Origin of the sequence: Mycobacterium sp. SMC-17 (genome assembly GCF_045310915.1) — a bacterium.
GTDB lineage: Bacteria > Actinomycetota > Actinomycetes > Mycobacteriales > Mycobacteriaceae > Mycobacterium.
Window position 1 is genome coordinate 170,569 of the sequence record NZ_JBJIAK010000002.1, and the last position, 57,671, is coordinate 228,239.

The 57,671-nt window shown below is 66.0% G+C and carries 45 protein-coding genes and 2 tRNA genes (2 of these 47 only partly in view); 26 read left to right on the plus strand and 21 right to left on the minus strand.

Translation table 11 applies throughout. The features are described from left to right. The 3 genes from ACJH7A_RS02135 to ACJH7A_RS02145 all read left to right on the plus strand — a co-directional run. Window positions 1-286: the 3' portion of an aldo/keto reductase gene (locus ACJH7A_RS02135; RefSeq protein WP_212811918.1), read on the plus strand. The gene continues 563 nt to the left of window position 1, outside the view; 286 of the gene's 849 nt are visible here — the last part of the coding sequence; its start codon lies off the left edge, out of view; its stop codon occupies window positions 284-286. Window positions 287-291: 5 nt separating this feature from the next. Next, window positions 292-1,128, plus strand: a complete 837-nt coding sequence (locus tag ACJH7A_RS02140) for an aldo/keto reductase (protein ID WP_212811919.1) — start codon at window positions 292-294, stop codon at window positions 1,126-1,128. Window positions 1,129-1,500: 372 nt separating this feature from the next. Further along, entirely contained in the window at window positions 1,501-1,890 is a 390-nt protein-coding gene (locus ACJH7A_RS02145; RefSeq protein WP_212811920.1) for a hypothetical protein, read from the plus strand. Between the two features lie 323 nt (window positions 1,891-2,213). Here ACJH7A_RS02145 and ACJH7A_RS02150 read toward each other — a convergent pair whose 3' ends face one another. From ACJH7A_RS02150 to ACJH7A_RS02160, 3 genes are read right to left on the minus strand one after another with little or no spacing between them, the layout of a single operon-like run. Further along, entirely contained in the window at window positions 2,214-2,921 is a 708-nt protein-coding gene (locus tag ACJH7A_RS02150; RefSeq protein WP_406801355.1) for an HNH endonuclease family protein, read from the minus strand. Continuing rightward, window positions 2,918-5,140 carry an ATP-dependent DNA helicase RecG gene (gene recG / locus ACJH7A_RS02155; protein WP_406801356.1) on the minus strand — a complete coding sequence of 741 codons (2,223 nt, stop codon included), beginning with the start codon at window positions 5,138-5,140 and terminating at the stop codon, window positions 2,918-2,920. The genes ACJH7A_RS02150 and recG overlap by 4 nt, the downstream gene beginning before the upstream one ends. Window positions 5,141-5,142: 2 nt before the next feature. After that, window positions 5,143-6,834, minus strand: coding sequence for a DAK2 domain-containing protein (locus ACJH7A_RS02160; RefSeq protein WP_406801357.1), 1,692 nt, complete (start codon window positions 6,832-6,834; stop codon window positions 5,143-5,145). A gap of 250 nt (window positions 6,835-7,084) precedes the next feature. Here ACJH7A_RS02160 and rpmB point away from each other — a divergent pair, with 250 nt between their 5' ends. Next, the gene (gene rpmB / locus ACJH7A_RS02165; RefSeq protein WP_029105766.1) at window positions 7,085-7,279 is read left to right on the plus strand and encodes a 50S ribosomal protein L28; all 195 of its coding nucleotides are present in this window, start codon (window positions 7,085-7,087) and stop codon (window positions 7,277-7,279) included. A 193-nt stretch (window positions 7,280-7,472) separates the two neighbouring features. On the opposite strand, the gene ACJH7A_RS02170 is transcribed toward rpmB, so the two are convergent. Together ACJH7A_RS02170 and ACJH7A_RS02175 are read right to left on the minus strand one after the other, a co-directional pair. After that, on the minus strand, window positions 7,473-8,156 hold the full coding sequence (locus tag ACJH7A_RS02170; protein WP_212811924.1) for a uracil-DNA glycosylase: 684 nt from the start codon (window positions 8,154-8,156) through the stop codon (window positions 7,473-7,475). A gap of 9 nt (window positions 8,157-8,165) precedes the next feature. After that, window positions 8,166-9,128 (minus strand): thiamine-phosphate kinase, encoded by a 963-nt coding sequence (locus ACJH7A_RS02175; protein ID WP_406801358.1) that lies wholly within the window; start codon window positions 9,126-9,128, stop codon window positions 8,166-8,168. Between the two features lie 69 nt (window positions 9,129-9,197). Between ACJH7A_RS02175 and ACJH7A_RS02180 the strand changes: the two genes are divergently transcribed. Further along, window positions 9,198-9,752 carry a DUF3515 domain-containing protein gene (locus ACJH7A_RS02180; protein ID WP_406801359.1) on the plus strand — a complete coding sequence of 185 codons (555 nt, stop codon included), beginning with the start codon at window positions 9,198-9,200 and terminating at the stop codon, window positions 9,750-9,752. On the opposite strand, the gene ACJH7A_RS02185 is transcribed toward ACJH7A_RS02180, so the two are convergent. From ACJH7A_RS02185 to ACJH7A_RS02195, 3 genes are read right to left on the minus strand one after another with little or no spacing between them, the layout of a single operon-like run. After that, the gene (locus ACJH7A_RS02185) at window positions 9,749-10,858 is read right to left on the minus strand and encodes a D-alanine--D-alanine ligase family protein (RefSeq protein ID WP_406801360.1); all 1,110 of its coding nucleotides are present in this window, start codon (window positions 10,856-10,858) and stop codon (window positions 9,749-9,751) included. The two genes, ACJH7A_RS02180 and ACJH7A_RS02185, sit on opposite strands and share 4 nt — an antisense overlap. Window positions 10,859-10,890: 32 nt before the next feature. Next, window positions 10,891-12,003 carry a cystathionine gamma-lyase gene (locus ACJH7A_RS02190; protein WP_406801361.1) on the minus strand — a complete coding sequence of 371 codons (1,113 nt, stop codon included), beginning with the start codon at window positions 12,001-12,003 and terminating at the stop codon, window positions 10,891-10,893. Window positions 12,004-12,006: 3 nt separating this feature from the next. Continuing rightward, on the minus strand, window positions 12,007-13,005 hold the full coding sequence (locus ACJH7A_RS02195; protein ID WP_212811929.1) for an NAD(P)H-dependent glycerol-3-phosphate dehydrogenase: 999 nt from the start codon (window positions 13,003-13,005) through the stop codon (window positions 12,007-12,009). A 43-nt stretch (window positions 13,006-13,048) separates the two neighbouring features. Here ACJH7A_RS02195 and cofC point away from each other — a divergent pair, with 43 nt between their 5' ends. The 3 genes from cofC to ACJH7A_RS02210 all read left to right on the plus strand — a co-directional run bounded on the left by cofC (window position 13,049) and on the right by ACJH7A_RS02210 (window position 16,921). After that, complete coding sequence (gene cofC, locus ACJH7A_RS02200; RefSeq protein WP_374704297.1) at window positions 13,049-13,705, plus strand: 2-phospho-L-lactate guanylyltransferase; 657 nt, start codon at window positions 13,049-13,051, stop codon at window positions 13,703-13,705. 58 nt (window positions 13,706-13,763) lie between these two features. Further along, window positions 13,764-15,929 carry an RNA degradosome polyphosphate kinase gene (locus tag ACJH7A_RS02205; protein ID WP_374704296.1) on the plus strand — a complete coding sequence of 722 codons (2,166 nt, stop codon included), beginning with the start codon at window positions 13,764-13,766 and terminating at the stop codon, window positions 15,927-15,929. Between the two features lie 62 nt (window positions 15,930-15,991). Then, window positions 15,992-16,921 carry an NUDIX domain-containing protein gene (locus ACJH7A_RS02210; protein WP_406801362.1) on the plus strand — a complete coding sequence of 310 codons (930 nt, stop codon included), beginning with the start codon at window positions 15,992-15,994 and terminating at the stop codon, window positions 16,919-16,921. A 71-nt stretch (window positions 16,922-16,992) separates the two neighbouring features. On the opposite strand, the gene ACJH7A_RS02215 is transcribed toward ACJH7A_RS02210, so the two are convergent. The 3 genes from ACJH7A_RS02215 to leuC form a co-directional block, all read right to left on the minus strand. Further along, entirely contained in the window at window positions 16,993-17,667 is a 675-nt protein-coding gene (locus tag ACJH7A_RS02215) for an HU family DNA-binding protein (RefSeq protein ID WP_135357175.1), read from the minus strand. A 247-nt stretch (window positions 17,668-17,914) separates the two neighbouring features. Continuing rightward, window positions 17,915-18,508 (minus strand): 3-isopropylmalate dehydratase small subunit, encoded by a 594-nt coding sequence (leuD, locus tag ACJH7A_RS02220; RefSeq protein ID WP_064860460.1) that lies wholly within the window; start codon window positions 18,506-18,508, stop codon window positions 17,915-17,917. A 12-nt stretch (window positions 18,509-18,520) separates the two neighbouring features. Beyond that, window positions 18,521-19,945, minus strand: coding sequence for a 3-isopropylmalate dehydratase large subunit (leuC, locus tag ACJH7A_RS02225; RefSeq protein ID WP_135357174.1), 1,425 nt, complete (start codon window positions 19,943-19,945; stop codon window positions 18,521-18,523). A 75-nt stretch (window positions 19,946-20,020) separates the two neighbouring features. Here leuC and ACJH7A_RS02230 point away from each other — a divergent pair, with 75 nt between their 5' ends. The 3 genes from ACJH7A_RS02230 (at window position 20,021) to ACJH7A_RS02240 (ending at window position 23,384) form a co-directional block, all read left to right on the plus strand. Continuing rightward, window positions 20,021-20,722, plus strand: coding sequence for an IclR family transcriptional regulator (locus ACJH7A_RS02230; protein ID WP_029105769.1), 702 nt, complete (start codon window positions 20,021-20,023; stop codon window positions 20,720-20,722). A gap of 123 nt (window positions 20,723-20,845) precedes the next feature. Next, entirely contained in the window at window positions 20,846-22,159 is a 1,314-nt protein-coding gene (locus tag ACJH7A_RS02235) for a DUF1800 domain-containing protein (RefSeq protein ID WP_406801363.1), read from the plus strand. Between the two features lie 10 nt (window positions 22,160-22,169). Further along, window positions 22,170-23,384, plus strand: coding sequence for a DUF1501 domain-containing protein (locus tag ACJH7A_RS02240; RefSeq protein ID WP_061001002.1), 1,215 nt, complete (start codon window positions 22,170-22,172; stop codon window positions 23,382-23,384). 53 nt (window positions 23,385-23,437) lie between these two features. On the opposite strand, the gene ACJH7A_RS02245 is transcribed toward ACJH7A_RS02240, so the two are convergent. The 5 genes from ACJH7A_RS02245 to ACJH7A_RS02265 all read right to left on the minus strand — a co-directional run bounded on the left by ACJH7A_RS02245 (window position 23,438) and on the right by ACJH7A_RS02265 (window position 27,229). Beyond that, a tRNA-Glu gene (locus ACJH7A_RS02245) sits at window positions 23,438-23,510 on the minus strand. Between the two features lie 60 nt (window positions 23,511-23,570). Beyond that, window positions 23,571-23,642 (minus strand) — tRNA-Gln (locus tag ACJH7A_RS02250). A gap of 128 nt (window positions 23,643-23,770) precedes the next feature. Then, window positions 23,771-25,228 (minus strand): glutamate--tRNA ligase, encoded by a 1,458-nt coding sequence (gene gltX / locus ACJH7A_RS02255; RefSeq protein WP_138248783.1) that lies wholly within the window; start codon window positions 25,226-25,228, stop codon window positions 23,771-23,773. Between the two features lies 1 nt (window position 25,229). Then, window positions 25,230-26,012: a fumarylacetoacetate hydrolase family protein gene (locus tag ACJH7A_RS02260; protein ID WP_029105771.1), complete on the minus strand. Its 783-nt coding sequence runs from the start codon at window positions 26,010-26,012 to the stop codon at window positions 25,230-25,232. 26 nt (window positions 26,013-26,038) lie between these two features. Next, window positions 26,039-27,229 carry an alpha/beta hydrolase family protein gene (locus ACJH7A_RS02265; protein ID WP_406801364.1) on the minus strand — a complete coding sequence of 397 codons (1,191 nt, stop codon included), beginning with the start codon at window positions 27,227-27,229 and terminating at the stop codon, window positions 26,039-26,041. Window positions 27,230-27,304: 75 nt separating this feature from the next. On the opposite strand from ACJH7A_RS02265, the gene ACJH7A_RS02270 reads away from it, so the two are divergent. Next, window positions 27,305-28,519, plus strand: coding sequence for an MFS transporter (locus ACJH7A_RS02270; protein WP_138248782.1), 1,215 nt, complete (start codon window positions 27,305-27,307; stop codon window positions 28,517-28,519). A gap of 86 nt (window positions 28,520-28,605) precedes the next feature. Here ACJH7A_RS02270 and ACJH7A_RS02275 read toward each other — a convergent pair whose 3' ends face one another. Next, complete coding sequence (locus tag ACJH7A_RS02275) at window positions 28,606-30,063, minus strand: hypothetical protein (RefSeq protein ID WP_406801365.1); 1,458 nt, start codon at window positions 30,061-30,063, stop codon at window positions 28,606-28,608. A gap of 541 nt (window positions 30,064-30,604) precedes the next feature. On the opposite strand from ACJH7A_RS02275, the gene ACJH7A_RS02280 reads away from it, so the two are divergent. Genes ACJH7A_RS02280 through ACJH7A_RS02295 form a run of 4 tightly spaced genes read left to right on the plus strand, consistent with a single transcriptional unit; the run spans window position 30,605 to window position 32,955 of the window. Further along, complete coding sequence (locus tag ACJH7A_RS02280) at window positions 30,605-31,093, plus strand: hypothetical protein (protein ID WP_138248780.1); 489 nt, start codon at window positions 30,605-30,607, stop codon at window positions 31,091-31,093. After that, window positions 31,086-31,886 carry a hypothetical protein gene (locus ACJH7A_RS02285; protein WP_138248779.1) on the plus strand — a complete coding sequence of 267 codons (801 nt, stop codon included), beginning with the start codon at window positions 31,086-31,088 and terminating at the stop codon, window positions 31,884-31,886. Before ACJH7A_RS02280 ends, ACJH7A_RS02285 begins: the two co-directional genes overlap by 8 nt. After that, window positions 31,886-32,635: an EspA/EspE family type VII secretion system effector gene (locus ACJH7A_RS02290; protein ID WP_406801366.1), complete on the plus strand. Its 750-nt coding sequence runs from the start codon at window positions 31,886-31,888 to the stop codon at window positions 32,633-32,635. Before ACJH7A_RS02285 ends, ACJH7A_RS02290 begins: the two co-directional genes overlap by 1 nt. A 2-nt stretch (window positions 32,636-32,637) precedes the next feature. Next, window positions 32,638-32,955: an ESX-1 secretion-associated protein gene (locus ACJH7A_RS02295; RefSeq protein ID WP_138248778.1), complete on the plus strand. Its 318-nt coding sequence runs from the start codon at window positions 32,638-32,640 to the stop codon at window positions 32,953-32,955. 176 nt (window positions 32,956-33,131) lie between these two features. Here ACJH7A_RS02295 and ACJH7A_RS02300 read toward each other — a convergent pair whose 3' ends face one another. Then, window positions 33,132-34,079: an HNH endonuclease gene (locus ACJH7A_RS02300; protein WP_138248777.1), complete on the minus strand. Its 948-nt coding sequence runs from the start codon at window positions 34,077-34,079 to the stop codon at window positions 33,132-33,134. Then, entirely contained in the window at window positions 34,076-34,375 is a 300-nt protein-coding gene (locus ACJH7A_RS02305) for a helix-turn-helix domain-containing protein (protein ID WP_138248776.1), read from the minus strand. The genes ACJH7A_RS02300 and ACJH7A_RS02305 overlap by 4 nt, the downstream gene beginning before the upstream one ends. 139 nt (window positions 34,376-34,514) lie before the next feature. Between ACJH7A_RS02305 and pglW the strand changes: the two genes are divergently transcribed. From pglW to ACJH7A_RS02355, 10 genes are all read left to right on the plus strand, one after another. Further along, window positions 34,515-38,729: a BREX system serine/threonine kinase PglW gene (gene pglW / locus ACJH7A_RS02310; protein ID WP_138248775.1), complete on the plus strand. Its 4,215-nt coding sequence runs from the start codon at window positions 34,515-34,517 to the stop codon at window positions 38,727-38,729. After that, a complete protein-coding gene (gene pglX, locus ACJH7A_RS02315) occupies window positions 38,730-42,269 on the plus strand; it encodes a BREX-2 system adenine-specific DNA-methyltransferase PglX (RefSeq protein ID WP_138248774.1) in 3,540 nt (1,179 codons plus the stop codon). It begins immediately after the preceding gene. Between the two features lie 455 nt (window positions 42,270-42,724). Next, a complete protein-coding gene (locus ACJH7A_RS02320) occupies window positions 42,725-43,438 on the plus strand; it encodes a hypothetical protein (RefSeq protein ID WP_138248773.1) in 714 nt (237 codons plus the stop codon). A gap of 15 nt (window positions 43,439-43,453) precedes the next feature. Next, on the plus strand, window positions 43,454-47,125 hold the full coding sequence (locus ACJH7A_RS02325; protein ID WP_138248772.1) for a DUF6079 family protein: 3,672 nt from the start codon (window positions 43,454-43,456) through the stop codon (window positions 47,123-47,125). Beyond that, window positions 47,122-49,686: a BREX-2 system phosphatase PglZ gene (gene pglZ, locus ACJH7A_RS02330; protein WP_138248771.1), complete on the plus strand. Its 2,565-nt coding sequence runs from the start codon at window positions 47,122-47,124 to the stop codon at window positions 49,684-49,686. Before ACJH7A_RS02325 ends, pglZ begins: the two co-directional genes overlap by 4 nt. Further along, entirely contained in the window at window positions 49,683-50,963 is a 1,281-nt protein-coding gene (gene brxD, locus ACJH7A_RS02335; RefSeq protein WP_138248770.1) for a BREX system ATP-binding protein BrxD, read from the plus strand. The genes pglZ and brxD overlap by 4 nt, the downstream gene beginning before the upstream one ends. Continuing rightward, the gene (locus ACJH7A_RS02340; RefSeq protein WP_138248769.1) at window positions 50,960-53,047 is read left to right on the plus strand and encodes a DEAD/DEAH box helicase; all 2,088 of its coding nucleotides are present in this window, start codon (window positions 50,960-50,962) and stop codon (window positions 53,045-53,047) included. Before brxD ends, ACJH7A_RS02340 begins: the two co-directional genes overlap by 4 nt. Window positions 53,048-53,304: 257 nt before the next feature. Beyond that, entirely contained in the window at window positions 53,305-53,745 is a 441-nt protein-coding gene (locus tag ACJH7A_RS02345) for a TrmH family RNA methyltransferase (protein ID WP_234880611.1), read from the plus strand. 647 nt (window positions 53,746-54,392) lie between these two features. Beyond that, the gene (locus ACJH7A_RS02350; RefSeq protein ID WP_133425925.1) at window positions 54,393-54,596 is read left to right on the plus strand and encodes a type II toxin-antitoxin system VapB family antitoxin; all 204 of its coding nucleotides are present in this window, start codon (window positions 54,393-54,395) and stop codon (window positions 54,594-54,596) included. Continuing rightward, on the plus strand, window positions 54,593-54,994 hold the full coding sequence (locus ACJH7A_RS02355) for a PIN domain nuclease (RefSeq protein ID WP_133425924.1): 402 nt from the start codon (window positions 54,593-54,595) through the stop codon (window positions 54,992-54,994). Before ACJH7A_RS02350 ends, ACJH7A_RS02355 begins: the two co-directional genes overlap by 4 nt. Here the strand turns inward: ACJH7A_RS02355 and ACJH7A_RS02360 are convergent. Then, the gene (locus ACJH7A_RS02360; RefSeq protein WP_138248767.1) at window positions 54,977-56,116 is read right to left on the minus strand and encodes a DUF3322 domain-containing protein; all 1,140 of its coding nucleotides are present in this window, start codon (window positions 56,114-56,116) and stop codon (window positions 54,977-54,979) included. The genes ACJH7A_RS02355 and ACJH7A_RS02360 overlap by 18 nt on opposite strands. Next, window positions 56,109-57,671: the final stretch of an ATP-binding protein gene (locus tag ACJH7A_RS02365; RefSeq protein ID WP_061001013.1), read on the minus strand. It continues 1,716 nt past the right edge of the window; the window shows 1,563 of its 3,279 coding nt (coding positions 1,717-3,279); the start codon falls outside the window, past its right edge — the gene reads right to left on this strand; it ends in the stop codon at window positions 56,109-56,111. Before ACJH7A_RS02365 ends, ACJH7A_RS02360 begins: the two co-directional genes overlap by 8 nt.

Consider the following 57,671-nt stretch of genomic DNA (forward strand, 5'->3'; position numbering starts at 1 on the left):
CGCCACCGAGGCCTGGAGCCCGCTGGGCCAGGGTTCCCTGCTCGCGGACCCGATCGTCACCACCATCGCGGAGCGACACGGAAAAACGCCAGCACAGGTGCTGATTAGGTGGCATATACAGCTGGGTAATATCGTCATCCCGAAATCGGTGAACCCAGACCGGATTGCGAGCAATTTCGACGTGTTTGATTTCGAGCTGAGCGAAGCGGACATCGCGTCCATCGCGACCCTCGACAACGGCACCCGCCTGGGCCCGGATCCACGAACATTCAACTTCACAGGGTAGGTGACATGGCCTCCGCAGAGATTCCCAATGTGGCGCTCCACGACGACAACACGATCCCGGCGCTCGGTCTCGGTGTCGGCGAGCTGTCGGACGCCGACACCGAGCGCGCCGTCTCGGCCGCGCTCGAGATGGGCATCCGCCTGATCGACACCGCCGCCGTCTACGGCAACGAGGAAGCCGTCGGGCGGGCCATCGCGTCGTCGGGCATCCCGCGCGCCGAGATCTTCGTGACGACCAAGCTGGCCAACGCCGACCAGGGTTTCCAGGCCGGTCAGGACGCCTTCAAGGTCAGCCTGGAGAAGCTGGGCCTGGAGTACGTGGACCTGTACATGATCCACTGGCCGGCCGGCGACATCAGCAAGTACGTGGACAGCTGGGGCGCCCTGATCAAGCTGCACAACGACGGCACCGCGAAGTCCATCGGCGTCTGCAACTTCTCGGACGAGGACCTGTCGACCATCATCGACCTGAGCTACGTCAGCCCGGTGGTCAACCAGATCGAGCTGCACCCCCTGCTCAACCAGTCGGCGCTGCGCGCGGTGCACGCCGAGCGCGGCATCGTCACGCAGGCCTATAGCCCGCTGGGCGTCGGCAACCTGCTGACCCACCCGACCGTGCAGTCCGTCGCCGCCGAGTACGGCAAGACCCCGGCCCAGGTGCTGATCCGGTGGAGCCTGCAGCTCGGCAACTCGGTCATCCCCCGCTCGTCGTCGCCGGAGCGCATCGCCGAGAACCTCGACGTGTTCGGCTTCGAGCTGGCCGGCGAGCACATGGACGCCCTGAACGGGTTGGACGACGGCACCCGCTACCGCCCGGACCCGGCCACCTACACCGGCATCTGAGGCACCGGCGGTTCATCAACCGATACCGACACAAGTGGTCGTTCTCCCATCGGGGAGGACGACCATTTGTGTTTGGCGCGAACGATTTTGGGTAGTGGCGACGGGCGCCTGGGCTGCCCTGTCACAGATGTGCCCTGTGGGTCACGTGTGCCGATTGTGGAAAAACTCGCAGCAATTGATTCGTGTTAACTATCCCACTATTACCGCTGGTGCGTTAATTTGATATTGCGTCCATTTATTCCGGCGCAACCAGACATCATCGAGCAGGGGGTTCGAGAAATGGTTCATTCATTCAAGAGCACTTCGCAATTAACGGCTCCGACAATTGGTCGCTTCTCCCAGCGCTTGCTATTGGGTGCGGCAACAATTGGCATGGGCGCATTGCTATTCACATTCGGAGCGGGCACGGCACAGGCCGACACCTCCACCACCGGTGTGGCAGGCCACAGCAACGCACCCACCTCCAGCGCGAGGGCGGCAGCCGCGGGCAGCCCGGTGGGCGGCATCGCGGGCGCACTCGACGGCACGGTGAAGACAGTGGCCGGTGCGCTCCACGGCACCACCAAGACGCTGGCCGCTGACCTCAACGGCACCACCCACACCGTCGCCGCCGACCTCGACGGCACCACCAAGACCGTCGCGGGCGGACTGCACAACACCACCAAGACGGCCGCAGGCGCACTCGATGGCACCACCAAGACCGTCGCCGGCGCACTCAACGGCACCCTGAAGACGATCGGCGGCATTTTCGGACGCCGCTGACGGATACCGCAACAGACAGGAGCGAATTTGGCATCAGGCTGCGGCGAATTGTTGACCGATTGCTGAATTGACGGCATTTCGACCCGAAATTCAGTCGCCCCGCCATCGGTCATTTCGCCGTGGTCGTATGAGCAGATATTGGTTGCCGAGACGTGGTAGCTCGGCAACCAATATCTGCGCAATTTCCACCGCTTCGGCTCGAAATTAGCGGTTCCACCGATCTCAGGAATGCCAGCAAACGATTCCCTGCTCTTTTTTGTGCGGAATCGCTCATGCCGGCAACAAAATCGCGGAATCTCGGCGATGTACTGGAACCAGCCGACCTAGTTCACCGGACAGGTGGCCGCGGCATCGCGCAGGACGGGCACCGACGGCGCGTCCACGGGCAGCCCATAGCCACGCAGCACCGCGATGTACTGCACGGCGTACTGGCACCAGAAGCCGTGGTTCGGCGGCATCCAGTCCGAGGGCTGCTTGTCGCCCTTGTCCTGGTTCGCTTTTCCCGAGACCGCGAGCAGATTCGCCGGATCGTTGGCGAACCGCAGCCGGAGTTCGTCATTCCAGTCCCTGGCGCCGAGGTCCCAGGCCAGCGCGAGCGGCACGATGTGGTCGATCTGCACCGCAGCGCCGATCTGGTTGCCGCGGGTGAATGCGATGGTGTCGTTGGTGTAGGGGTCGCGGAGGACGCCGGTCTTCACCGCCTGCGGGCAGCGCTTGATCGACACGATGGTCTTGTCGGTGAGATCCCGGTTCAGGATGTCGTTGCGGGTGTCGCAGCCGTTGTGGCCCTCGGGCGCCGAATTGTCGTCGGTCCAGGACTCGCCGAACGCCGCGCGCCGGTAGTTCGGGTCACGCACCCGCCGCGGGATGACGGCCAGGCCCGCCAGGATGTCGGTACCGGGAGCGATGGTCGGGACGACGGCGCCGTCGACACCATCGGCGACCGCCGCCGGTTCGTCGGCCGTGCCGACCTGGATGGCCACCACCACCGCCAGCACCACAGCCGCCACCAACCACAGCAGGCGCTTCACGCCTTGTCCAGGTACTCGACGCGATCGGTGTCGACGAATTGGGCGGCGAGTGCGGACATGCCCGGATCATCTGGATTCTGCGCGTAGGCCGCCTGACAGAAGGCACGGGCCGACTCGATGACTTCCTGGTGATCGGCCAGCGACAGGAACCGCAGATGCCCGGCCCGTCCGGATTGGTTGAGACCGAGGACGTCGCCTTCGCGGCGCTCCTGCAGGTCGAGATCGGCCAGTTCGAAGCCATCGAGGGTGCCGGCCACCGCCTCCAGCCGGGCACCGGCTTTCGATCCCGGCGGCAGCTTCGTCGCGAGCAGGCACAAGCTGGCGTGCGAGCCGCGGCCGATGCGGCCGCGCAGCTGGTGCAGCTGGCTGATGCCGAAGCGGTCCGCGTCCATCACGACCATGACCGTCGAGTTGGGCACGTCGACGCCGACCTCGATGACGGTGGTGCACACCAGCACGTCGATCTGTCCGGCGCGGAAGGCCGACATGATGGCGTCCTTCTCGTCACCGGGCAGCCGGCCGTGCATGAGCCCCAGCTTGAGGTCCTTCAGCGGCCCGGCCCGCAGCTTGCTGTACAGCTCGACGACCGTCACCGGCGGCGGTCCGGCCTGATTCTTCTCGTCGCCCGTCTTGTCGTTCTCGTCGATCCGGGAGGCCACCACGTAGGCCTGCCGTCCCGCCGCGACCTCTTCACGGATGCGGGCCCACGCCCGGTCGAGCCACGCCGGTTTCTGCGTGACGAAGATGGTCTTGGTGTCGATCGGCTGCCGGCCGCGCGGCAGCTCCCGCATGGTGGAGGTCTCCAGGTCCCCGTACACCGTCAGCGCCACGGTGCGCGGGATCGGGGTGGCGGTCATGACCAGCAGGTGTGGCGTCAGACCGTCAGGGGCCTTGGCACGCAACCGATCTCGCTGCTCCACCCCGAACCGGTGCTGCTCGTCGACCACGACCATGCCGAGCCGGTCGAATTCCACGGCGTCCTGCAGCAGGGCGTGGGTGCCGATGACGATGCCGGCCCGTCCGCTCGATACTTCCTCGCGTACCTGGCGCTTCTGCTGCGCGCTCATGGACCCGGTCAGCAGCGCCACCGAGGTCGCATCGTCGGGGGCACCGAGCTGGCCCGCCATGGCGAGCGGCCCCAGCACGTCGCGAACCGACCGCGCGTGTTGCACGGCAAGCACTTCCGTCGGCGCGAGCAGCGCGCACTGGTATCCGGCGTCGACCATCTGCAGCATGGCGATCAGCGAGACGATGGTCTTGCCCGAGCCGACCTCACCCTGCAGCATCCGATTCATGGGCCGGGACTCGGACAACTCTGCCGACAGCACCTCGAGCACGTCACGTTGACCCGCGGTCAATTCGAACGGCAACCGGTCACGCAGGGCGGCCGCGAGACCGGTGTCGATCGGCGGCGCCGGCGGACCGGACTGTGACTGGGTGCCGTGCCGGCGGGCGGCCAGCGCCCACTGCAGCCCGGCGGCCTCGTCGAAAGTCAGCCGTTCCCTGGCCTGTTCGCGATCGGCTTCGCGCTCGCCGAGGTGGATGTCACGCAGCGCCTGGTCCTCCGAGATCAGGCCCCGCTGCGCCCGGATGGATTCCGGCAGCGGATCGGCTATCGGATCCAGTACCGCGAGGACCTGCAGGATGCACGCGTAGATGTCCCAGCTCTGCACCTTCGCGCACGCCGAGTAGATCGGGAAGAACTCCCGCTCGAACGCCGACATCTGGAGTTCGCCGTGCATCTTCTCGGAGGCGTCGGCGATCTTCTTCAGCGCCGGCGAACCGAACGTGCGGCCCGCGCCGGAACCCAGCACGAGGTGCGCGGGATGCGTCAATTGCATTGTGCGCCCGTAGAATCCGACCACGCCCGACAGCATCACCCGGGTGCCCTCGACGAGTGACTTCTTGAGGAACTTGGCGTTGAAGAAGGTGGCGGTGACCTTCGGGTTGCGGTTGCCCAAGGTCACCACCAGGTATTCGCGCTTGGGCGCCCGGTTGGTCCAGCGCGTCTCCGCTTTGGTGATGACGTCGACGAACGTGACGTGGTCGCCTTCTTCCGGCAGCTCGGTGTCCTCGCCGAGCACCGTCATGCCCTGGCTGTACTTGCGCGGGTAGTGCCGCAACAGATCGTTGACGGTGCGGATACCGAGGAATTCTTCCAGCGGCGCAGCCGATTTCGCGCCCAGTACGTGCACCAGTGAGTCGGTCAGCGCGACCACCGCTACTCCACCCCTATCAGAAGCGCATCGCCGCGGTGACCGGTGTGATAGGTCACCAACTCGGCCGCCAGGTGCTCCTGGCGCACATGCTCGGCCAGCGCGACGCCCACCTCGGCGTCGACGCCGGCGCCGGTCAGCACCGTGACCAGTTCTCCGCCCGACGACAGCAGCAGGTCGATGAGCCCGCTGGCGGCACTGACCAGGTCGTGCCCGACGATCAGCACCTCGTCACCGGCGATGCCCAGTCCGTCGCCCGGCCGGCACCGGCCGGCCCAGGTCAGCGCCGCCTCGGTGGCGATCCGGACCGAGCCGTGCCGGGCACCCGCCGCGGCGCGCGCCATGTTGTAACCGTCGTCGACGGCCTGCCGGGTGGGGTCGTGCACGGCCAGCGCGGCCAGTCCCTGCACCATGGATCCGGCCGGTACCGGCACGACGTCCATGCCCCAGCTGATCGCCGTGGCGCAACCGGCCACCAATTCCTCGGCGGCCAGAAAACCGTTGGGCAGCACCATGATCTGCGCGGCACCCGTGCCGACCAGCCCGGCGAGGAACTGCTGCGCGCTGACCGGTCCGCCGTCGGGCCGCAGCACGTGCGCACCCTCGCCGCCGAACAACTCCCCCGCGCCGTCGCCGTCGACGATCGCCAGCACGGCGCGGTCGCGGCTCCAGCCGCCCGACGGCCGGGCCCCGGCGGCGCCGAGCAGCGCGGTGACCTGAATCCTGCTGACAGCGCCCAGATCGAGAGCGGCCTCGATCGCGGCGCCGGCGTCGTCGGCGTGTACGTGCACGCTGTATTGGCCGCCGGCGACGGCGGTGGCGATGGCAACGGATTCACCGAGCCGCACCAGCCGGGCCCGCAACACCTCGACGTTGTCCGGGTCGCAGTCACCCAGCAGGTACATCACCTCGAATTGTGGTGGCGCGCCGTTGATTTCGTGGTGGTCATGATGGTCGTGATCGTGGTGGCCGTCGCCGTGCGCTGCCCGCGAGTGGCCCGGCTGGTACTGGGGCCGGGGCGTCGAGCTGCCGGACAGCGTCGCGGTCAGGGCATCGAGCAGGACCAGCAGACCGCGCCCACCGGCGTCGACGACGCCCGCTTCGGCGAGCACATCGAGCTGATCGGGGGTGCGCTCGAGCGCCACCGCGGCGGCGTCCGAGACGGCGGCCGCCATGGTCGCGAGGTCGGTCACGCCGTCCAGGCTCTCGGCTTCCAGCGCGGCCGCCTGCAGCACCGACACGATGGTGCCCGGCACGGTCTGCCCGACCGAGGCGACGGCCAATACCTGGGCGTGGTGCAGGGCCGCGGTGAATTCCGGCGCCGTGATCTCGCCGCACTCCCGGTCCTCACCACGTTGCAACGCGGCCTCGGCCACCACGTCCGCCACGCCGCGGAGAATCTGGGACAGGATGACGCCCGAGTTGCCGCGGGCGCCGTGCAGCGCCCCGGCCGACAATGCGGCCGAGACGGCCACCACGTCGTTGCCCGCCGCGTTCACGGCCTCGTCGGCCTGCGCGGCGGCGGCACGCATGGTGAACAACATGTTGGTGCCGGTGTCGGAATCCGCGACGGGGTAGACGTTCAGCCGGTTGATCTCGTCGGTATGGGCGATGAGGTGCAGGACCGCGGTGTGAGCCCAGTCGCGTAAGGCGATCCCATCCAGCGGACGGGGTGTGCGACCCACGCCAGCTGACATGTGACCTCCATCGCGTCCGCCCGGGTTCACCCCGATTCTCCAGTCGCCCGCCGGGTGCCCCTCGGCGCCCCGCCAGCCTAGCCACTGGCCCCGACAAATCTCCTGACCAGCTCCCGTGGAACACCGGCCACCAGACCCATTTTGGTGATCGTCGGGCCGCCCGGTATCCTGGTCAGGTTGTCTGTTCGCGCCGCACAACCCTGTGGCCGTCGGACTCAGACCCCAAGTACTGATTTTCGAGGAGTTCTTCATGGCCGCCGTGTGCGACATCTGCGGAAAGGGACCGGGCTTCGGCATGTCCGTCTCGCACTCCCACCGTCGGACCAACCGCCGCTGGGATCCGAACATCCAGACCGTGCGTGCCGTGGATCGTCCGGGCGGCAACCGCAAGCGCGTCAACGCCTGCACCTCCTGCCTCAAGGCCGGCAAGGTCACCCGCGGCTAGTTTCGGCTACCGCCGGGCGGCTTGATCCCGCCTGACAACTGAAAGCTTCACACCAGGGCGCTGCACGAAACCCGTGCAGCGCTTTCGTGTGTCTTCGGACGGTTCGCGGCCGCTCACCAGCCACGAGCGGCCGCATCGTGCACACCAAAATCGGCGTGTCGCCGTGCAGACACGGCCGCTCGCGGGAAATGGGTTAAGGCAGGCGCCAGTCGATGGGTTCTGCGCCGAGGCGCGTCAGCAGCTCGTTGGCCCGGCTGAACGGCCGGGACCCGAAGAACCCGCGCGACGCCGACAGCGGCGACGGGTGCACCGATTCGATGCTCGCGCAGCGTTCGCCGGTGAGCATGGGCTTGAGGGTCTGCGCGTCCCGGCCCCACAACACCGCCACGAGCGGCTGCGGCCGCGCGATCAGGGCGTTGATCGCGCACTCGGTGACGGCCTCCCAGCCTTTCCCGCGGTGCGACGCGGGATTGCCCGGCCGGACCGTCAGCACCCTGTTCAGCATCATGACGCCCTGCTTCGACCACGGGCTCAGGTCACCGCAACTGGGCGGCTCGTAACCCAGGTCGGCGGTGTACTCGGTGAAGATGTTGGACAGGCTGCGCGGCAGCGGCCGCACGTCGGGCGCCACAGAGAAACTCAGCCCGACGGCATGCCCGGGGGTCGGATAGGGGTCCTGGCCGACGATCAGCACCCGCACCTCGTCGAAGGGGAAGGTGAAGGCGCGCAACACATTCTCCCCCGCCGGCAGATAGCCGTGGCCCGCCGCGTTCTCGGCGCGCAGGAATTCACCCATCGCGGCGATTTGCGGGGCGACGGGTTCCAGGGCCGCGGCCCAGCCGGGGTCGATCAGTTCGCGCAGGGGTCGGGCAGTCACGCCAGTACCTTACTGACCGAACGATTCCCAGCCGGCGGCTCCATGCCACGACGCGCCGTCGACCGTCACGCGCGGCTCCCCGGGCCCGACCGTCCCGATCGCCCGCCAGCCCGCGGGCAGCGCGCCCCCGAAGGTGCCGACCAGCACGTGGTCCTCGCCGCCGCCGAGCACCCAGTCGCGGGCATCGCCACCCACCATCGCGGCCGCCGGCGTCAACGTCGCCACGTCGGCCGCGAGCGCCGCCATCGACAGGTCGATCGCCACACCGGAAGCCGCCGCGATGTGGCCGAGGTCGGCGACCAGGCCGTCGGACACGTCCGTCAGCGCCGTCGCGCCGGCCGCTGCGGCGGCCGCGCCCGCTCCGTAATGCACCTGCGGCACCAGATGCCGTCGGCGCAGCTCGTCGAACTCGTGAATACCGGCCTGCCACAAGGTGTATCCGGCACCCGACCAGCCGAGCTCACCGACCACCGCGACGGTGTCGCCCGGTTGCGCACCGGACAGCAGGACGGGCGAGCGGCCGCCCAGATCGCCCAGAACCGTCACCGAGATCACCCACTGCGGCGCGGCCACCAGGTCGCCGCCGACGATGCCGGCACCGAATTTCGTTGCCTCCGACCATAATCCGTCGGACAGGCGTTGGGCGTCCGCAACCTCGGTATCGACCGGCGCCCCGAAACCGACGACGAACGCGTACGCCCGGCCGCCCATGGCTTCGATGTCGGCGGCATTCTGCGCAATTGCCTTGCGCCCCACATCATGCGGCGTGGACCAGTCCAGCCGGAAATGCCGGCCCTCGACCAGCATGTCGGTGGACACCACGATCCGGCCGTCGGGGACCGTCAGCAGCGCGGCATCGTCACCCGGGCCGACGACGACCTCGGCGGGCTGGGTGCGCCGGGCGGTTATCCGGCCGATCACCGCGAACTCGCCGAGCCCCGCCAGGGTCTCCCCGGATTCCGCGCTGGTCATGGTCGTGGAGTCTATGCAGGCTCACCGCCGTCGGCCGCCCCGGGCGACGGGCGCTCTAGAGTGGCCGTCATGACCGAACCCGACGATCCGGATGGCCCGCCCCGCGGCGCCCTCATCGCGGCCGTCGTCGTGGCGGTCGCCGCGCTCGTCGGTGTGCTCGCGTATGCCGCGCTGCGGCAGGCCCCTGCCGACAAGCCCGTCGCGCTCCCGCTCGCCGGTGCCCCGGCACCGCAGGCCGACAGCGACCAGTGCCGGGCGCTCCTCGCGACACTGCCGGACACCATGGGCGACTTCCGGCGGGCGACGCTCGCCGACCCCGCCCCGCCCGGGGCCGCCGCCTGGCTGGGCCCGACCGGCATCGACACCGTGGTGCTGCGCTGCGGTGTCGAGCGGCCCGACGATTTCGTGGTCGGCGCGCCGCTGCAGATGGTGAATGCGGTGTCGTGGTTCGAGGCCAGCGGACCGAGTGCCAGCACCTGGTACGCCGTCGACCACGGCACGCCGGCCACCTACGTCGCGCTGACGCTGCCGCAGGGCTCCGGTCCGACGCCGATCCAGACCGTCTCCGAGCTCATCGAAAAGGTGATGCCGGCCCGGCCGCTGGATCCGGCACCGGCCCGTTAGCGCAGGCCGGTCCCCCGCCGGATCGCGGTGTCCACCATGACGCTGAGCAGCGTGGCGTAGTCGACGCCGCTGGCCGCCCACATCTGCGGGTACATCGAGATGGTGGTGAAGCCGGGCATGGTGTTGATCTCGTTGATCACCGGCCCGTTCTCGGTCAGGAAGAAGTCGACGCGGGCCAGGCCCTGGCAGTCCAATGCCTTGAACGCGCGGATGGCCAATTGCCTGATCTCGTCGGCGGTTTCGTCGTCGACCTTGGCGGGCACGTCGAGTTCGGCGGCGTCCTCGAGGTACTTGGTGGCGAAGTCGTAGAACCCGCCACCCACGCGAATCTCGCCCAGCTCACTGGCCGCGACACGGCCGTCCGGGTACTCCAGCACCCCGCATTCCACTTCGCGGCCCGGCATCGCGGCTTCGACGATCACCTTCGGATCATGTTGGCGCGCATAGGCGATGGCCTGGTCCAGTTCGTCCCACGCGGCAACCCGGCTGACGCCGATGGACGATCCGCCGCGGGCGGGCTTGACGAACACCGGCAGTCCCAGGCGCTCCCGGTCGTCGAGGCTCAGCGTCACATCACGCGGCCGCAGCACCACCTGGTCGCCGATCGGCAGGCCATCGGCAGCCAGCAGCTTCTTGGTGAATTCCTTGTCCATCCCGGCCGCGCTGGCCAGCACGCCCGCGCCGACGTACGGCACCCCGGCCAGTTCCAGCAGGCCCTGGATGGTGCCGTCCTCGCCGTAGGGGCCATGCAGCACGGGGAAGACGACGTCGACGGCCGTCAGCACCTGCGCGACGCCGTCCTGCAGCGACAGCAGTTCACCGCGGCGGTTCGGATCGGCGGCCAGCGTCAGCGCGGTGCCGGACGCCTCGGTGACGCCCGGCAGCTGTCCGTCGGTGATGGCGAGGGTCTCCGGACGACCCTCTCCCAGCACCCAGGAACCCTCCGGGGTGATGCCGACGGCGACGACCTCGTAGCGGGCCGGATCCAGGTTGCGCAGGATGCTCCCGGCCGAAACACAGGAGATGGCGTGCTCCGAACTGCGTCCGCCGTAAACGACGGCGACCCGGGTACGGCCGGCGGCTCCTGAGGATTGAGGGGCAGTCACAATCTGGAGAGGCTACCTGGCTGAGCACGCGGCTACCCGAGCGCAGCCGTGATGTCCGCCAGTAGGTCGTCGGTGTCCTCGATGCCGAGCGATATCCGCGCAAAGCCCGGCTCCACCGCATCGCCCCAGCGTGCGCGCCTGTCGACCGAGGTGTGGATGCCGCCGAAACTGGTCGCGGCGACCAGCAGCTGGCTGCGGTTCACCAGGTCCCGGACGGCGGCGGCATCGGCCAGTTCGATCGCGATGAGGCCGCCGAAACGTCGCATCTGCTCGCGGGCGACGGGATGCGCCGGATCGGTCGGCAGACCCGGATAACGCACCGCGCGCACGGCGGGATGGGCGTCGAGCGTCATCGCCAGTGCGAGCGCGTTGCCGCACTGCCTTTCGAACCGCAGTCCGGCGGTGCCGAGGCTGCGCAGCGCCAACCAGGCCTCGAAGTGGCCGAGGATCGCGCCGGCCAGCAGTCGGTCCCGTTCGATGGCGGCCATCACCTCGCGATGGCACCCGGCGACGTAGCCGGCCAGCAGATCACTGTGCCCGGACAGCCCCTTCGTCGCGCTCGCGACCACCAGATCCGCGCCCAGCGACAGCGGCCGCTGGCCCAGCGGGGTCGCGGCGGTGTTGTCGACCATCAGGGTCGCGCCGCGGGAGCGGCAGATGGTGGACAACCGGTGCAGGTCGACGACATCCAGCGTCGGGTTGACCGGGGATTCGGCGAGCACGACGTCGGCACGGGAAAGCTGCGCCGCCGTGCCACAGATGTCCGCGGCGGCCGCCTCGATCACGGTGACGCCGCGGGCCGCGAGATGCTCGGCTGCGTATCGGCGCACCTGGTAGTAGCCGTCCGCGGGGACGACCAGGGTGGTGCCGGGGGCCGCCAGCACCCGTAGTGCCGACGAGATGGCGGCCATCCCCGAGGAGAATGTCAGCGCCGACGTGGCGCCCTCGAGCTCGGCCAGGGCCGATTCCAGTTGGCGCCAGGCCGGATTGGAGTTGCGGCCGTAGAAGTCCAGACCGTCGGATTCGTCGTCGGACAAATGGTAGGCCGCCACCGGAACCGGCGGCGGTGCCACCGGTAGCCCCGGAACACGTTGCGACGCAGTCGCTTTGACGCTACGGGTGGAATCGCCGAGTTGGCCGTCCACGACTCACTCCGGCTTGGTGCTGCGGCCGAGCAACAATGCGAACGCCTGGTCCACCGACAAACCCTTGTGGCACACCCGGTTCACCGCGTCGGTCAGCGGCATCTCGACGTCGTAGCTCTCGGCGAGGGCGAGCACCGACTGGCAGGACGTGACACCCTCGGCGACCTTGCCGCTGGCCGCGGCGGTCGCCGACTCCATGGTGCCACCGCGCGCCAGGCGCTCACCGAAGCTGCGGTTGCGGGACTGCGGCGAGGTGCAGGTGGCGACCAGATCGCCGACGCCGGCCAGCCCGGCAAGGGTTACGCCCTTGGCGCCGAGCGCGATTCCCAGTCGCATGATCTCGGCCAGTCCGCGGGTGATGATCGCGGCGGCGGTGTTCTCGCCGAACCCGGCGCCCGCTGCCATGCCGCACGCCAGCGCGATGACGTTCTTGCAGGCCCCGCCCACTTCGGCGCCGATCACGTCGGCGCTGGTGTACGGCCGGAAGTAGCCGGTGGCGAATGCGCGCTGCAACGCGACCGCGCGTCCCGAGTCGGTACACGCGATGAGGGTGGCGGCGGGCTGCTCGTCGACCACCTCGCTGGCCAGGTTCGGTCCGCTGAGGACGGCGACCCGGCTCGGATCGGCGCCCGTCACCTGGACGATGACCTGGCTCATGCGCAACAGGTTGTCGAGTTCGATGCCCTTGGCCACGCTGACGAGCGTGGTGTCATCACCGAGATGTCCGGTCCAGGCGGTCAGGTTGGTGCGCAGCGTCTGCGACGGCACCGCCAGCAGCACGGTGCAGGCGCCCGTCAGCGCCTCGGCGGGGTCCGCGGTCGCCTTGATGGACGCCGGTAGCGCCCGGTCACCGAGATATTTCGAGTTCCGGTGGGTCTCGTTGATCTCGCGCGCCACCTCGGCGCTGCGCGCCCACAGCGTCACATTGTTGCCCGCGTCCGCCAGGACTTTAGCCAGTGCCGTCCCCCACGCGCCGGCACCCATCACCGCTGCCTCCACCACGCGTCAACAGTAGCCCCGCCGGCCCTTTGGCAGTATGGCGGTCATGAGCGGCGACCCGAGGGTGCAGACGGCCGGCGATGGCGCCGGTGTCGGGTTGATCATCGCGGTGAAACGGCTGGCCGCGGCCAAGACCCGACTGGCCCCGGTTTTCGCCGGCGATCTGCGCGAGCAGGTGGTGCTCGCGATGCTGCTCGACACCATCACCGCGGCCCTGGCCGTGCCGGCCGTCGGCTCGGTGACCGTCGTCACGCCCGACCCGGACGCCGCCGCCGCGGTGCGCGAACTCGGTGCCGGCGTGCTGCTGGACCCCACGCCGGCCGGACACCCCGATCCGTTGAATCACGCACTCGCCGCCACCGAGCGCGTGCTGCGGGACCGGGTGACGAACGTCGCGGTGTTGCAAGGTGACCTGCCCGCGCTGCGCACCGCGGAATTGGCCGACGCGATCGCCGGCGCCAGTCGGCATGCCCGCAGTTTCATCGCCGACCGGCACCGGACCGGCACCGCGGCACTGTTCGCCTTCGGTGCCCCACTCGTTCCCGAGTTCGGCGCCGATTCCGCACGGCGCCATGCCGATTCGGGCGCGGTGGAACTGCCGGGTGACTGGCCGGGCCTGCGCTGTGACATCGACACCCCGGACGACCTCGAGACGGCGCGCCGGCTCGGTGTCGGCCCGGCCACGACGCGGATCGTCGGCTGACCACCGGCGTTCACCAACCATGTGGCCTGCACCCAGCAGATAGGGAATGATCGTCGGGGTGACCGAAGCCGACACCCGTTCAGCACACACCGACCGCACACCCGTCGACTCGGACCCGGAGACACTGCCCGCTGCCACCGCGGATCCGACGGACGGCGCGCTACCCGATGACCGGTACCTCAACCGCGAGCTGAGCTGGCTGGACTTCAACGCCCGGGTGTTGGCGCTCGCCGCCGACCGGTCGCTGCCGTTGTTGGAGCAGGCCAAGTTCCTGGCGATCTTCGCCTCGAATCTCGATGAGTTCTACATGGTCCGGGTGGCCGGGCTGAAGCGCCGTGACGAGACCGGGCTCTCGGTCCGGTCGGCGGACGGGCTGTCGCCGCGCGAGCAACTGCGCCGGATCGGTGAACGCACCCAGCAGATCTCGACCCGACACGCCACGGTGTTCGGAGAGGTGGTGCGCCCGGCACTGGCCGAGCAGGGCATCACGATCGTCAACTGGAGCGAGCTGGACGAGCACGAGCAGTCCAAGCTCTCCACGTATTTCCACGATCAGGTGTTCCCGGTGCTGACGCCGCTGGCCGTCGACCCCGCGCACCCCTTCCCCTTCGTGAGCGGCCTGAGCATCAACCTCGCCATCACCGTGCGCAATCCCGACGACGGCACCCAGCACTTCGCCCGAATCAAGGTGCCGGACAACGTCGATCGGTTCGTGGAGCTGCCCGAGCCGGGCACGACGGGCGACGGCGTGAAGTCGCGCGTGCGGTTCCTGCCGATGGAAGAACTCATCGCGGCGTTCCTGCCGGTGCTGTTCCCCGGGCTGGACATCGTCGAGCACCACGCGTTCCGGATCACCCGCAACGCCGACTTCGAAGTCGAAGAAGATCGCGACGAGGATCTGCTGCAGGCGCTGGAACGCGAGCTGGCGCGCAGGCGGTTCGGCTCACCGGTTCGGCTCGAAGTCGCCACCGACATGACCGAGAACATGCTCGACCTGCTGCTGCGCGAGCTCGACGTGCACCCCGGCGACGTGATCGAAGTTCCTGGACTGCTGGACCTTTCGTCACTGTGGCAGATCTACGGCGTCGACCGGCCCGACCTGAAGGACCGGCCGTTCGTGCCGGCCACGCCCCCGGCGTTCGGCGAGCGGGAGACACCGAAGAGTATCTTCTCGACGCTCCGCGACGGCGACGTCCTGGTGCACCACCCGTACGACTCGTTCTCCACCACGGTGCAGCGTTTCATCGAGCAGGCCGCCGCCGACCCGAATGTGTTGGCCATCAAGCAGACGCTGTACCGCACCTCGGGTGACTCCCCCATCGTCAACGCCCTGATCGACGCCGCCGAGGCCGGCAAGCAGGTGGTGGCGCTGGTGGAGATCAAGGCCCGGTTCGACGAGCAGGCCAACATCAAGTGGGCCCGCGCGCTGGAGCAGGCGGGCGTGCACGTGGTGTACGGGCTCATCGGGCTCAAGACCCATTGCAAGACGGCGTTGGTGGTGCGTCGCGAAGGTTCGACCATCCGCCGCTATTGCCATGTGGGCACGGGCAACTACAACCCGAAAACCGCACGCCTGTACGAAGACGTCGGCCTGCTGACGGCCTCGCCGGAGATCGGCGCCGACCTCACCGACCTGTTCAACTCGCTGACCGGCTACTCACGCAAGGTGTCGTACCGCAACCTGCTGGTCGCTCCGCACAGCGTGCGGCGCGGCATCATCGAGCGCATCGAGCGCGAGATCGAGGCCAAGCGGGCCGGCGGCGACGGCCGGATCCGGATGAAGATGAACGCCCTGGTCGACGAACAGGTCATCGATGCGCTGTATCGGGCGTCGCAGGCCGGGGTGCGGGTCGAGGTCGTGGTCCGGGGTATCTGCGCGCTGCGTCCCGGCGCCGAGGGATTCTCCGAGAACATCGTCGTGCGCTCGATTCTCGGCCGCTTCCTTGAACATTCACGCGTTATTCACTTCAACGCCATCAATGAATTCTGGATCGGCAGCGCCGACATGATGCATCGTAATCTCGACCGACGCGTCGAGGTGATGGCGCAGGTGAAGGACCCGAGACTGACCGAGGAGCTGAGCGGGGTGTTCGATTCCGCGATGGATCCGGCCACCCGTTGCTGGGAGCTGGGTCCGGACGGACACTGGACCGCGCTGCCGCGCGAAGGCGAGAAGGTCCGGGATCACCAGGTGTCGATCATGGAGCGGCATCGCACGCCGTAGTTTTCGCCCGGCAGCAACGCACCGCGAAAACCTGATCCCGACAACCACATCCAGGAGCACAGGTGCCGAACAAGACGGCGCATGACACCCGCGCGACGCCGGTGCTGGCAGCGGGGGCGGTGTTGTGGCGCCCCGGCGAATCCGGCGCGCCACTGATCGCCGTCGTCCACCGACCGCGCTACGACGACTGGTCGCTGCCCAAGGGCAAGGTGGATCCCGGTGAAACCGAACCGGTTACCGCCGTACGGGAAATCCTGGAAGAGACCGGGTACGAGTCGGTGCTGGGCCGCCGGCTGGCCTCCGTCAGCTATCCGCTGGAGTACGGCACCAAGAAGGTTCGCTACTGGGCGGCCCGCACGACCGGCGGCGGGTTCAGCCCCAATGCCGAGGTCGACAAGCTCGACTGGCTGCCGGTGGCCGAGGCCATGCTCCGGCTGCAATATCCGCATGACCGACAAGTTCTGCGGCGCTTCACCCGTCGGCCCGCCGATACCCGCACCGTGCTGATCGTCCGGCACGCAACCGCGGGCCGCAAGGCTCGGTACAAGGGCGACGACCGGCTGCGGCCGCTCGACAAGAAAGGCCGGGCACAGGCGGAATCGCTTGTCGGCCAACTGCTCGCCTTCGGGGCCAGCGAGGTCCATGCGGCGTCGCGGACCCGGTGCCACCAGACCGTGGAACCGCTGGCGCAGGAGCTCGGTGTCCGGGTACGGGATGAACCGACGCTGACCGAAGAGGCTTTCGCGGCCGACGCCGACGCGGCCCGCAAGCGGGTGCTGAAGATCGCCGCAAAAGCCGACGACGACACGGTCCCCGTCATCTGCACGCAGGGCAAGGTGATCCCGGACCTGATTTCGTGGTGGTGCGAGCGCAGCGGCATCCGGCCCGACAAATCGCGTAATCGCAAGGGCAGCATGTGGGTGATGTCACTGCACGGTGACGCGCTCGTCGCCGCGGATCACATCGGCAGCCCACTGCCGACGAAGCGCTGACACTCCACACACAGACACGCCGTGGATCGGTTGATCCACGGCGTGTCCGAGTCGGACCTATCGGATAGGGCTTAGCGGCGGCCCTTCTTGGCGGGAGCAGCCTTCTTGGCCGGTTCGGCCTTCTTGGCGGGAGCGGCCTTCTTGGCCGGAGCCGCAGCCTTCTTCGCCGGTGCGGCCTTCTTGGCGGGAGCGGCCTTCTTGGCCGGAGCCGCAGCCTTCTTCGCCGGAGCGGCCTTCTTGGCGGGAGCGGCCTTCTTGGCCGGAGCCGCAGCCTTCTTCGCCGGAGCGGCCTTCTTGGCCGGAGCGGCCTTCTTGGCCGGAGCCTTGGTGGCGGCGGCCTTCTTGGCGGGAGCGGCCTTCTTGGCGGGAGCGGCCTTCTTGGCCGGGGCGGCCTTCTTGGCAGCGCCACGCTTGGCCGGAGCTGCGGTGGCGCCGCGCTTCACGGCGGGGCCGTCAGCCGAAAGACGCTGCAGGCCAGCGACAACGGCCTTGAACTGAGCGCCCGGGCGGAAAGCCGGAACCGACGTCGGCTTCACCTTGACGGTCTCACCGGTGCGCGGGTTGCGCGCGACGCGGGCGGCGCGGCGACGCTGCTCGAAGACGCCGAAGCCGGTGATGGTGACGCTCTCACCCTTGTGCACGGCGCGGACGATGGTGTCCACGATGTGCTCGACGGCCGCGGTGGCCTGACGACGATCGGTGCCCAACTTCTCTGTCAGGGCATCGATGAGTTCTGCTTTGTTCATCCAAAACCTCCGATTCAGTGGCCCTGGGTGGACCGACTAATGCACACGGTAAACCCAGTACCCGCCGATTTCCAAGAGCCACGCCCGGTTTCGGGCATAGCTATGACGAAATTCGGCAATCCGGTTGGCCCACTTGGGAGGTGGTTGAGAGGTTTCGAAACGTGGTTGCGGGGGCAGGGATTCGAGCTGCGCCCGAGTGCCGAAATTGCTCCGCAGGCCCTCCGCCGGGGCCTGCGGAGCCCCTTGGTCAGGCCGGCAGAGTGCGCGGTTTGTAGCTCGGCCGACGCTGCTCGAAGGCCTCGATCTCGTCGCGTTTCCGCAGCGTAAGGCCTATATCGTCAAGACCTTCGAGCAGCCGCCATGCGGTGTAATCGTCAATCTTGAAGGGCAGCACGACCGTTCCCGCGGTCAAATTCCGATCTTGAAGATTCACAGTGATTTCCAGCCCCGGGTTCTGCTCGATCAGCTTCCAGAGCAGTTCGACATCGTCCTGTGCGACCTCCGCGGCGAGCAATCCGGCCTTGCCAGAATTTCCCCGAAAAATATCTGCGAAGCGCGACGAGATGACGACCCGGAATCCGTAATCCATCAATGCCCACACCGCGTGTTCGCGCGACGAGCCGGTGCCGAAATCGGGTCCGGCGACCAGAACCGAGCCGCGGTCGAACGGCGGGAGGTTGAGGATGAACGACGGATCGGTCCGCCAGCCGGCGAACAGTCCGTCCTCGAAACCCGTTCGGGTGACCCGCTTCAGGTACACCGCGGGGATGATCTGGTCGGTGTCGACATTGGACCGGCGCAGCGGAACGCCGATTCCGGTGTGGGTGTGGAAAGCCTCCATTACAGTGCGCTCCTAGCTCAGATCAGCGGGTGAGGACAGGGTTCCGCGCACCGCGGTGGCGGCGGCGACAGCGGGAGACACCAGGTGGGTGCGGCCGCCCTTGCCTTGGCGGCCTTCGAAATTCCGGTTGGATGTCGAGGCGCTGCGCTCCCCCGGAGCCAGCTGATCGGGGTTCATGCCCAGGCACATCGAACATCCGGCCTGCCGCCATTCGGCGCCGGCGGCGGTGAAAACCTCGCCCAGACCCTCGGATTCGGCCTGTGCGCGCACCGCCATCGATCCGGGCACCACCAGCATCCGCACGCCATCGGCGACCTTGCGGCCACGCAGCACGTCGGCCACCACTCGCAGATCCTCGATCCGGCCGTTGGTGCAGGACCCGACGAACACGGTGTCCACCGCGATATCCCGCATGGGCGTATTGGCCCGAAGGTCCATGTAGGCCAACGCCTTTTCGGCGGCCAGCCGGTCGCCTTCATCGAACATCTGTTCTGGGTCAGGGACATTCGCGGACAGCGGCACGCCCTGCCCGGGGTTGGTACCCCAGGTGACGAACGGGCTCAGGGTGGCCGCGTCGACGTGCACCTCGGTGTCGAATTCGGCACCCTCGTCAGTACGTAACGCCGTCCAGGCCGCCACGGCCGCGTCCCAATCCGCCCCCTGCGGCGCATGCGGACGGCCCTTGAGGAACTCGAACGTCGTCTCGTCGGGCGCCACCATGCCGGCGCGGGCGCCCGCTTCGATGCTCATGTTGCAGATCGTCATGCGGCCTTCCATCGACAGCGATTCGATGGCACTGCCGCGGTATTCGATGACGTGACCCTGACCGCCGCCCGTACCGATCTTGGCGATCACCGCGAGAATGATGTCCTTGGCACTGACACCCGGCGGCAGTTCGCCGTCGACATTGACCGCCATGGTCTTGAACGGCTTGAGCGGCAACGTCTGGGTCGCCAGCACATGCTCGACCTCGGACGTGCCGATGCCCATCGCGATCGCGCCGAAGGCACCGTGCGTCGAGGTGTGGCTGTCACCACACACCACCGTCATACCGGGCTGGGTCAGACCCAGCTGCGGTCCGATGATGTGCACGATGCCCTGCTGCGCGTCACCCATCGGGTGCAGGCGGATGCCGAATTCCGCACAGTTGCGCCGCAGCGTCTCAACCTGAGTGCGGGACACGGGATCCGCGATCGGCTTGTCGATGTCGATCGTGGGGACGTTGTGGTCCTCGGTCGCGATGGTGAGGTCGGGGCGATGGACGGGACGACCGGCCAGGCGCAGGCCGTCGAATGCCTGCGGGCTGGTGACCTCGTGCACCAGATGAAGATCTATATAGATGAGATCGGGTTCGCGGGCGGCACCTTCACCGGCACCCTCGACCACCACATGGTCCGCCCAGACCTTCTCCGCCATGGTGCGTGGCTTGTTCGTCATGACTGTGCAGTTCCTTCCGCGATACCCGGGAGGGCTGACCTACCATCCCACAATGCGAGACGTTAGTATCTCCCTGTGAGACAGGATAGCGGCATCGGCGTCCTCGACAAAGCGGTGGGTGTGCTGCATTCAGTGGCCGAGTCACCGTGTGGACTGGCCGAACTGTGCACCCGCACCGGGCTGCCCCGGGCGACCGCCCACCGACTGGCGGCAGGCCTCGAGGTCCACCGACTTCTGGCCCGCGACAACGAGGGACGGTGGCGGCTCGGCCCGGCACTGACCGAACTGGCCGGGCAGGTCAACGATCCGCTGCTGAGCGCGGCGGGCGCGGTGCTCCCCCGGCTGCGCGAGATCACCGGCGAGAGCGTGCAGCTCTACCGCCGGGAAGGCATGGCCCGGGTGTGCGTCATGGCCCTCGAACCACCGTCGGGCCTGCGCGACACCGTGCCGGTCGGCAGCCGGCTGCCCATGACCGCCGGCTCCGGTGCCAAAGTCCTGCTGGCGTACAGCGATCCCGCGACGCAGCAGGCGGTGCTGCCGACGGCGAAGTTCACCGACCGGGTACTGGCGGAGGTCCGCCGGCGCGGTTGGGCACAGAGCGCCGCCGAGCGCGAGCCCGGCGTGGCCAGCGTCTCGGCACCGGTGCGGGACAACCGCGGTGCGGTGATCGCAGCGGTGTCGGTGTCGGGGCCGATCGACCGGATGGGCCGCCGCCCCGGCGTGCGCTGGGCGAGCGATCTGCTGGCCGCGGCCGAAGCGCTCACCCGTCGTCTGTGACACCGATCAGCAAACCTTTGAATCCGCCGCATCCGGTGACGACGGCGGCGCTGATCACCTAAGTTCCTAAGAGGCCCCGGCAGCGCCGGCGGGGAGTACCGCCGTAGGAAAGTAGGTTTCATCGTGTCGCAGCCACCACAGTGGCTGGCAACCGCACGGATGCTGCGCCACCTGGGCTTCGGAACCACCGGAGCCCAGGTGGACGCTGTCGTCAAGCAGGACTGGTCGGGGTATCTCGATTGGGCGCTGAGCCTCGATCCGAACGCCGACCCGGGTGCCATCGCGACCCCGATGCCGAAATCCCCCATCCCGCAGTACCCGCCGTCGGGTGCCTCGGCCACCGAGATCGCCGCATTCGGCCAGGAACTCGTGGCGCGCATGCAGGAACTGTCGGGCTGGTGGTTGCGCCGCATGGCCGCCGTGCAGCAGCCCATCCACGAGAAGCTGACGCTGTTGTGGCACAACCACTTTGCCACCTCGGCAGAGAAGGTCAACGCGGCCCAGTTGATGGGCGAGCAGAACGAGAAGCTGCGCACCCTCAAGCTCGGTGACTTCGGCAGCCTCGCGTGGGCCATGCTCACCGACGGTGCGATGCTGCACTGGCTCGACGGTGACGTGAACACCGCCGCGGCACCCAACGAGAACCTGTCCCGGGAGTTCATGGAGCTCTTCACCATGGGACATGCCAACGGCTACACCGAGATCGACGTCAAAGAGGGCGCCAAGACCCTCACCGGGCGGCACCTGAAGCCCGACGGCGGTACCGTCATCTACGCCGAGCACCACGACGAGTCCGTCAAAACCGTGCTCGGTGTCACCGGCAACCTCACCGACACCGACTTCTGCAACATCGTCCTGCGTCAGCCCGCCTCCGCCGCGTTCGTCGCCGGAACCCTCTGGCGCCTGCTGGCTTCGGACCAGCCGGCCTCCCCCGACACCGTGAGCCGCCTGGTCGCCGCCTACGGACCCAACCGGGACCTCAAGGCGCTCACCAAGGCCGTCGTCCTCGATCCCGAATTCACCAAGGCCGCCGGCACCGTCGTCAGCACTCCGGTGGAATGGCTGATGGGGATCGTCCGGTCGCTCGCGGTTCCCCTCGACGACGAGCACGTCCTCGCCGACCTCGACCAGGTGCTCCGGGTGATGGGTCAGCGTCCCTTCTATCCACCGGATGTCGGCGGGTGGCCCCGCGGCCAACTCTGGTTGTCGACCAACAGTGCGGCAGCGCGGGTCTGGGCCGCGAACCGGCTGCTGGCGCTCAGCGACATCAGCGCCGTCGAGAAGATGGCGTCGAGCGAGCGGATCGACGGTGTGGGCTATCTGTTCGGCATCGGCGCCTGGTCGGATCGCTCGGCAGCCGCGCTCAAACCGTTGGTCTCCGATCCACACCGGCTGGTGGCAGCGGCCGTCATCACCCCCGAGTACGTGACGTCCTGAAGAGATCCCCATGCCCGAGTTCAATCGCCGCAAATTCCTGATCGCCAGCGCCGGGGCCGGCGCCGCCGGTCTGCTCGGTGGCGTCGCCGCGGTGACGCTGCCGGACCTGCTGCGCGAAGGTCAGGACCGTCCGCTGCAGACCAACCAGGGCATCCTGGTGATCGTCACGCTCTACGGCGGAAACGACGGCCTCAATACCGTTATCCCGTACGCGGACAACGCCTATCACGACGCCCGCCCCGAGCTCGCCTACAAACCCGAGGAAGTGCTGCACCTCGACCCGGCCTTCGGGCTCAATCCCGCGCTCACCGGGATGTCGAAGCTGTGGCAGTCCGACAAGCTCGCGATCGTGCGCGGTGTCGGCTACCCGAAGCCCGACCGCAGCCACTTCCGCTCCATGGACATCTGGCAGACCGCCAATCCCGTCGACGCGGTCACCAGCGGCTGGATCGGCCGCTGGCTGGACAGCACCGGCGACGACCCGATCCGGGCCGTCAACATCGGCACGGTGCTGCCGCCCCTGGCGGTCGGCCAAAAGCACGTCGCAGCATCGCTTTCCGACTTCGTGCCGGCCATCCCGCCCGATGTCGCACGCACCTTGGCCGCGCTCAGCGCCGACGATCCGAACGACACCACCGCCATGAGCCAGGTGTGCGAGTCGTACCGGTCCAACCACTCCACCAACAGCCGCTTCGCACCCGTGATCAACGGCCGGCTGCAGACCATCGGTCAGGCCGACAACCAGTTGGCCAGTGACCTGGAACTGGTGGCCCGCTGCATCCGCGCCGGGGTGCCCACGCAGGTGTACATGACGCAGCTGCTGGGCTTCGACACGCATGCCGACGAGCGCGCCCCCCAGCAGGCGTTGCTCAAGACCCTCGACGACGCCCTGACGCCGTTCTTCCACAAGCTCCAGGGCACGCCGTACGGCCGCAACGTGGTGGTGCTGATGTACTCCGAATTCGGGCGGCGGGTCGCGGCCAACGCATCACAGGGCACCGACCACGGCACGTCCGGTCCGGTGTTCATCGCGGGCACTCCGGTCAAGGGCGGGTTCTACGGCGACGAGCCGAGCCTGACCGATCTCACCGACGGCGATCTGAAGACCACCGTCGACTTCCGTGACGTTTATCACGAACTGCTCCACGGCACCCTAGGCGCCGATCCGGAGCCGTCGGTCGGGCGCGGCCGGCGGGATCTCGGATTCCTGGCCGGCGGCAGGTGAGACCCCGAGAAAGACAAAACGCCGGACCTGTTGTCAGGTCCGGCGTTCGTACGTACCCCCGATGGGATTCGAACCCACGCTACCGCCGTGAGAGGGCGGCGTCCTAGGCCGCTAGACGACGGGGGCTAGAACTTCCGGAGCGATAGCTTAGCTCAGTTGCGCTGGCTGACCTAATCGCTCCGGCAGCTGGGGTACCAGGACTCGAACCTAGAATGGCTGAACCAGAATCAGCTGTGTTGCCAATTACACCATACCCCATTTGATGCCCATCACCGCAGGTCACGGGCATCTTCGGCCTGGAAACCTCAGCGGATGTTCGCCGCTTTGCGCTTTCCGGGCCGACGAGCAGACTACCAAACAGTTGGCCCTGCCTTTAAATCGCCCGCTCACAGGCCGTTTCGGGCCGCCTGCAACCGCGCCAGACTGCGCTCACGGCCGAGCAATTCCATCGACTCGAACAGCGGCGGGCTGACCGTCGCGCCGGTGACCGCCACCCGGATGGGACCGAACGCCTTGCGGGGCTTGAGTTCCAGGCCGTCCAGCAGCGCCGCCTTGAGCGCGGCCTCGATGTTGGCGGTGTTCCACTCGCCGACGCCCGCCAAGGCGCTCAGCGTCGCGTCCAGGACCTCGGCAGCCTCGGGCTTGAGTTCCTTGGCCGCCGACTTCTCGTCGATCACGTAGGCGTCGTCGTTGAAGAACTTCACGAGGTCCCACGCGTCGCCGAGGACCACGATGCGGGTCTGGATCAACTCGGCCGCCGCGGCGAAAGCCAAGGCGTTCAACGTGGTGTCGTGGCCGTGCGCGTCGAGATACGCCTTGAGCCGTGCGGCGAAGTCCTCCGGGGCCAGCCGGCGGATGTGCTCGGCGTTGATGGCGTCGGCCTTCTTCTGGTCGAAGCGCGCCGGGTTCGAGTTGACGTCGGCCACGTCGAACGCCGCCACCATCTCGTCGAGGCTGAAGAGGTCGTTGTCGTCGGCGATGCCCCAGCCCAGCAACGCCAGGTAGTTCAGCAGGCCCTCGGGGATGAATCCGCGGTCGCGGTGCAGGAACAGGTTGGACTGCGGGTCGCGCTTGGACAGCTTCTTGTTACCGTCACCGAGAACGCTTGGCAGGTGGGCGAATTGCGGCACCGCGTCGGCGACACCGATCCGGATCAGCGCCTGGTACAGCGCGATCTGCCGCGGCGTCGACGGCAGCAGATCCTCGCCGCGCAGCACATGGGTGATCTTCATCAGCGCGTCGTCGACCGGATTGACCAAGGTGTACAACGGCTCTCCGCTCGCGCGCGTGATCGCGAAGTCCGGAACCACGCCGGCGGCGAAGGTCGTCTCGCCACGCACCAGGTCCACCCAGGAGATGTCCTCGTCGGGCATCTTGAGGCGCAGCACCGGCTTTCGGCCCTCGGCCTCGAACGCGGCCTTCTGCTCGGCGGTGAGGTCGCGGTCGTAGTTGTCGTAGCCCAGCTTGGGGTTACGGCCCGCCGCGAGGTGCCGGGCCTCGACCTCTTCGGGCGTCGAGTAGGCCTCGTAAACCTCGCCCGCGGCAAGCAGTTTCGCGATCACGTCGCGGTAGAGGTCGCCGCGCTGCGACTGCCGGTACGGCTCGTAGGGGCCGCCGACCTCGGGCCCCTCATCCCAGTTCAGCCCGAGCCAGCGCAGCGCGTCGAGGATCGCGTTGTAGCTCTCCTCGCTGTCGCGCGCAGCATCGGTGTCCTCGATCCGGAAGACGAAGTCGCCACCGGTGTGTCGCGCGTACGCCCAGTTGAAGAGGGCGGTGCGGACCAGGCCGACGTGCGGCGCGCCGGTCGGCGACGGACAGAAGCGAACCCTGACAGGTGTGTTCACGTTATTTCCCTTTACGCACAACAGGATTGGAGAGGGTGCCGATACCCTCGACGGTGATGCTGACGGTGTCGCCGTCCTCGATCGGGCCGACGCCCTCGGGGGTTCCGGTGAGGATGATGTCGCCGGGCAGCAGCGTCATGACGGCCGAGACCCATTCGATGATGGCGCCGACATCGTGCAACAGCAGCGCGGTGTTGCTGTCCTGCCGCTTCTCGCCGTTCACCTCGGTGCGGATGTCCAGATCGGCCGGGTCCACGGCGGTCTCGATCCACGGGCCGACCGGGCAGAACGTGTCGTGCCCCTTGGCCCGCATCCACTGGCCGTCCTTCTTCTGCTGATCACGTGCCGAGACATCGTTCGCGATCGTGTAGCCGAGGATGTAGTCCTTGGCCTTGGCCGCCGGGATGTCCTTGCCCGGACGTTCGATGACCACCGCCAGTTCGCCCTCGTGGTGCACGGGGTTGGCGTCGGCGGGCAGCTGGATCGGGATGTTCGGCCCGATGATCGCGGTGTTCGGCTTGAGGAAGATCACCGGATCCTCGGGCGGCTCGCTTCCCATCTCACGGGCGTGTGCCGCGTAGTTCTTGCCCATGCAGATCACCTTGCTGGCCAGGATCGGCGCCAGCAGCCGGACGTCGGCCAGCGGCCAGGAGCGCCCGGTGAAGGTGGGGTTGCGGGACAGGTACTGCTCAGCGATTTCTTTGCAGACCGCATCGGAGTTCGGGTCGCCCTCGATCACCACAAAAGCGACGCCGTCTGGACTGGCAATTCGACCTAGGCGCATCCGTCCAGCCTAGTGAGGCCCGCTGGTCAGCCCGCGAACTGGGCTTGCAGGAAGGGAGTCGAGTCGGCCATCGAGGTCAGCACGGTGCTGGAGTGGTCATCCTCGGGGTAGACGTACAGCGCCACGTCCTGGCCGTTGGCCTTGAGCTGATCGGCGAACTTCAGGGTCGACGACGGCGGTACGTCACGGTCCTTGAGGCCGACGCCGAGGAAGATCGGCCGGTCGTAGCCCGCGATGGGCGTGCCCATGAAGTCGGCCAGCGCCCGGCGCATGTCCGGTAGCGACGCCAGTGGGGCGGAGAAGAACTGTGGCGGCGTGAGGCCCGTCACCGCCGCACTCAGTGGTGCGGTGCACAGGGTCTCGGCCTGGTCCGCCGCGGTCAGACCGGCCGGCGTGAGCACACTGTTGACGTCCGGGCGCAGCTCCCGGAAGCCGGCGAGGATGTAGGCCGTGTAGGCCGACGCGATGGGACCCAACCCGGGCGGCAGCACCATGTCGGGGCCTGCCGTGATGATGACGTCGTCGATGTTCGCCGGGGTGCCGGTCGCCACGACACCGCGGTAGTCCAGGCCGCTCCCCTTGCTGAATTCGGTGGCCCACCGTGCGCTCGCGACCGCCGCCGCGCCGCCCTGGGACTGACCGACCAGAGCCCACTTCGGCGACAGCGGCAGGTTCATGTGATGCGCGGCGATCACCGAATCGATGATGGCGTGCGCGGTGGCGACGCTGTTGAGGTAGCTCATCAGACCCGGGGTGCCCAGACCCGTGTAGTCGGATCCGACGACGACGTAACCCTCATTCAGCCAGTGGCTCAGATACTCGTTGTCGCGTGCGCTGCGTGGCTGCGCCGAGGGCGTGCAGTCGTCACCCAGGCCGACGGTGCCGTGCGCCCAGGCGATGACGGGCCAGCCGCCCGGCGGGGCCTCGCCGGGCGGCACGAACACCACGCCGGTACTGACCGCCGGTGAATTGTGTTGGTCGGTGGTCGAATACAGGATTCGGTAGGCGCGGGCCGCACCGGCGACCGACAGCTCGGGGTTCAGCGGGACGGTCCGGATGAGCCCACCCGGCGGCGATACCCGGTCCGCGAACGCCCGGGCGTCCAGGCCCGACCAGTTCGGCGCAGCTGCCGATGCCGTCGGTATCGGTGCCGCCACCAGCATCAGGCCGGCCACGAAGGCCCCCGTCAAACGTGAGAAGTACGCGCGCTGAGCCATGTTGCCGACCCTAGTTGTTCTCATATATTGAGAAATGGATTCATATCTTGAGAAGCCTGGTGGCACCATGAAGCCATGGTCACCAACGTCTCAGCCGTCCGCCGCTGGTCGATGCTGGTGATCGCGCTCGGCTCGACGATGTGCGCCAACGTCTTCATCAACGGCGCCGCCTTTCTGATCCCGACGCTGCACGGCGAGCGCGGCCTCGACCTGTCGCGTGCCGGTCTGGTCTCCGCCATGCCGAGCTTCGGCATGGTCCTGACGCTCATCGCGTGGGGCTGGGTGGTCGACCGGGTCGGCGAACGGTTCGTGCTGACCGTCGGGTCGTTGCTGACCTCGGCGGCGGCGTTCGCGGCGGCGTGGGCCGACTCGTTGGTGGCGGTCGGAGCCTTCCTGTTGTTGGGCGGCATGGCGGCCGCGAGTTCCAATTCCGCGAGCGGCCGGCTGGTGGTCGGCTGGTTCCCGCCCGAGCAACGCGGGCTCGTGATGGGCATCCGCCAGACGGCGCAGCCACTCGGAGTTGGGCTGGGCGCCTTGGTGATTCCGCGCCTGGCCGAGTCGTCAGGGGTATCGGCCGCGCTGTTGTTCCCCGCGATCGCCTGTCTGGTCGCCGCCGTGGTGACCGTCATCGGCGTCATCGATCCGCCCCGGCCGCCCCGATCCTCCGCCCCCGCAACCGATCTGGCCAATCCCTACCGCGGGTCGTCGGTACTGGCGCGCATCCATGCCGTGTCGGTGTTGCTGGTCGCGCCGCAGTGCCTGGTGTGGACCTTCTCGCTGGTGTGGCTGATGACAGCGCACGGCTGGTCGGCCGGCGCGGCGGGCGCGATGGTGACGGTGGCCCAATTGTGCGGTGCCGCAGGGCGAATCGGCGCCGGCCGGTGGTCGGATGTGATGGGCTCGCGGCTGCATCCGGTACGCGTGATCGCGGTTGCCGCCGGGGTCTCCATGGGACTGCTGGCGTTGACCGACTACCTGCACTGGCCGGTGGCCGTGTTCCTGATGGTGGTGGCGTCGGTGGTCACCGTGACCGATAACGGACTGTCGTTCACCGCAATTGCCGAAATCGCAGGGCCGTTCTGGAGTGGCCGGGCGCTGGGTGTGCAGAACACGACGCAATTGCTGACGGCAGGCATCGTGCCGCCGGTGTTCGGCGCCCTGATCGGAGCCTTCGGGTTCCCGGCCGCGTTCGCGGTGTGCGCGCTGTTCCCGGTGCTGGCCGTGCCGTTGGTCCCGGTGGCCGCAGACCCGTTGCGCGCCAACCCTGTTTCCGACCCCGTGCCGCATTGATCGTGCGCCTGCGCCGTGCGACACTCGCAAGTCTTCAGCGCTGACGCACAGTCGATCGCAGCGCGCGTCGACTCCAGTCACAGCCGTCACTCCAGCCGCGGCCCTCCTACCTGATACCGATCTCTCACCTGAATGATCGAATGGCGGCGCGCAGCCGTCAGCAAGTCCGCCGCACCGAGCGCGACCTCGCCGTAAAGAAGTTGTGGGTCAACTCCGTTCGCGCGTAGCAACGGATCGGCGCGTTGCGAAACGCTGCCCTTGATCCCGAACCATTCGAGGAGTTCAGCCACCTGCGGCGTGCCGAATCGGCCGATGGAGTGGTTGGCTCGGCAGATCACCCAGGCCACGGCGGCCGCTCCGCGTTCCAACGATGCCTTACGACGGAAGATCGCTGGATCGGCCACCGCAGCACGGCCCAGGAAGCGACGCATCGCCGTCCGGTGCTCGACATCGAAGAGCTCGTCCGCGCAGCGGTCGCACAGGGCCAGCACCTTCTCGACGGCGGGCCGGATGTCGTCGGCTATGCCCGCCCAGTCAAACGACTCATCATCCAATGGCTCGTCGGTCAGATTCTGCAACTGGAAATGGCCGCCGACCATCGCGTCCAAGCGCTCGAGCATGATCTCAGCGAGGCTTGGGTCGTCATCGTCGAATCCGCCGAAGCCCTCCCCCAGCAACCGGGCGGCCAGCGCCGCCGCACCCTGCGGACGATCCGTCCGGATCATCCGCTGAAATTCGCCTTCCCATCTACCGACGGACGTCAAGGTCTCGGCCGTGAGGGTGGCGCTGATGCCTTGGCCGAGATGGCAGTAGGCGATGAATGAGCGCAACACGTTCGGTAGCTGTGCGAGATACCCCGTGTCCGCCACTATCTTTCGCGGAGCCCAGTCCACGAGGAGGATTTCAACGTTGACGGGGCTCCAGCGGTAGGGATCACCGGGTCCCCATTCGGTCGCGAACCACAAGATCGAGTCCAGCAGACCACGCGCATCGGCGGTGTCCATGGCGTCACCGAACCGCGAGGCGAAGAAATCGTCGGCGATTGCCGTTCTCTCCTCGTCGGTCCATTCATGACGTTCCGGCACCGCGCCTCCGGCCGGCTGCATACGCACCAGCCACTCCACGAGAGGCCGGCACATGGGCCAGGACTCCGACTCCAACGGCGGGAACAATCGGGATCCGTAATCGATCGCCTTCTCGACTATCGCCCGCGCCTCAGCCGGGTCGAACGGTGTCAGTGACTGCCCGTCTTCGATCGACGGTTGTAGCCGCTCCAGCACGACTGAAATCGGTTCCGGAATGACGAATGCGTCTTTGACCACCGTGCCCATGTTGTGGTCGACATAAACCAGCGCCGTCAGCTGCCGGCCGTCGGGCAGCGTCGCGCCGAAAAAGTAGTCGTCACCGTCGCCAAGAACGTGCGTCAGGAACCACACTTCCGGGTCGGCACGGGTATTCGCCAGGGCGCCAAGCCAATTCGGCAACGGTTGGCGGCGCGCGGCCAATTCGCGATCGATACGCGCCGCCATCGCCTGGTCCGGCACCAGCTCGCGGACGACGGACAACGCGGCCGTGGTCTGCGCGAACGAGGTACCGATAAACGACTCGATCAGGGCGTCGAGACTGGGGCCATCGTCATCGCGGGCCCAGGGATTGCGAGAGCGCGGATCGGTGGCAGTGATCAGCCCACTCACGAGTTCGAGCAATGCCAGAGGCTGGTCGGAGCGCAACGCAGTACGCAGCGCCTGGAACAGCGGCTGATCCTCGGGTCTGACCGAAGGCGGAGGCGGCACCGACCGAAGGTGACGCTTGGGTTGCTTGCCACGGGCAGACTTTGACATACCGGTCAGCGTAGGGTGTCGCTGATGGACGGAGGGTGAGCGAACCGCTCCTCACCTACGGATTCGTGTCGGACCGGGCGCGAAACCACGACAATTCAAGTGAAGTACCTGAGGTCAAAATCTCTTTGTGACTTCACTTTGTCCGGCCACTTCGACCAATTCTCGCAAGAAGGTGTCCGGAAGGGGACACCGCGTGGAATAGGCTGGGTCAGGCACCAACTCGGCGAAAGTGGAACAGCATCGTATGCCCGCGCATCTCGAATCCGACGAATGGGACGACGACCACAGCGATCTCGATGCTCTTGGCTATGCCTCCGACTCCGTCGAATCGGACACCGACGGCACCGACCTCGATGCCGTCGCCGCGACTCCCCCGGACGACGATGACGCGGTCATACCCGTGTCATCCGCCAGCAACCCGGCCGACACCATCACCGTCACCGCGTATCTCACCGGCGTCATCGCGCGCGTCGACCTCGACAGCAGCGTCACGGCGCTGACGGAATCCCAACTCTCCCAGCAGATTCAGGCGGTGGCAGAGGTGGCGGTGAAGCGTGCTTCCGCGGTCATGCACATCGCGATGGTCAAGGTCCTCATGGACGACGGCATGGACTTTCCGCAGGCGCGGGACTTCGCCGAGAACATGCTGCCGTTCACCACGCCCGCCCAGGCCGACGCTGCTGCCGTCGAACTCGTCGCCCGCTTCGCAGACGGCGATCTCGACCATGCCTGACGCCGGCACGACGAAAACCCCGAAGCGGGGACTCCAAAAGTCCGTACTCGTTGGCGCCGTTGTCGTCTGCTTGATCTGGGCAGGCGCCAGTGCATGGTCAGGCCGCTATGTGACCGCAGCTGTGGCATTGGGCCTGGCGGCATGGTGGTTCAACGCGCTTCGAGCCCCGTTCGCCATGACCACCGCGGCCCCGGAATGCAGTTACGACGCGAACGGCACCACGTTGCATCCCGACCAGCGCCTGGAGCGGGTGGGACGGATGACGTACGTCCTCGGCATCCCGGCGTGCGCGGCGATGGGATTCCTGGGGATCTACGACATGGTGCATCAGGGTATTTCACCGCTTCACCCATCAGCCGGCGACAATCCGGTCGAGGTCATCGGGCGCCTGTACAAGCTCGCCTTCGGGGTGTGCGCATTCGTCTTGATTCCCTTCTGGCTTAGCCAGCGCAAGAACGGGATGGGCTGGATCCGCCTGAACTCTGACGGATACCAGTTTCTGGACGGCCTGAAGACGGGTAGCGGGCGCTGGAGCGACCTCGAGGCGGTGACCGACCAATTAGACGGTGTGGAGGGACGCTTCACTCCGCTGGTGTTCCGGTCGGCCGACGGCAGCATTGCCTCAATCGAGTCCTCGGCAATGTACGCCGGGCCCGACGGCCGTCCGCTGTACGAACTGGTGCGGTACTACTGGCAGCATCCCGAATCTCGGGGCGAACTCACCAACGGGCAAGCGCTCGAACGATTTACCCGATATCGCGATGACGCCGCACCATCGAAGGGGGTACGCTGATGGGGACGATGGTCGACCTCTACAACTCTGCGAATTACTGGTACAGCGGCTACCAGCACGTCACCGGAATGGGCGAGAGTCCAGGTTGGGCGGCGGGTGGCATCGCCGCGGATTTCGTCGGATTCATGCAGCCCATCGGCCACGCAGCGGCAAGCGCCCTCGGGGCCACGAGAGCGGCGGCGGCACTCGAGACGCCCATCATTGAAGCCGCCCTGACCTCGATGAACGTCATGAACAATCTGTGTGGCTTCGGCGGCCCGGACAAGGGCGAGCAGTTTGCACAGGGAGCAGACGCCTTCAATGCCGTGAAAGACGAATTGGGATCGTGCCGCCCGCCGGACAGTTGGCAGGGCAGCAGCTCCGAAGCCTACGAGGATCGCAACACCGAGCATCAGCAGCGGGCAGAGTCCTTGGCAGAGGTCGACCGCACGATTCACGACGTCCTGAACAAAGAGGCCGAGCAGGTGGAATCGACCCGGACCAACATCGATCACAACCAAACCATCCTCACCGCCTTCATCCCGCCTGCGGTCGCCGCCATGGCCGTGGAACTGCCACCGGGCGCCGGCATAGCGCTGTCCATGTCGATCCAGACCGCCGGTGTCGCCGCGACTCTGCCGTTCTGCATGGAAGCCTTCGCCCAACTCGGCAGCGACGCCGCGCACAACGCCACACTCATTCGCCGTGCCGGGGCGTCGTACGACCAGATCGCATCGGCGGCGCAGGCCGCCACCCAGGCAGGGAGCTGATCATGAGTGGTGAATTGAAGGTCACACCAACAGATTTGACCGAGCTGTCCGGCAGGCACCAAGGAGTCGCCGAGCATCTGGGCACCGCGGGCGCCGTCACCGAGGGCGCCACCGGGAGCGTCGTGCTGACCCACGGGCTGGTGTGCAGTCTCACCTCGGCCGCTCTGGGCTCCGCGCAGTCATCGCGCGACGCAGCGGTTCGGGCGATGCAAGCCGCCTCGAACAGCCTGGCCGGCCGGCTCGACACTGCCGCGAGTAAATACACCGCGACCGACGCTCACGAAGGCTCGGTATTGGACCAGGAGATGCCGCCTCGCTGAGAAGGTGTTGCTTTGGTGTTCGACGTCCGCTGTCTCGGACGGATGCCGCCGCCCCTACGCCGAGCGTGGTACCTGATGAGCCGACACGCGAACGCACACCTCGGCGACTCGCACGCTCGGCGTAGTCGCCAGTCTCAGCTAAGACCAGATCTGGATGGCCCGCGATCTATCGCAGCTCACGAGGCCGCAATGAACACCTCGTCGTTGTGCCACTCCAAAAACTCTCTCGCCGGACGATCTGCTCGACGGTCGGGGAGATTGATGCGTTGGCCCTCCCGCTGATAGAACCAGTCACCGTTGCCGAAGCGCTCACGCAGCGCGGGGCTGACCCGTAATCGGTGCTTGGGGTCGACCGCAATGAAGCCACGGTCAAACAGCGTGTGAACGTCCGAGCGCAGCAGCAAGCCGTTGTCGATGCGATGGTCACCACCCGCCGCGACCGGAAATATGTGCGCCGCTTCGAGAACCGGTCGCACTTTGTCGCCGGTGATCGCACAGTGGTGGTTGTAGGTTTCGGCGACAACCGCCTTGAAGGCCTGCTGACCGATGCGCGGGACCGCGAGGACCGGCGCGCCGCGCGTCATCTCCGACAGCAACGGAACGTGGGCGTCGGCGAGGAGTTGATACTGCAGCAACGCTTCGACGACCGAGTGCCCTGGCCCGATCGACTCGAGGTCGTAAGCTCGCCCACGAACGAGGTTGAGCGCGAAGTCGTCTGGGGCAGGCAGAGTCTCACCCTCATCGAACAACACCACGTTGTTCAGGTAGACGCATCCGATCAGGGGGTCCTCGAACCGGCCAAGCGGATGGTTCCGATACTGCTCGATGCTCGCTCGCAACTGCTCAAACGAATCAACCCCGTTCGCGGCGCCGAGCAAGTCCCACGCTTCTCCGACGGTTGAACGCGCGAAGCCGGAGAACATGCCCACCCCGACAATGCGGTTACTCAGCGCAGGATATTTGCGGTCAACGTGTGTCTTGAAGACAAACGCCTGACCTCGCGCAATAGCACCAAACCCCTGACCCGCGCTCGGCAGCCAGAAGTTGACTTCGTCATGCTCCGGACCGCTGGCGAGCAGACGGCGATACCAGTCAAGGTCAGTGACGCCGACGTACGCGTTCATTCGAAGATCGCCGTCACCAACTCGGGTACAGACACTCCTAATACGTCGCTCAACGCGACGAGTGTCGACAGCCGCGGGTTCGCCGGCCTCTTGGTCCTGCGGTTGCTCAGACCGTTCTCCAGCAGTTGGTAGTGGTTGCGGCTCATGCCCGCAGCTTCAGCCACCACTTCCTGAGTGAGCCCACGCGCTTCGCGCAGATTGCTTAGTCGTCGCCCGAGAGCCTGCGCCAGAGCTCGTTCGATCTCGGACTGCGGCACCCCTGCAATCTGCCGAGGCACCAATTCGCCGTCGACCATCTATACATGGCTTATGATCCGGATTGGTGGATGTCGCCGTCTATAGATGGCTAGAGCGAAGGGGGCAGGTGATCAGTTACATCACCGGCACCTTGTTCAGCCCGCTCCGCGATTCGCCCGTACTCCCCGCCGAGCAGCCATGAAAGACGGTCGCTGGGTCACGATCGCTGACTCGCAGTTCGCACACGAAAAGGAAGGCCTCGACGCCGTCAAGCGGGTGCTTCCCGACGCGCCGCCGTTCCGGGCCTGGGCCAACTTCGAATTCCGCGACAATCGCGGCCGCTGGCACGAGGTCGACCTACTGGTCCTGGCCCGCGACACCCTCTATCTGATCGAGCTCAAGCACTACCGCGGCATCCTGCGCGGCAACGACCACGTCTGGATGCGTGACGGGCATCGCGCCGAGGACTCACCGCTCCTGCTGGCTCGTCGCAAGGCCCAGTACTTCGCCTCACTGCTCAAAGACGCTATGCGCCAACGCGGTGGGCCGGAGGCCGCAAGAAAGATCCCGTTCGTCCAGGAATTGGTGTTCCTGCACCACGAGCAGTTCGTCTGCGATCTGCCCTCAAGTTCCCGGATCAATCTCTACGGCTTGGACGGTCACACCCGAACCACCGGACTGCCGGGCATCTCCGAGCGGCTGATGGCTCCAGCCCGCCGCGAACCGATCTCTGAGCATGACAGCAAGCTCATCGCCGGCCTCATGAAAGCCATCGGACTGGCACCCCGGCGCCAACGCGAAGTCGGCTCCTGGATCATCGACGATCAGCCACTCGGTGATGGCGACGGTTGGCAGGACTGGCCGGCGTTTCATCACGTCAACACCGAAGACCACGCGCGAATCCGGTTCTACACCACGGCCCCTGGCGCGACGGCAGCCGATGTGCACGCACACAAACAGGCCGTCACTCACGAGTACAACCTGCTGTCTCGGCTCACCTACGACGGTCTCCAGGCACCCAAGGACCTGGTCAACGAGCCGGAGCTGGGTATCGGTCTGGTGTTCGGGCAGCCGAAAGCCGATACCCCGCTCGACCTTTGGCTGGCCGACCACAAAGACACGGTCACGCTGGCCGAGCAGTTGGACCTGATCGCCAAGATCGCCGACATCGTGCACTACGCCCACCGCAACCGGGTAGTGCATCGCACACTGAACCCGCGCGCCATCGCGATCCGCGAGCGTGGCAAGACACTGCTGCCCCAGGTCACCGACTGGGACAGCGCCGGCGTGCTGCCAGCCAACCCCGATACAGAGGTCAGCCGGCTGTCGTCGGGGTCGCTGAGCCTGATGGCCGGCACGCCCAGCGACACTGCACGGTTGTTCGCCGCACCCGAAGGCCAGCGGCCCACTGATCCCGCCCGCATCGATGTGTTCGGCCTTGGCGCCCTTGCTTTTTACATCCTCACCGGCGGAACCGCGCCCGCCACCGAACGGGGCGAACTGCTCGACCGGCTGCGGCGTGACCGCGGGCTGGACCTGGCGGCCGAGCTGCCGCAAGTGCGGACTCCGTTGCGGCAGTTGGTTCTTGATGCCACGCATCCGAGCCCAGCCGAACGCACCGCCGATGTCGCCGATTTCGTAGCTCAACTCGCCGCGCTCAATGAGAAACTGTTCGAGAAATCCACCGGCACCGACCCGTTGGAAGCTTCCCCGGGCGCCGAATTGGCCGACGGACGATTCCTCTACAAGCGGCGCCTCGGCGCGGGGTCGACGGCGGTAGGCATCCTGGTCGAAGACCGTCAGGCCGGCGAGGCCGAGCGAGTGTTGAAGGTAGCCAGGGACTCTGAGGCTGCTGAACGACTTGCCGCCGAAGCCCAGATTCTCGGCCGGTTGGACAACAACGAACGGATCGTCACGCTCCACGCGATGGTGCCGGTTGGTCCGCGCATGGCGCTGGTGCTACAGAACGCCGGACGCACCACGCTGGCCGAGGAACTGACCGGCGGCCGCCGGTTGTCCATCGACGTGCAACAGCGCTGGGGTACTGACCTGCTGACCGCGCTGGTGACCCTGGAACGCAAAGGCATCACCCACCGCGACATCAAACCGTCGAATCTGGGTGTTTACCAGTCAAGTTCACGCGCCAACACGCATCTGGTGATGTTCGACTTCTCGATGGCCGGCGTCGATCCCCGCAACGTCGAGGCTGGCACTCCCCCATACTTGGATCCGTTCCTGGGCACCGGAACTCGCCGCCAGTACGACTCGGCCGCCGAACGTTACGGCGCCGCAGTGGTGCTGTTCGAGATGGCGACCGGCACGACGCCTCAGTACGGACCGGACCGCAACGCCAACCCAGTCACGGTCGACGACGACATCACGATCAATGCCGCGATGTTCGAGCCCACGTTGGCAGCGGCAATGGTCAGCTTCTTCACCTCGACGTTGTCCCGCGACGTTGAACGCCGTCCCGACACTGCCGAGGACATGCTGCGGGCCTGGCAGCAGGTTTTCGACGTCTCGCACACCGACACCGCGAGTGGTGACGAGGCGGCCGAAAAAGCTGATGCCACAACCACACTCACGGCAGCCGGCCTGAGTCCTCGCGCAGTATCGGCACTGGTGCCCGTCCAGGTCACCACCGTCGGTGAGCTGCTGGCGTTGGATTCGACGGCGCTGAATCGGTTGGTCGCGCGTGAGGCCAAAGACACCAGCAAGGAGATCAAGGACCGCTACCAGGCGTGGACCAAGCGGTTGGGCAGGCAGAAGCAGACACCGAAGACCACGCTGATGGGTCTGGACGAGGCGGTGTCTCGGCTCATGTCGGCCGTCTCCGGCCAGCGGGCGTCGACCCGCAAGGATGCGGCTGCGTTGATCCTCGGTGTCACGCCCGGCCTGGATGCATTCGCAAGTAGCACCGAGCTCGCGGAGAAGCTGGGCAAAGCCACTCAACGTGGACCGCAGTTGCTCAGAGAGCTGCAGGGTGATTGGGGTAGTAACCCAGCGACGCGCGAGCTGCTGGATGCGGTCATCGACATCGCGCGACGTGTGATCAACGACTACGGCGGCGTGGCAGCGATCAGCACCCTGACCGCTGAGATCCGGGCGCGGCTCCCCCAGACCGATATCGGTGCCGGCGACACCGCGGCACATACGTTGGCCGAACGGGCGGCCGGTGGGCTACTTCGAGTCGCGCTGGACCGCCTCAGCGAACACGAGCTACTCGACGGCGATAAGCAGCTGCTGCGTCGCCGTCACGGTCGACGACTGGCCCTGCTGGCCGAGGACGAAAGGCTGCTTGCTGCAGCTGATTCCGCGGCCAAGCGAGCGAACGACTTGGTATCGGCTGACGTCGATGCCGTTATTCCGCCACACACCGCTGCCCGGGAGTTGCGTACGGCATTCCAGGCCGGTTTCGACTCGGCATCTGATGGGAAAGCCACCGCGCCGGTACCCAGCGATGGACGGTTGATCCGGCTGGCTGCGTCGATCGGCCACAACACCGCGGTGTCGGGTCGCGGCGAGCTGCACAACGCGAATATGTCACCTTCCGCAGCGGTGCAGGTGGCGTTGACTGGTCTGGCGCAGAGCGAATCACTATCGGCGTCGCAGATCCGTAGCCGAGTGACCGCACGCTTCCCCGATCTGGACAAGGTTCCGACCCGGCCACATCTGGACGCCGTACTCGACCGCACCGATCTGAAACTCAAGTGGGACAACGACCGTCAGGTCTACTTCTTCCCCGACGCGCAGCCGGCCAGTGCCACCACCATGCACACCCGCGCACCCACCGATCTGCCGGCGGCTACCCATTCCACCGAAGCGGTCGATGGTGCACCGAACAACCTCGCGACGTTGAACCGCTCGATCGATGAGTGCGGTTTCGTCGCGATCGGGGTGCACGTACCGCCTGACCGTCCCGGCGAGCATGAGCGTGTTGCCCAACTGCTGGCCGAAGCCCACGGCGGCCGGGTGGTCGATGTGACGACTCGATTGATCGCGTCGATGCGAACTCTGGCTGAGCAACAAGGTGTTTCGTGGGATCTGATCCGCGGGGCCGATGCGGCTGAGGCCGGCACTGTCGATGCCCGCGGGTTGCGCGCGGTGATCGACCGCGTGGTGCCGCTGCTGCGGGACGAACTGCAAGCGGCTGTGTTCGACGGCGAAACCAGCCGCGCACCACTGATTCTCACCGAGGTGTCGCCGCTGGCCCGGTACGGACACCTCGACGTGCTGGCCAAACTCAGCGACCTGGCCGCGCCGCGGCGCCGACCGGTGTGGGTGGTCCTACCGCAGCTACGCGGGCAGACCGGGGCACTGGTGGACCGAAAGCCCATCCAACTGGGCTCTCCCGGTGGGCAATTCGTGTTGTGGCGGGGTGTGCCTGCCGGTTTCGATGAAGGAGTCAGGTAAATGGGTTGGGCACCAGCAGATTTGGTGGCGGCGCTGCGTAAGCAGGTGCTCATGCTGGAGGCCGACTTCAAAGTGCGCGTCGACGGCGATGACCCGCACCTGCGTGAGGACGGCGTGTACGAGGCGTGGAAACGCGACTACGACATCGCATTCGCCGCGAAACGCACCGCGTGGACCTGGCTGGAATGGCGCAATGACCGCATCACCCAGGCCGCAGTCGGCTGGGTACTGCTGACGGCGTTCGCTCGCTACTGCGAGGACAACGCCTTGGTTAGCCCACGCTGGATCGGCGGGGCGGATGCCGACCAGCGTGCCCATGCGCTCGACGCACGGCGAGCCTACTTCCAGGAGAACCCAGAGCACACCGACCGCGACTGGCTCCGCCAGATCATCGAGCACTTCGGCAAGTTCGACGCCACCATGGCCCTGGTCGACAAGTACGCGCCGCTGCATCTGGTTGCGCCGTCCGGTGACGCCGCACGCGCGTTGCTTGAATTCTGGTGGCAGCTAACCGATAACGGTGAGCCTGTCTATCTATTCATCGGTGAAGACACCCGATTCCTAGGCGACGTGTACCAGGACCTGTCCGAGTACGCGAAGAAAACCTACGCGCTGCTACAGACCCCCGAGTTCGTCGAAGAGTTCATCCTCGACCAGACCATGGAGCCGGCGCTGGCCGACCGGCCACTCGAAGGCTTCACGGTCATCGACCCGACGTGCGGGTCCGGCCACTTTCTGCTCGGCGCTTTCCATCGCCTGCATGAGCGGTGGCAGCGGGAGGCGCCCGGGCTCGGCGCACGCGAGTTGGTTAAGAACGCGCTCAACGGCGTGTACGGCGTCGACATCAATCCGTTCGCGGTGGCGATCGCGCGGTTCCGCTTACTTGTCGCAGCCATGCGGGCCGCCGGCGACAAGACCATCGAGCTGGACATTGATTACCGGCCGCACCTGACGGCTGGCGACAGCTTGCTGTGGGGTGCACCTCAACATTCGTTGCCCGAGGACTTGCTGGCGCGGGATACATCAAAGGCGTATCCCACTGAGGACGAAGACGCACTGGAAAAAATCCTGCAGCGAGGACATGACGTTGTGGTGGGCAATCCTCCGTACATCATCCCGAATGATCCAGCGCTCAACACCATGTATCGCGAGCGGTACAAGACAACCCATCGCCAATACGCGCTCTCGGTTCCATTCATGGAACTGTTCTTCCACCTCGCCTATGGTGTCTCGGGCCGCCGACCGGCAGGTTGGACGGGACAGATCACCTCAAATTCGTTCATGAAGCGCGGGTTCGGATCCAAGTTGGTCGAAGAGTTCATTCCGACGGTGGACCTACAATTCGTAATTGATTCTGAGGGTGCGTGGATTCCTGGACACAACATGGATGGAACGCCGACTACCATCCTCTTCGGACGCAATCGCCCGCCAGTTGCACCGACTGTTCGGGCGGTGCTCAGCAAGGGCATCCGGGAGACTTCGGCCGACGCCGCTGAGCGCGGACACGGACCGTACTGGTCTTCAATCGTCGAACACGTCGGCACTGCCGGCTACGAAGACGAACACATCAATGTCGAAGACATTCCACGCGATACATTAAAAGCACATCCATGGACACTCGCGGGCGGTGGAGCTGTCGATCTGAAACGTAAGATCGAATCGGCATGCTCGCGTCGCCTCTCTGAATCCATCTCTCCTCCAATCGGCCGCGCAATCCGTGCAGGTTCGGATGAGGCGTTCATACGTCCCGCATCTCACACACGTTGGCGTGGCGATTCATATTGCCGTCCTGTGTTGCTCGGCGAGGAAATACGGGACTGGTCTGAAAACTGCGAGAAACTCATCTTGTACCCGTACGTATTTGGCGCCAACAAAGTGCGCTCGGATTTTCCTCCAGACGAGCTTTGGCATCTGCGAACACAACTCCGACAACGCAAGACATTCCAGGGTGTAATGGAGGATGCTGGCCTCAAATGGTGGGAATATATGCAACACACCGCTAGTGCCTATTTCACCGAACTATCCATTGCTTTCAGCAATGTGAGCAGTCATAATCACTACACATTGGACCGCGGCGGACGCGTATTCACGTCTCACGCCCCGGTGATCAAACTCAGCGAGGACGCATCCGTGCAGGATCACCTGCGACTGCTGGGAGTCCTAAATTCATCTGTGGCGTGCTTCTGGCTAAAGCAGAGCAGCCAGCCAAGGGGCGGCGCAGCGGAGCATACATGGTCACGAACTTATGAGTTCACCGGTACCACGCTCCAAGCATTCCCGTTGCCGGCAAGTCTCCCCGGCGAACTCCCAAAGATTCTGGACCGCATTGCACACGACCTTCGTCAGCAGTTTCCGACTGAACTCGCCAACCGCCAAGCACCCACCGCCAGTGCCCTCGAAGCCGCAAGAACCGAGTCAAACCGAATGCGCAACTTGATGATTGCCAACCAGGAAGAACTCGACTGGGACTACTACCGCATCTACGGCCTGATCGACGACGACCTCACGTACCCGGGCGACTTGCCGGGTATCGCCCTCGGCGAGCGCACATTCGAGATCGCCCTGGCCCGCCGTATGAAGGACGGCGAGCAGACCGCCTGGTTCGATCGGCACGGCTCCACCCCCATCACCGAAATCCCCGAACACTTGCCTGCCGATTATCGAGAGCTGTTGCAGCGCAGGCTCGATGCCATCGAGTCGAACCCCCACATCCGCCTGCTGGAAAAGCCGGAATACAAGCGGCGCTGGGCATCTGAGCCTTGGGACAAGCAGGTCGAATCCGCATTACGAGGCTGGCTGCTCGACCGGGTCGAGGACAAGGCACTGTGGTTCGATCGCGATGGCCGGCCCACCCCGCAGTCGGTGGCACAGCTCGCCGACGTCCTCGACCGCAATGAGGAATTCCGGAATGTTCTGCGGTTGTGGGCCGGCGACCCCAACATCGCCACGGGTGCCGCGCTCGCGAAACTGCTTGCCGATGAATCAGTTCCGTTCCTCGCGGCCTACCGCTACAAGCCGTCTGGACTCGACAAGCGGGCCGCATGGGAAGACACCTGGGCACTGCAGCGTCGAGAGGACGCCGGCGAGAAACTCGCCAATCCCATCGCCGTACCACCGAAGTACAAGCCCGCCGACTTCGCCAAACCGTCGTACTGGTCGCACCGCGGCAAGCTCGACGTGCCCAAGGAGCGGTTCATCAGCTACCCCAATGCCGGGCGTGATACCGATTCCACCGAACTGCTGGGCTGGGCCGGCTGGGATCATGCCGACCAGGCGCTCTCTCTGGCCTCGCTGATCAGTCAGCGGATCGAAGATGGTTGGGACACTGCGAAACTCACGCCGCTGCTGGCCGGGCTTCATGAGCTCCAACCGTGGGTTCGGCAGTGGCACAACGAAATCGACCCCGAGTACGGCGAATCGGTATCCGACACCATCGACGATGAGCTGACCACCCGGCTCACCGAGCACCACCTGACCGTGACCGATCTGACGTCGTGGCGACCTGCGGCCCAGCCCCGACGAGGACGGTCGGCACGATGAACCTCAAACTACCGTCGGGCATTCTAAAGCCCCGGAAACGTGATGATCAGCGGTCCTCCGGGGCAGTTCGATCCCCACTATACCCGCACCACGCATCCGTTTCTCGTCCGACGGTCCCATTGCGGTCGATCGGATCGTCGGCGACTCAGCACAAGCAACAGATCCACCGTCAGGACATCACTGAGCCCCGGCGACATATCCGAAAGGTACAGGTCCACCGGGGCTTTTCACCGCTAACTCTACAACCCGGAAAGGCGCCAGAACTGTGCGTCAATCGGGTCCGTCGATCCCACACGATTGGGAGCCCGTCAGCCCACGGTTCCTGTCGGTGGGCCCGGATACCGTCGCGTGATGGTCACCAAGAAATGTGGAAGCCCCGGCAACGTGGCAATCAGCGGTCGTCCGGGGCTGTTCAAAGCCAGCATACACGTCGGGACCGTCTGAGGGAAAGAGCGATGACAAGCTCCGCGCCCATTCTCTCCGACCGAGATGGCGAGTGGGTCGACGAATGGCTCAGCGCCGCCCGCCTCACTACCTATCTGACCGCCGCCGCGGGATCACGCCGCAACGCATTGGCACTCTACGAATGGAACATCGCGGCTGCATGCGCCATCCAGCAGGACCTGTGTCACCTGGAGGTCGGACTGCGCAATGCCTACGATGCCGCGATTCGGGCACATTGGACCGGCCCCGCGGACTGGACCAGCCAACCTCTAGCTATGTTCCCTACAACGCCAAGCACGCGGGGGCGCGGAGGGAGCATCAACCCGAAGGAAGTCGTCGACGTCAACACCAGACCGCGGACTCTGTTGCTCAAAGCCCGCCAGGACGCCGGCGGTGTCGCAGCACCGCCGGGCAAAGTGATTGCCGAGCTGAGCCTCGGATTCTGGCGTTACCTGTCGGTCAAGCGTCACGATCAGACCCTCTGGGTGCCCTATCTCCATCACGCGTTCCCACCCGGGACAGACCGTGCGCGTGACGTCGACGCGCGTATCCATCGTCTGCACACCCTCCGCAACCGGGTCGCCCACCACGAGCCGCTCCTCCGAGTGAACTTACCGGGGCGGCTGGCAGATATCACCGACCTCGCAACCCTGATCAATCCCGATCTAGCCGCCTACATCACCGCGACCACTCGTATCCCCCAGGCCATCGCCGAACGCCCGTGAGAGATTGAGACACCTTTGAGCACCCTTCTACGTGATGTCATCGACATCCCCGAACGCGTCGGCAGCGACGATTACGTACTGCGCCTCACCGACAGCACCGACGACGACCAGCATGTGGCCGCCACCGTCGAGCAGTACGTCCTCACCAACTCGTTGCGGGACAACTTCGTCCAGGCCATCGACCTGGTGGCTGATGCGTTGGGCCGCAACACCTCCCGGGCCGCGTACCTGACCGGATCGTTCGGCTCCGGTAAGAGCCACTTCATGGCTGTGCTGTACGCGCTGCTCGGTAACCACGCGGCCGTCCGTGTTCCGAAATTCCAGGAACTCACCGGGCATTACGACGGCACCCTGGCCGGCAAGAAACTGCTGCGCCTGACGTACCACTTGCTCGGCGCCAAATCGTTGGAGCAGGCCGTGCTGCGCGGCTACGTCGAACAGATCACCCGACTGCATCCCGGAGCCCCGCTACCCGCGGTGCACGTCTCCGACACGCTGCTCGCCGATGCCGAGAACCTGCGCGGCAGGATGGGTGACGACGAGTTTCTGGCCGGTCTGGGCGGGAGCAGTGGCAGCACCGGTGGTTGGGGCGGGCTGCTCGGCGCCGGCTGGGACCTGCCGCGCTACCAGGCCGCACTGGGCGCCGGTCCGGAGGATTCTGAACGGCGCGAACTGGTTTCGGCGCTGGCGGGCAGTTACTTCAGCTCCTTCACCGCGACCGCCGACTACATCGACCTGGACCGCGGCCTGGTCGTCATCTCCGAGCACGCCAAAGCTCTCGGCTATGACGGCGTGGTGCTGTTCCTCGACGAACTGGTGCTGTGGTTGGCGTTCTCGGTGCGCGACACCGAATTCTTCGCCCGGGAATCGCAGAAGATCACCAAGCTCGTCGAGTCCTCCGGCCGGCAGCGCGCTATTCCGTTGGTGTCATTCATTTCTCGCCAGATGGACCTGCGCAAGTGGTTCGCTGATGCGGGTGCCTCGGGCGCCGAGCAGGAGGCCTTGGATCGGGCGTTCCAGTACCAGCAGGGCCGGTTCGCCGAGATCGAAATGGGTGACGACAACCTGGCCGAGGTTGCCAAGGCCCGGCTGCTCAAGCCGAAAGATGAAGCTGCCCAGGCCATTTTGGATCAGGCGTTCAAGGACCTGACGCGCCGCCCCGAGGTGTGGGATGTGCTGCGCGACAGCCTCAACACCGACGACAAACACCGCGGTGCCTCCGAGGCGGAGTTCAAGCTGACCTATCCGTTCTCCCCGGTGCTGGTTTCGACCCTGCGCAATCTGTCCTCGGTGATGCAGCGCGAACGCACCGCGCTGAAGGTCATGCAGCGCATGCTGGTCGACCGCCGCGACACCTTGACGGTCGATGATCTGGTTCCGGTCGGCGATGCCTTCGACTACCTGGTCGAGGGCAGCGAGCCGATCGACAAGCATGCCGGCACCATCTTCAAAGCCGCCCACGACCTGTACGAAAACCGGTTGCTGCCTTCCCTGTTGGAGACACACGGGGTCACCCGCGACCAGCTCGCCAGCGACCCCACATCAGTGCCGGGCGGGTTCCGCAGCCAGGAACGCATCGCCAAAACTCTGCTGCTCTCGGCCATCGCCCCCAACGTCCCAGCCCTGCGCGACATCACCGCCGCACGGCTGGCGGCGCTCAATCATGGCTCTATCAAGTCCAAGATCGCCGGCGGTGAAGCACGCGTCGCGCTCGGTGTGGTCCGGGACTGGGCGAACAAACAGGTTCCGGAGATCAGCCTGACCGATGGCGCCAACCCGGTGATCCGGGTGCAGCTGGCCGAGGTGGACTACCAGTCGATCCTGGATCGCGTCCGCGGCGAAGACAATTCGGGTCGACGTCGGGTACTACTGCGCACCCTGGTGCACAAGGCGCTTGGCGTTACCAGCGCCCCAGACCTGGGTGGTGCAGCCACCCGCACCATCATCTGGCGAGGTTCCCGCCGCGAGGTCGACGTGGTGTTCGGCAACGTCCGGGACGCCAACTCGCTACCCGAACTGGCCTTCGAAAACCGGGACGGGGTGTGGCGGGTCGTAGTCGACTATCCGTTCGACGAAGCTGGACACACCAGCGCCGATGACCGCAACCGCGTTGACCGCCTACTGTCCAACGGGCCCAGCCGCGAAACCATCGTGTGGCTGCCGTACTTCTTCACCGATGCGGCGATGGAAGACCTTGCCCTGCTGGTCAAGCTGGATTGGCTGTTCACCGACACCAGTGGCGATCGCTGGAATGAGAACTCCAATCACCTCGGCGCCACCGAGCAGGCCCAAGCCCGCGGCATTCTGGAGAACCTCTTGAGCGGCACCATGACCAGCTTCCAGAACCTCCTCAAACAGGCCTACGGGATCGAACCGGCGGATGCCAAGCGCATCAGCGCCGAATCGCAGCAATTCGACGTGCTGACATCGCTGAGCCGCGACTTCCAGCCCAAGATGCCGCCGGCCGCCAGCCTGGAAGATGCCTTCACCAAGATCGTCGACCAAGCGTACGGGGCCACGTACCCGAGCCATCCGCTGTTCGAGCCGGAGGCCGAAGAACTCACCGCCCGCAACTTCGAGACCGTCCGCGATTACGTCGAGCAGGCCAGCACCCACCGAGACGCTCGGGTGCCGACTAATGCGGGCGATCGAAAGGTGTTGCGCCGCATCGCTGGACCGCTGCAAGTCGGCAAAGCCACCGAAGATCATTTCCTGTTCTCCGAAACCTCGTTCACGTTCTGGGCTCAGGAACTGGACCGCGCCGCAGCGGCAGCCACCCCGGTGACCGTCGGGGCGCTGCAGAGGCACATCAACGACCTGTCTCCGCGCTGGGGTCTGCGCTCCGAAGCCCGTGATCTGGTCCTGAGTGCATGGGCACTGCTGCGCAAGCGCGCCTGGTTCGAGGCCGGAAGTGCCATCACCGCACCCGCATTGGGTCGCATGCGGCCGAACATCGAGTTGCGCGCCGAGGAGCTTCCTGCCCAGCAGGCCTGGGATTCCGCTCGGATCAAAGCGTCGAAACTATTCGGCTACACCAGTCCCCGCAGCTATCTGACGGGGGCCAACGTCGCCGAGTTCGCCGACCAGGTACGCGCCAGAGCTGCCAACAGCATCAGTGAGGTGAATCACCTGATTGACCAACTCAAATCTGCCCATCACCAACTGGAATTCGCTCCCGGCGACGGCGACCGTCTGACCACAGCCCTTGCCCTGCGCACCTTTATCGAAACTCTGTCCAGTACCTCGGGCAATGTTGCAGCCATCACCACGATGGCCGACGTGTCATTACCTGTCGGATTGGAGACTGCGGGACAGATTCTGGCCGACGCCGACCGCGACCACCGCGCACAGCGAGCCTTCAAGTGGGACCTGCTGCGCAAACTCAAGACCGGCACCGAACGGGCCGGCGAAGCCGGCGACAGCGCCCGCGCCATCTGGTCAGCACTGCAGAACGCAATCTCGGTTCCTGGCCGGTCGCTGTCCGATGAATTGTCCTCTGGTTTGGACAAGCTCGTCACCTGGGTAGTGCAAGACGAACCGGTGACGCCGCCACCCCCACCTCCCGGACCGACGCGCTCCGAGGTGGTGCTCAACAGTCCCGCTGACCTTTCCGGCCTGCAAGAGCAGTTGACGACGGCCCTCGCTGAGCCCGGCAAGACCGTTCACGTGCATTGGTGGGTGGAATGACCACCTTGGTCGCCACAGCCCCGATCATCCGGGCCCGGCTGAGGAAGGCGACGGCAAAGAACCACCGCCGCGGGGTGCTCGGACTGCGGGCCCAACCCCATTGGGATGGCGCTGATTTCGAGCATGAGGGCGTGCGCGTAACAGTGGTCGCATGCCCCTCGGTATTGGCCATCTGGGAGGCGATCGATAGCCGCAAGGCCGAGGAATGGACCGTCGTGCTCACCAATGTCGATGACGACGAACTGGGTGACACCGTGCTGGCGCATCTGCTCGATGGCCGGCTGATTACCCCGGATCCGTGGGATGCGTTGCGTAGCAACTTCTCTGCGTCGACCATCGAGCCCGCACTGTACCGCGGGCCGAATGACCGGGCAGTCGCCAACGGACTGTTGGCCGTACTGTCGTCGTACACCCCGGCACCAGGCGGGGTATTGACTCGCGACCACGCCATGGCGGCTGTCGCACGCGATGTACTGGGCGTCGTGAAGGGCGCCGACGTCGAGGTCGATACCTTCGCGGTGCTGGAGTGGAGCCGCTCATCCCAAGCCGCCGCCAATCTGACCGAATTGCGCGTCCATGCGGAGCTGGCGTCGGTGGTCAGCGCCTGGCTGGCCGAACGGGCCGGCAAGCTCGCCGGGCCGGTGACAGCGTTACTGAAGGCCGACCGCTTGGCGGATCTGGTGCCTCTCGGCGTGGTCTCAGGCCTGTTCTGCCAACCCGACAACGCCGACTCTGTGGCACTCGGGAGGTTCCTCGGGCGCTACGAGTTGACCGGCGACGGACTTGAAGATTGGTACAGCCATGCCCGCGGATTGGTCACCACCTCGCTGGCACCAGACCAACAACAACTGGTGTTGCAGAGCGCAGCGGCGATCGTCAATGATCTCGGAATCACCTCTGCCGCAGCATCATCGGATCTGCTGCCGCATGGGCTCGAGTCCCGCATCGGTGCCCTGGCCGACGCGGTCACGGGCTCTGGGCTTTCCGCGGTCGAAGCATGCTGGACCGAAGTAGGCAAGCATTTTCTGGCGGCGGGCTCCCCCACCGTCGACGCGTTTGCCGGTGCGGTGCGATTGGTGCGCTGGCTCAACATTGCGGCTCCCGCGGGCAACGGGCTCGCCCACGCAACCGAACTTTACGTCAGCATCGATTCCTGGGTCGACGCTGCATTGTTGAAGGCACGCCGCGGTTCCGAAAACCCCATCGCCGCAGCCGCTTTACGCACCGTCATCGACACCACGCTGGCGCGTCGTGCCCAATCCGACCGGGTGTTCGCGGCCGCACTGGCCGACGCCCCACAACCCGCAGTGCCGCGGATCGAGAACGTCCTGCGCGCGAATGTGGTGCCCATCGCCCGACAGGCGCCGACGCTGCTGCTGGTGATCGACGCGTTGTCGATGGCCGCCGCCAATGAGCTCGTTGCCACTATGCAGCAGGACGGCTGGACCGAGGTGTCCGCCGGTACCGGATCGCAACGCGCCAGTGCGCTGGCCGTCCTGCCCACTTTGACCCAGCGCAGCCGTTGCTCGCTGCTGTGCGGAGAGTTGCGCGAAGGCCCCGATACTGTGGAGCGGTCCGGGTTTCTGGCTCTGCTCAAGGAGACTGGGCTGGAAGCCACCGGTGGAGTGGCTGATCCGATTTTCCACAAGAAGGCCCTCGACGCGATCCCCAGCGGCGCATCGCTGGCAACCGATGTCAACAACGCCATCGCGGACATCGAACACCAGCCGTTGGTGGCTGCTGTCTTGAACTACGTCGACGACACCCTGCACCACACCGACCCCGGCGGCACTGATTGGACGATACGGACCATTACCCACCTACGAGCACTGCTGCACGCGGCGAAGAGCGCCGGCCGGGCCGTGGTCATCACGTCCGACCACGGCCACATCATCGAATACGGCACCAGTGCCAAAGTTGAGCGCGCCAATACATATGGCCAACGCGCGCACGGTGATTTCGCCGCTGCTGATCCTGAGCGTGAGGTGGTGGTCGAAGGGCCGCGGGTCCTCACGAGCGATCACCGCGTCGTTCTGGCGGTCGACGAAACCATCCGCTACGGAGCCCGCAACGCCGGATATCACGGTGGCGCAACCCCGGCCGAGGCCATCGTGCCGGTGCTGGCCTTCGTGCCCGGCGTCGCTGAGTGGGCCACTCCGGTCGTCGGGGCCGAACCCTCTTGGTGGCATGCAGGCGTTGTGCATCCGACGCTGAAGACTGCGACGGCACCGAGCCTGTTCGATACCGAGAACACCCCGAGTCCGCTGCCCGAGAAGGTGATTCGCAGCAAGGTCTTCGAGGCACAGCTCAATTTGGCCGGCCGTGTGGTGGTCAAACGCGAGCAGATCAAGGCACTGCTGGCTGTGTTGCTCGATGCCCACGAAATCACCGCCGCGCAGGCCGCCACCGCCCTTGGCGTCGCAACCGCCAGCGTCAACGGCGCGCTGATGCAGACGAAACGCATCCTCGATGTCGAAGGTTACGAGGTGCTGAGGGTCAGTCGTGGAGTAGTCAGCTTGGATGTCGCCGCGCTCACCGAACAGTTCAGGGTGCGCGCATGACATCGCCGGTGTCCGCACGCCGGCGCCGCGAGATCCTCGACGCGCTGCGCCGCGGCACCGTCCCCTCCAATGGACTGGACCAATTGGCTGTCGGTCTCGGTCGATTCGAGACCGAACTGGACAATGAACTGGACGTCGTCGCTGCCGGCGGTGCCATGTTCAAAGCGGTTCGCGGTGAATATGGCTCAGGTAAAACCTTTTTCGCACGGTGGCTCGGCGATCGAGCGATGAAGAAGGGCTTCGCCGTCGCCGAGGTGCAGATCAACGAGATCGACACCCCACTGCACAAACTGGAAACCGTTTACCGCAGGTGTATCGAGTCGCTGCGCACGGCCTCGATCCAGCCCAGCGCACTGCGCCCTATCCTCGATGCCTGGCTGTTCACCATCGAAGATGACGCAGCGCAGCAGGGTGTCGATGTCGATGTGCTGCTTGAGCGGAGGCTGGCCGACGTCGCGACGCGGGCGCCTGTGTTCCCGTTGGCCATTCGCGCGTACCGGCGGTTCGTCGCCGAGGGTGATCATGACGGCGCCGACGCCCTGGTGGCCTGGCTCGGTGGGCAACCGCATATCGCGGCGTCGGTGAAGCGCCGTGCCGGAATCAAGGGCGACCTCGACCATTACCTGGCTTTGGGCTTCCTGCGCGGACTGTTGGCTATCCTGGCCGACGCCGGTAACCCTGGCTTATTACTGGTGCTCGATGAAGTCGAAACGCTGCAGCGAATTCGTAGCGATGCACGGGCCAAAGCGTTGAATGCATTGCGGCAGTTGATCGATGAAGTACACGACGGGCACTTCCCGGGGCTGTACCTACTGATCACCGGCACCCCGGCATTCTTCGAAGGCCGCCAAGGCATTCCATTATTGCCGCCCCTGGCCGACCGGCTGCACACCGAGTTCGCCAAGGACCCCCGCTTCGATAACCCGCGAGCACCACAACTGCGGCTGAGCGGGTTTGATCAAGCCCGGTTGATAGAGCTCGGTGGCCGGGTCCGCGATTTGTATGTCAGCGGGCTGGACGACGCCGCGCGAGTCTCGGCTGTGGCCTCAGACGATTTCGTCGCGCAGTTCGCCACAGCGGTCGCTGGACAACTCGGCGGCAAGGTCGGCATCGCCCCACGGCTGTTCCTGCGGAAGCTTGTGGACGTGCTGGACAAGATCGAACAGTTCCGCGACTTCGACCCGTACGAAGACTACGAAGTCTTCATCGCACCTGCGGAGTTGTCCGACGCCGAGCGGGCCGCGCTGGTCGCCGACGACATCCCGCTCGACCTGTGACCGAACCGTTCGACCTGTTGCACCCCGGGGTGCAGTATCACATCGCAAACACCTTGCGCTGGGACGGGCTTCGTCCCACCCAGGCCGCTGCCGTCGAACCCATCCTGTCCGGCGGGGATGCCTTGGTATTGGCCCCCACTGCGGGTGGAAAAACCGAAGCCGCGATGTTCCCGGTGCTGTCGCGGATGGCGACCGAGGACTGGCAAGGGGTTTCGGTCCTCTATATCTGCCCACTGCGGGCGCTGCTGAATAACTTGCAGCCCCGCGTTGACGGCTATTGTCGCTGGCTGGGCCGCTCGGCCGCGGTCTGGCACGGTGATGTGAGTCAGAGCCAGCGCCAACGGATTCTGGTCGAACGTCCCGATGTTCTGCTGACCACGCCTGAATCCATCGAATCAATGCTGGTGTCTACCAAGGTCGATCCGCGGATGTTGTTCGCCGGCCTGCAGACGGTGGTGGTCGACGAAATTCATGCCTTCGCCGGCGACGACCGCGGCTGGCATCTATTGGCGGTGTTGGAGCGGCTGTGTCGCATCGCCGGGCGGAAACTGCAACGCATCGGGTTGTCGGCGACTGTCGGTAATCCTGATCAGCTGTTGGCGTGGCTGCAGGGCGGATTCCGGTCCCAGGCCTGCTCGGTTGTTGCACCCGCAGCGCCCCCAACCGCCGTTCAACCCGAAATCACCGTCGATTTCGTCGGCTCAATCAGTAACGCCGCCACAGTGATTGCGTCGCTTCATCACGGCGAGAAGCGACTGGTGTTCGTCGATAGCCGTCGTCAGGCCGAAGAGCTCGGGGCTGCCTTGCGCGGCCACGGGATCGAAACCTACCTATCTCATTCGTCGCTGTCGGCAGCTGAGCGCCGGCGTTCCGAAGAAGCCTTCGCCGAGGCCCGCGACACCGTCATTGTCGCGACCTCGACGCTGGAACTCGGTATCGACGTGGGCGATCTGGACCGCGTCATCCAGATCGGGTCGACGCGTACCGTCGCGTCGTTTCTGCAGCGACTCGGACGAACTGGGCGACGGGCTGGCACTGTGCGCAACTGCCTGTTCCTCGCAATCGATGACGAAAGCGTGCTCCTTGCGGCCGGCATGCTCAAGCGTTGGTCCGACGGATGGGTGGAACCCATTGCGCCACCGCCACATCCCCGGCACATCGCGGCGCAGCAGCTGATGGCATTGTGTCTGCAAGAGCATCGGCTCGCTCTCGGCGAGTGGGCTCAGTGGTGGGGCGATCTGCCGGTCTTCGACTCGGCCGCGCCCCAGATCGTGGATCACCTTGTCGCCGAAGGTTTTTTCGAGCTCGATGGACCATTCCTCCACATCGGACCCGAGGCCGAGCGCCGATTCGGCCGACGGTACTTCTCCGACCTGACCGCGGTATTCACTGCGCCACCGGAATTCGTGGTCCTGGCCGGTCGGATCGAGGTCGGGACGATTGGCACCGACCTCCTGACCGAGCAGACCGAGGGGCCACGCGCGCTACTCCTGGCCGGACGGTCGTGGACGGTCACACACATCGACTGGGAACGACGGCGGTGTTTCGTCGAGCCCGCCAAGGAGGGCGGCAAGGCCAAATGGTCCGGTACCGGTGCCGGTCTGTCCTACGACATTGCCCGCGGCATCCGCTCGGTCCTCCTGGGCTCGTTGCCTGCCGGTGTCACCTTCACCTCGCGCGCAACCAATAGCCTTGCCTCACTGCGTCAAACGTACGGCGGCAACGTGTCGACTGACCGGCTGATCGTCCGACTCCCCGATGGGTCCCAGGGCCGCTGGTGGACCTGGGCGGGCACCGCAGCCAACCGAACATTGCAGGCCTCCCTGCCTGACCTCGTCGACCCACGACAGCGGATCGACGAAAAGTCCATACGACTGTTGCCCTATGTGAGCGCCGAACGTTTCGCGGCGGCGTTGGCCACTGTCGAGTGGACCGACCCACCTGTCGACGAAGCAGCACTCCGCGGGCTCAAATTCTCTGCGGCGCTACCTCGTGGATTGGCCATGCACACCGTCGGAGCCAGACTCGGCGATGTGCAATCTGCAATGGACGTAGTCAACGGTCCGAGGATGATTGTCCGGTGAGGTCACGTCTCCACCAACAAAGCCCTACGGCATTTCGCCATCCGCCGCCTATGCAGGCCCGCGTCGTGTTAGCAGTTCGGGATTGCATGTAACCGCTCGTCGCGCCATAGTGGTCCGGTGCTGATTCACATCCTCCGCGGGAAGGGCGTTCCCGCCTCCGCGTGACTGCCGACGGCGGCGCTATGCCGCTGGATATTCGGACCCGAGCAGAACTCCGGCAACAACGCCGCCGACGACCGCACAGCTGCTGGAATCACTTGATCGCCGCGCCGCTGTGGCCCAAATACGGCGTCAACCTCGGTACCTTGCTACGGACCTGCGACGCCGTCGGCGCCTGCCTTGCCGTCCCGCACTTGCCGTGGGTGCCGGACGCGCTCAAGCAGGGCGACACGCTCCGCCGCCGCCCGTGCATCCATTGGATATACGGCGACGTCGGTCGCTGGCTCGGACGGCAACGCGGAGGCGGGTCCAACATCGTCGGGGTCGAGCTGACTCACCAGTCGATCCGACTGGCGGACCTGCCCACCGCTCGTGGCCGCACAGTCATCGTCCTCGGCAACGAAAGCAACGGCATCCCTGAAGAAGCAATGCGCCACGTCGACGTCGCAGTCGAAATCCCGATGATCGGCAGTGGGCACAGTCTCAATGTCGCCGTCGCCGGATCCCTCGTGCTGTACAAGGTCGCCGGACTGATCTGAATCGACGTCGTCATCGACGACGGCGCTTCTGCCGATCGTGACACTCTGAGCATCAACATCATTCGGTCGATTTCGGATGCCCCGGACCGCCCACTCAGCCTCGAACCGCCGGCGGCGGAACCTGCCCCAAATCTTCGTCGCTCGGCGCCGACAAGACGGCAACCAGTTCAGGATCAGCCAGTACCTCTGCCGTGTGCCGCCATGCGTCGATCACCTGTGCGACCGGCGCTGGATTGTCGATGGATTCGGCGGCCCTCATTGTCGAGACCAATTCGACGGCGAACTGGCGAAGCTCGTCGCGAGACAGAAACTCCACCCACGGGAAAACGTCTGGCACGACGTCGGTGACAAGCTCGCGAACCTGGGGGCGCGCTGCATCAATGCAACGAACAACCGCGACGTGACCGACGAGGCCTCCCGTGCCTGTGCAGCCCGTGACGCGGTGGTTAGCGCGAGGTCCTCGGCATCCCTACGACGGACAACCAAGACGCGGCTGGTCGATCTCCTCAGCCAGTCCTCGACAGTGGCCTTGCCACGGAGCTGCAGATCGGCCGACGAAACCGGTTGACACCAACCTGCTTCCCATCGTTCAGCGAACAGTGAAGGATTCGAGCGCAGGTACACAACCGTTGGTGTATCTTTGGTGTATGACCCGCACAAACATCGACATCGACGACCATGCGTGCGAGGTCGTCATGCGAAGGTTCCATTTGACCAGCAAGCGAGACGCGGTGAACTTCGCGTTGCGCAATCTCGCCCAGGAAGCATTGGACCTCAAAGCGGCCCGAGAACTCCGCGGGTCCGGATGGGACGCCGATCTCGATGAATTGCGCAGCGACCGCGTCCGATGATCCTCGTTGACACGTCAGCCTGGATCGAGTTTCTAAGGAACACCGGGAGCGGTGTGTGCGTGCGAGTCGACGAGCTACTCGCCGAGCCGATCGCGATCTGCGCTCCCGTCCAGATGGAAATCCTCGCCGGGGCCCGAAACGACCGCCACCTCAAGGATCTTCGTGGCCTGTTGGCACGCGCACAAACTCTACCGACATCCCCCACTGACTATGAAGACGCCGCAACCATTTACCGCGTCTGTCGGCGTCGCGGTGAAACCGTACGCAGGCTGATCGACTGCCTCATCGCCGCGCACGCCATACGCGAACAGATTCCAATCCTGCACTCCGACGGCGACTTCGACGCAATTGCGCGGCATACATCACTACAGCTGGATACCTCACCGCGGCCGGACTGACCCAGCCGCCATCAACAACTCCACCGCGGCGCCAATCGGAATGCGCTCCTGCTCCAGGCGAATGCCATCGCGACTCAACAAATCGAGTGCTGCGCGCTCCCTCTCGGTCAGCCACGCCGTATCTACCGAGCCGCTCGCGCGGTGTGGCACAACCAGACTGCGCCACCTCTCCACGCTGGCTTGATCCATCAGCAGGCTCTCGCAAGGACATTGAGCGCGAAAACGGGCCAGTATGTCGAACCCGTCCGTGTCCAGATCGCCCCAATACACGACACGCGGCGCATTCCGAACCCACGGGAATCCGGCCACCGCGGTGGCATGGTCGCCCCAGCCGAACACCGCGATCGTGCCGGGCACGTCAGGCAGCGCTTCGAGGGTCTGCAAGTTCTCGACAACCAGGACCTGCGATGCCGCAAAATCAAGCCCCGCCAGCTCACCATCCGGGGCGGCAAAGATACGTGGAAGACCTCGCCGCAGTGCGGGGTCAGCAATGACAACCGCCCGCAGTAGTTCACGCTCCCGCAGTCCCAGATGCTCAGGCACACCGAGCGGCACCGCTAGCGCCGTCACCGCAGTGCGGTGTGTACCCAGCCATTTGGTGTCGACACCGGGAATCGGAAGCTGACGGATCAGCAGGCCGGAGTCCGGATTCTGACGTAACCAGCGAACCGTAGCCAGGAGCCGGTCGAAGTCGTTGTCGGCCAAGGAATTCCAGTACCGGAACGTCTCGACCAGGACCGCCGACCATTGCGGCCCATCATCGAGCGCCTGGAGCTGCGCGCGGCGCTGTTGCAGAGACTGCCAGCGTCGGGTCTCACCTGCAGCCGCGACAATCGCATCCGCACCCTCGATGGTCACCACGACCGGTAGCAGTTGCCTACCAAGGCTGGGCCACCGCCGCTCCTCCCAGCGGACATCGAGGCGCGAGTCTTGCCAGGCATGGACCCAGTTCTCGACGACCGCACGCTGGGCCGCGACGGCCGCCTCGCTCGGGCTACCCAGTCTTATTGTCAACGCATCGACGGAAGCACCGAACAACCACGATTTGAGATGGCGGTCCACCGTCCGTCGTGCCCGCGCCACGACGTCCTTGGGCAGCACGAGTTTTTGTGGCTCAGCCATCAGCCGCCTCACCGATGGATGCGACCCCCAACCGGGATGCCTTCGAATCTCGGATCGACACAGTGGCTACCCCGCCGACGTAGTCCTGCAGTGTCTTGATCATCTTCAGTGGTGTGGCGAGCACAAGGTGAAAACCGAACTGATCGAACACATCTGCCGCACGGCGGGTGTATTCAGGATCCGACCGGTCGAATGCCTCGTCGAGGACCACCGTGCCGTACTTGGGCACGTCGGCATCCGACCCGACGAGCTGGTACCGAAGGGCCGCGGCCAGACAGAAGAACACCAACTTCTGCGCCTGCCCACCGGACAGCGCGTCCGAAGAATCGTGGTGGTTGACCGCCGTGCCCTCGGCATCCATCTCGATACCGACGAACGTGACGTGGCGCCGCGTGTCCAAACACCGATTGCGCCACACCACATCACCAGGATCGGACGATCCGAGCCGCCCGAGCAGTTCCCGCATCCGCTCGAATCGTTGCTCCTGAGCCTGTCGATCGTCAGCAAGCAACGACCCCTCCTGCACGCGTGCGATAGCCGCGAGAAACTCCGTCACGTCCGGATGCAGGGAGTCGCGGACGTCGATCTTCAGGAACCGGCCACGGTCGAATTCCGAGTGTGCCAGTGACGAATTGACCTCATCGATCCGGCGACGGATCTCGCCGGGCGCGCGCCGGATTCGGAGCGCGAGCGTGCCGAGGTTCTGATTCGACTGCCGATCATTGAGATCGAAGAATCGATTTTCCACGCTGGGCAGGTCATCAGCGCGCAGCCGGCGCAGGAATGCCACGGCATCGTCGGCGTATCCGTGCTCTGCAGCGAGTTCGGGGTGTGGCCAGCGGTTGAGGTACTGCTGCAGCACAGTCTCGATAGCGTGTTGCGCCTGCAGCAGCTTCTTCTCGGCTGCCGAGTATTCGCCCCGAATCTGGTTCGCCACAGCCCGTTCGGCAGCGGGAAAGCCGTTGAGTCGCAGCGGTGCACGCTTGCCATCGTCGAAACGGGCGCGATAGCGCTCGGTCAGTTCGGGAGACGGCTCGTCGCTGGCCGCCGCTGTGCGTTGAAGGTCGTCGATGCGGGATGCGACATTCTGTGCGTGCTGGCGCGCTGAGTACAACGCCTCGTGCGCGTCGTCGTACGCCTTTTCAGCTCGAGTCGCCTCGCCTCGCGCCGCCACCACGGCAGCTTCCAGGCGGTCGATCTCAGCGTCACCCCGTAGCGCCGCAAGACGTTCACCCACATCGAGACGGTGAGCTTCCGCGGCCAACAGGTCGAGCTCGTCCCATTCGACAGCGACGATCCCTGGAGCTGACTGGACCCGGTCCCGACGCTGTTCGGATTCGGCACGGGCGGCACGCGCGCGACGGTGTGCGGAGCCGGCATCGGATTCAGCCTTGCGCAGGGCGTCGCGCAGGGCCTGGAGCTTGCTGTCATTGCTGGTGCCGAGCACGTAGTGCCGTCGGTCGTCGATCGCCGACCGGTCGTCCTTGATATGCCGGTCGCCGTCGCGGGTCTGTCCGGCGCGGGTCACGGCGCGGTGGTGCCGGCCCAGTTCTCG

Bases quoted from the DNA above. Each gene is read 5' to 3' on its own strand.
- ACJH7A_RS02145 (WP_212811920.1), top strand. From the start codon at position 1,501: ATGGGCGCATTGCTATTCACATTCGGAGCGGGCACGGCACAGGCCGAC.
- ACJH7A_RS02160 (WP_406801357.1), bottom strand. From the start codon at position 6,834: ATGTCAGCTGGCGTGGGTCGCACACCCCGTCCGCTGGATGGGATCGCC.
- ACJH7A_RS02320 (WP_138248773.1), top strand. From the start codon at position 42,725: ATGACAAGCTCCGCGCCCATTCTCTCCGACCGAGATGGCGAGTGGGTC.
- pglZ (WP_138248771.1), top strand. From the start codon at position 47,122: ATGACCACCTTGGTCGCCACAGCCCCGATCATCCGGGCCCGGCTGAGG.
- ACJH7A_RS02305 (WP_138248776.1), bottom strand. From the start codon at position 34,375: ATGGTCGACGGCGAATTGGTGCCTCGGCAGATTGCAGGGGTGCCGCAG.
- cofC (WP_374704297.1), top strand. From the start codon at position 13,049: ATGAGCGGCGACCCGAGGGTGCAGACGGCCGGCGATGGCGCCGGTGTC.
- ACJH7A_RS02180 (WP_406801359.1), top strand. From the start codon at position 9,198: ATGACCGAACCCGACGATCCGGATGGCCCGCCCCGCGGCGCCCTCATC.
- ACJH7A_RS02280 (WP_138248780.1), top strand. From the start codon at position 30,605: ATGCCCGCGCATCTCGAATCCGACGAATGGGACGACGACCACAGCGAT.
- leuC (WP_135357174.1), bottom strand. From the start codon at position 19,945: ATGACGAACAAGCCACGCACCATGGCGGAGAAGGTCTGGGCGGACCAT.
- ACJH7A_RS02265 (WP_406801364.1), bottom strand. From the start codon at position 27,229: ATGGCTCAGCGCGCGTACTTCTCACGTTTGACGGGGGCCTTCGTGGCC.
- pglW (WP_138248775.1), top strand. From the start codon at position 34,515: ATGAAAGACGGTCGCTGGGTCACGATCGCTGACTCGCAGTTCGCACAC.
- leuD (WP_064860460.1), bottom strand. From the start codon at position 18,508: ATGGAGGCTTTCCACACCCACACCGGAATCGGCGTTCCGCTGCGCCGG.
- ACJH7A_RS02270 (WP_138248782.1), top strand. From the start codon at position 27,305: ATGGTCACCAACGTCTCAGCCGTCCGCCGCTGGTCGATGCTGGTGATC.
- ACJH7A_RS02140 (WP_212811919.1), top strand. From the start codon at position 292: ATGGCCTCCGCAGAGATTCCCAATGTGGCGCTCCACGACGACAACACG.
- ACJH7A_RS02295 (WP_138248778.1), top strand. From the start codon at position 32,638: ATGAGTGGTGAATTGAAGGTCACACCAACAGATTTGACCGAGCTGTCC.
- ACJH7A_RS02260 (WP_029105771.1), bottom strand. From the start codon at position 26,012: ATGCGCCTAGGTCGAATTGCCAGTCCAGACGGCGTCGCTTTTGTGGTG.
- ACJH7A_RS02240 (WP_061001002.1), top strand. From the start codon at position 22,170: ATGCCCGAGTTCAATCGCCGCAAATTCCTGATCGCCAGCGCCGGGGCC.
- ACJH7A_RS02285 (WP_138248779.1), top strand. From the start codon at position 31,086: ATGCCTGACGCCGGCACGACGAAAACCCCGAAGCGGGGACTCCAAAAG.
- ACJH7A_RS02355 (WP_133425924.1), top strand. From the start codon at position 54,593: ATGATCCTCGTTGACACGTCAGCCTGGATCGAGTTTCTAAGGAACACC.
- ACJH7A_RS02175 (WP_406801358.1), bottom strand. From the start codon at position 9,128: ATGACCAGCGCGGAATCCGGGGAGACCCTGGCGGGGCTCGGCGAGTTC.
- brxD (WP_138248770.1), top strand. From the start codon at position 49,683: ATGACATCGCCGGTGTCCGCACGCCGGCGCCGCGAGATCCTCGACGCG.
- ACJH7A_RS02360 (WP_138248767.1), bottom strand. From the start codon at position 56,116: ATGGCTGAGCCACAAAAACTCGTGCTGCCCAAGGACGTCGTGGCGCGG.
- ACJH7A_RS02290 (WP_406801366.1), top strand. From the start codon at position 31,886: ATGGGGACGATGGTCGACCTCTACAACTCTGCGAATTACTGGTACAGC.
- rpmB (WP_029105766.1), top strand. From the start codon at position 7,085: ATGGCCGCCGTGTGCGACATCTGCGGAAAGGGACCGGGCTTCGGCATG.
- ACJH7A_RS02350 (WP_133425925.1), top strand. From the start codon at position 54,393: ATGACCCGCACAAACATCGACATCGACGACCATGCGTGCGAGGTCGTC.
- ACJH7A_RS02300 (WP_138248777.1), bottom strand. From the start codon at position 34,079: ATGAACGCGTACGTCGGCGTCACTGACCTTGACTGGTATCGCCGTCTG.
- ACJH7A_RS02215 (WP_135357175.1), bottom strand. From the start codon at position 17,667: ATGAACAAAGCAGAACTCATCGATGCCCTGACAGAGAAGTTGGGCACC.
- pglX (WP_138248774.1), top strand. From the start codon at position 38,730: ATGGGTTGGGCACCAGCAGATTTGGTGGCGGCGCTGCGTAAGCAGGTG.